Raw genomic sequence first — 55468 nt, 5'->3', positions numbered from 1 at the left:
CACAGTTCTTAAGCAAAAGGCGGTTTAAGTCATGAGTGATACTAAAATTATCCGCTCGCTGACCGGACGTGTTGTAAGCGACAAGATGGACAAAACTGTTACGGTTTTGGTCGAACGTCGCGTAAAGCATCCTCTTTATGGCAAGGTTATTCGTCTTTCAAAGAAATACCATGCCCATGACGAGAATAATGAGTTTGGTATTGGTGATGTGGTGGTGATCGAAGAGAGTCGCCCATTGTCAAAAACTAAAACTTGGCGAGTTAAAGAGCTGATCGAAAAAGCTCGTTAATTTAGTTGTTGCAAGCATCTTTCGGTTGCGATAGAATGCTGGTTCCTTGTGGCGCGATTTCGCGCCACTTCCCTTTAACGGGTCCAAAACTAGCCGAATGCAATAACGCAACCGGAATAAGTTGGAGTTTTAAATCATGATCCAAATGCAAAGCAAGCTAGATGTTGCTGACAACACTGGTGCACGCTCCGTTATGTGTATCAAAGTGTTGGGCGGCTCTAAGCGTCGTTACGCAACCATTGGTGACATCATTAAGGTTTCCATCAAAGATGCGGCTCCGCGTGGCCGTGTTAAGAAGGGTGATGTCTACAATGCTGTAGTTGTACGTACGGCTAAGGGTGTTCGTCGTCCAGACGGTTCCTTGGTTCGTTTTGATGGAAATGCTGCTGTGTTGTTAAACAACAAGCTAGAGCCAATCGGTACTCGTATTTTCGGGCCAGTTACGCGTGAGTTGCGTACAGAACGCTTCATGAAAATTGTTTCGCTGGCTCCGGAAGTAATTTAAGGGGTTACCATGCAAAAAATCCGTAAAAGTGATGAAGTGGTAGTCATCGCTGGCAAAGACAAGGGTAAGCGTGGCGTTGTTAAGTCTGTGCTTGACAATGGTTATGTGGTTGTTGAGGGTGTAAATGTTGCTAAGAAGCACGTAAAACCGAACCCTGTTAAAGGTGTTGCAGGTGGTATCGTTGCTATGGAGCTGCCTTTGCATGTCTCTAACGTGGCACTTTTTAATGCTGCTACCCAGAAAGCCGACCGTGTTGGCTTCAAGCTTCTGGATGATGGCAAAAAAGTCCGTGTCTTTAAGTCTAGTGGCGAACAGGTTGGGGCGTAAAGATGGCTCGTTTGTATGATTACTACAAGTCAGCGATTGTGCCAGAACTGGTAAAACAGTTTGGCTACAAGTCGGTGATGGAAGTTCCTCGTATTGAGAAAATTACGCTCAATATGGGTGTTGGCGAAGCTGTTGCTGACAAAAAAGTTATTGAGTTTGCAGTTGGCGATATGCAAAAACTGGCTGGTCAAAAGCCTGTTATCACATTGTCTAAGAAGTCTATTGCTGGCTTCAAGATTCGTGATAACTATCCGGTTGGTTGTAAAGTAACGCTGCGTCGTGAGCGCATGTACGAATTTCTGGATCGTCTGGTGACGATTGCCATGCCTCGTATTCGTGACTTCCGTGGTGTTTCTGCAAAATCATTTGATGGTCGCGGCAACTACAATATGGGCGTTAAGGAACAGATCATGTTCCCAGAGATCGATTACGATAAGATCGATGCTTTGCGTGGTATGAATATCACTATAACAACAACGGCTAAAACAGATGATGAAGCTCGCGCTTTGTTAGCTGCATTCCGTTTCCCATTCAAGAATTGAGGTTGTCATGGCTAAGATGGCTTTGATTAATCGCGAACTGAAGCGTGCCAAACTGGTTGCAAAATTTGCAGCCAAACGTGCAGCTCTGTTTGAGATTATTAATAACAACTCACTAAGTGACGAAGAGCGTTTTGCTGCTCGTGTAAAACTTCAAGGTTTTCCACGCAATTCTAGTCCTGTTCGTCAGCGTAATCGCTGTCAATTGACTGGCCGCTCACGTGGTGTGTTCCGTAAATTTGGTCTGGCAAGAAATAAACTGCGTGAAGTTGCTTTCCGTGGTGAGATTCCTGGCCTGACTAAGGCAAGTTGGTAAGCGAGGTAACTGCAAATGAGTATGAGTGATCCGATTGCGGATATGCTGACTCGCATCCGGAATGCGCAGCAAGCTGGCAAAGAAGTGGTTGCAATGCCTTCTTCAAAATTAAAAGCTGCTATTGCTGCTGTACTGAAGGATGAAGGTTATATCGACGGCTTTAATGTTTCTGAAGAAGCTGGTAATAAGCGCACGCTGAATATTGAGCTGCGCTATTATGCTGGTCGTCCTGTTATTGAACGTATTGAGCGGGTTTCTAAACCTGGTCTGCGTATCTATAAAGGCAACGGCGATATTCCATCAGTAATGAATGGTCTTGGTGTGGCGATTGTTTCCACATCTAAGGGTGTAATGACTGATCGCAAGGCTCGCGCTAATGGCGTTGGCGGCGAACTGTTGTGTATCGTGGCGTAAGGAGAGTCAAATATGTCACGTGTTGCTAAAAACCCTGTTGCATTGCCTGCTGGCGTTTCGGTTGCCGTTACTGCAACTGATATTACAGTTAAAGGTCCGCTAGGATCTCTGGTTCAACCTCTGACCGGTGTGGTCAAGATTGAACAAGTTGAATCCGAGCTTGTTTTTGCTGCCGCAGAAGAGACAAAACATGCACGTGCAATGTCTGGTACATTGCGTGCGCTAGTGGCTAACATGGTTAAAGGTGTTAGCGTAGGTTTTGAGAAGAAACTTCAGCTGGTTGGTGTGGGTTATCGTGCCCAGGCCGCCGGTGATGTTTTGAACCTGACACTGGGTTTTTCACATCCTGTTGCTTATACCTTGCCTCAAGGTGTTAAAGCTGAAACCCCTACTCAATCAGAGATTCTTCTGAAAGGGGCGAACAAGCAGCAAATCGGTCAAGCCGCAGCTGAAATTCGCGCTTATCGTTCTCCTGAGCCATATAAAGGCAAGGGTGTTCGCTATGCTGACGAAGTTGTGGTTATTAAAGAAACCAAAAAGAAATAATTAGGACCTGGTCATGGATAAGAAACAGTCTCGTCTGCGCCGTGCACTTAAGACTCGTGCGCGCATTGCAGATCAGAAGCAGATTCGCCTGACGGTGTATCGTTCTAATTCGCATATCTATGCTCAAGTTATTGCTGCTGATGGCGCTAGCGTTCTTGCCTCAGCTTCTACACTTGATAAAGATTTGCGTGATGCATTGGCGAATGGTGGAAACATCAAGGCTGCTGAAGTTATTGGTCAGCGTATTGCTGAAAAAGCAAAAGCTGCTGGTGTAACCAAAGTTGCATTCGATCGTTCTGGCTTTCAGTATCATGGCCGTGTTAAAGCACTGGCTGATGCTGCACGCGCCAATGGTCTTGAATTCTAATTAGGGGTAATCATGGCCAAAGTAGAATTGGAAGATCGCAACGAAGGTTTGCGTGAAAAAATGGTATCTGTCAACCGTGTCACCAAAGTGGTGAAGGGTGGACGGATCTTGGGTTTTGCGGCTTTGACCGTTGTTGGTGACGGTGATGGTGGCATTGGTATGGGTAAAGGCAAATCAAAAGAAGTGCCTGTGGCTGTCCAAAAGGCGATGGAAGAAGCACGTCGCAAAATGGTCAAGATCAGCATGAAAAATGGTACCTTTAACCATCCAGTAGTTGGCCGTCATGGTGCAACTCATGTGTTGATTCAACCAGCTCCTGAGGGTACTGGTATCAAGGCAGGTGGTGCAATGCGCGCTGTTTTTGAGGTGATGGGTGTACATAACGTTTCTGCGAAATGTCATGGTTCAACCAATCCATACAACGTAGTTCGTGCCACGATCAATGGTCTGTTGGCAATGTCAACTCCATCTGAAATTGCTGCTAAGCGTGGCAAGACAGTTGAAGAGATTTTGGGGTAATAAAATGACTGACAAGAAAACGATCAAGGTAACTTTGGTCAAGAGTTTGATTGGTCGCCTTGAGTCTCACCGCGCATGTGTGCGTGGTTTGGGTCTTCGCCGTGTTGGTAGCTCTTCAGTAGTTATCGATACACCAGAAAACCGTGGCATGATCAACAAAGTCCATTATCTGCTTAAGTGTGAGGGCTAACATGTTTTTGAACACAATTAAGCCAGCAGAAGGCGCTAAACATGCCAAACGCCGTGTGGGTCGTGGTATCGGTAGCGGCTTGGGCAAAACGGCTGGTCGTGGCCATAAAGGTCAGAAATCTCGTGCAGGTGGCTTCCATAAAGTCGGTTTCGAAGGCGGTCAGATGCCTTTGCAACGTCGTCTGCCAAAACGTGGCTTTAACTCATTGACTCGTAATGATGTTGTTGAAGTGCGTCTGTCTGAATTGGCACTGCTCCCAGTTACTGATGTTGATTTGTTGGTACTGAAGCAAGCTGGTCTGGTATCAGGTCGTGCTAAAGGTGCTAAGCTGATTTTGTCAGGTGCAGTTGATCGTGCCTACAAACTTTCTGGCATTTTGGCTACCGAAGGTGCCGCAGCTGCTATTACAGCAGCTGGTGGTTCCATTGCTGAGTAAGACTAGTCTATGACTTCAACCAATCCGCTTTCTGCTGTTTCTGGTAAGTTTGCTGATTTAAAAAGCCGCCTGCTGTTTTTGCTGGGTGCATTAATTGTTTACCGTATTGGTGCACACATACCTGTGCCTGGTGTAAACCCTGATGCGCTCGCAAAACTGTTTGACTCTCAGCGTGGCGGCTTGTTGGACATGTTTAACATGTTCTCAGGCGGTGCTCTTTCCAGATTTACAGTTTTTGCGCTTGGGATTACGCCTTACATCTCTGCTTCTATCATCTTTCAGCTTGCTGCAGAAATCCTGCCGCAGCTGAAAGAGCTGAAGAAAGACGGTGAAGCGGGTCGTAGGAAAGTTACCCAATACACACGTTTTGCAACATTGGTTTTAGGCGGATTCCAGAGTTTTGGTATTGCCGTCATGCTTTACAAGCAGCCTGGGCTTGTGATGGTCGGAAAGTTTGAGTTTTACATGACGACTGTTGTGGCTCTTGTGACCGGCACTATGTTCTTGATGTGGCTTGGTGAGCAGATCACCGAGCGTGGATTGGGCAACGGTATTTCTGTACTTATTACAGCTGGTATTGTTTCAGGATTGCCAGCAGCAATCGGCCATACCTTGACGCTAGTTAGTCAAGGTTCAATGTCTGCATTGTTCGTTATTCTTTTGGTTGCAATTGTTTTTGGCATTATCGCGTTTGTTGTTTTTGTGGAGCGTGGTCAGCGAAAACTGGTTGTCAATTATCAAAGAAGACAAGTTGGCAATCGTATCATGCAGGGCCAGTCTAGCCATATGCCGTTAAAGCTGAATATGGCTGGTGTGATTCCTCCAATTTTTGCTTCTAGCATCTTGCTATTCCCTGCGACTATTGCTGGTTTCTTTGGATCGAACGAGAAGTTTTATTGGCTTAAAGACTTGTCGGCGATGCTGGTTCCAGGTCAGCCACTTCATATGGTGTTGTACTCGGCAACGATTATTTTCTTTTGTTATTTTTACACTGCTCTAGTGTTTAACCCAAAAGAAACTGCTGACAACCTGAAGAAGAGTGGTGCTGTTTTGCCGGGTGTTCGCCCTGGCGAGCAGACTGGTAGATACATTGAAGCTGTAATCCTGCGTTTGACACTAATTGGTGCGTTGTACATTACAGCAGTTTGTTTGCTGCCTGAAATCCTGATGAGTCAGTTTAGTGTGCCGTTCTACTTCGGTGGTACGTCATTGCTGATCATCGTTGTTGTTTCTATGGATTTCATGGCGCAAGTTCAAGCTCATGTTATGTCACAGCAGTATGAAAGTCTTTTGAAGAAAGCCAACTTCAAAGGCGCAAATTAATACTACAGGTTAGTGGTTATGGCAAAGGAAGAAACAATCCAGATGCAAGGGGAGGTTATCGAAAACCTTCCTAATGCAACGTTCCGGGTAAAGTTGGAAAACGGCCACATTATCCTGGGACACATTTCTGGCAAAATGCGGATGCATTACATCAAGATTTTGCCAGGTGATAAGGTTACCGTTGAGTTGACTCCGTATGATCTGACTAAGGCGCGGATCACATTTCGGGCTAAGTAAATTTGGCATTTTAAGTAAGGTTTATCATGCGCGTTCAAGCTTCAGTAAAAAAAATTTGCCGCAAGTGCAAAATTATTCGCCGCAATCGTGTTGTTCGTGTGATTTGCAGCGATCCTCGGCACAAGCAACGCCAAGGTTAATTTGACCTAGGCTTGCATGTTTGTATATAATCTCTGATTTTTCGTGGGGTGATTCATGGCCCGTATTGCAGGTGTAAATATTCCGAATCATCAGCATGCCGAGATCGCGCTGACTGCCATTTATGGCGTTGGTCGTACTCGTGCTCGCTTGATTTGTGATAAGGCTGGTGTTGCGTACAACACCAAAATGAAAGATGTTAGCGATGCTGACATGGAAAAGCTTCGTGATGAAGTGGGCAAATTCACTGTTGAAGGTGATTTGCGCCGTGAAATCACGATGAGCATTAAGCGCCTGATGGACTTAGGTTGCTACCGTGGTATGCGTCATCGTCGTGGTTTGCCGGTTCGTGGTCAGCGTACACGTACCAATGCTCGTACCCGTAAAGGTCCGCGCAAGCCTATTGCTAACAAGAAGTAATTGATCAGTTAAGGATTACTCATGGCTAAGGCTTCTACTGCGCGAGTGCGCAAAAAAGTCAAAAAGAGTGTTGCTGAAGGTATCGTGCACGTTCACGCATCTTTCAATAATACAATCATCACTATTACAGATCGTCAAGGGAATGCTCTTTCCTGGGCTACTGCTGGTGGTGCTGGTTTTAAAGGCTCTCGTAAGAGTACGCCTTTTGCTGCACAGGTTGCTGCTGAGCATGCTGGTAAAGTTGCTCAGGAGTATGGAGTTAAAAATCTTGAAGTGCGTATCAAGGGCCCTGGTCCTGGTCGTGAATCTGCAGTTCGTGCATTGAATGCACTGGGCTTCAAAATCACTAGCATTTCAGACGTGACGCCGGTGCCTCATAATGGTTGCCGTCCGCCGAAAAAGCGTCGCATCTAATCATAATTCGATTGGAGAATATTCGTGGCAAGGTATATTGGTCCTAAGTGTAAACTTTCCCGCCGGGAAGGCACTGACCTGTTTTTGAAGAGTGCTCGTCGCTCTATTGATTCAAAATGCAAGATTGATGTCGCTCCTGGCCAACATGGTCAGAAGAGTGGTCAGCGTCAATCAGACTTCGCGGTTCAGTTGCGTGAAAAGCAAAAAATTCGCCGTATCTACGGTGTGCTTGAGCGCCAGTTCCGCCGTTACTTTGAAGAAGCCGCTCGCCGTAAAGGTTCAACTGGTGAAAACCTGTTGAAATTGTTGGAAAGCCGCTTGGACAACGTAGTTTACCGTATGGGCTTTGGTTCTACTCGTGCTGAGGCACGTCAGTTGGTGAGCCATAAAGCTATCACTGTAAACGGTGAATCAGTCAACATCGCTTCTTATCAGATCAAAGCAGATGATGTTGTTGCTATTCGTGAAAAGTCCAAGAAACAAACTCGTATTGTTGAGGCGCTTTCTTTGGCTGAGTCAATCGGTTTCCCTTCATGGGTATCTGTTGATTCGAAGAAAATGGAAGGTGTGTTCAAGACCGCTCCTGATCGTTCTGAGTTGTCTAGCGACATCAATGAACAGTTGGTGGTTGAATACTACTCCAAGTAATTGATCCGGATATTACTGGGAATCGACTATGCATAGCAGTGCACAAGAATTTTTAAAGCCACGTGTCATTGAAGTGGAAAACATTACCGCGGAACATGCCAAGGTAGTGATGGAACCATTTGAGCGTGGTTACGGGCACACGCTGGGTAATTCGCTCCGCCGGATTTTATTGTCCTCTATGCCTGGCTTTGCTGCTACGGAAGTCAAAATTGAGGGCGTTGTGCATGAGTACTCTACACTTGACGGTGTTCAGGAGGATGTCGTTGATATCCTGCTGAACCTGAAGGGTGTGGTTTTCAAATTGCACGGGCGTAACTCAGTGGTTTTGACTTTGAAAAAAGAAGGTCAAGGCCCGGTGTTGGCTGGTGATATTCAGCTTAGCCATGACGTTGAAGTGATCAACCCTGACCATGTGATTGCCAATCTGGCACCTAATGGCAAGTTGTCACTGGAGATTCGTGTAGAGGCTGGCCGTGGTTATCAGCCTTCATACAGTCGTGGTAAAGGCGATGAGTCTCGTGCTTTAGGTAGTTTGTTGCTGGATGCTTCTTTCAGTCCCGTTCGCCGTGTTAGCTACTCTGTTGAGAGTGCACGTGTTGAACAGCGTACGGACCTGGATAAGCTGGTGATGGATATCGAAACCAATGGTTCGATTGATCCTGAAGAAGCTGTTCGTTATGCTGCACGTGTCTTGGTTGATCAGCTGTCAATTTTTGCTGATCTGGAAGGTACGACAACGGAAGTGTCTCAGCCAGAAGCTCCGCAGTTCGATCCAATTCTGCTTCGTCCAGTTGACGATCTGGAATTGACTGTTCGTTCTGCAAACTGCCTGAAAGCAGAGAATATTTACTATATTGGTGACCTAATTCAGCGTACAGAAACCGAGTTGCTGAAGACGCCTAATTTGGGCCGTAAATCTTTGAATGAAATCAAAGAAGTTCTGGCTTCAAAGGGTCTTGTGCTAGGTGTTAAGCTTGAAAACTGGCCGCCAGCTAATTTAGAAAAAGCGTAAAAGGTTGAATTATGCGTCATCGTAATGGCAATCGGAAGTTAAATCGTACGTCCAGCCATCGTCAAGCGATGCTACGTAACTTGGCAAATGCTTTATTGCAGCACGAAGTTATCAAAACTACGTTGCCTAAAGCCAAGGAACTGCGTCGTGTGGCTGAACCGTTGATTACGTTGGGTAAAAAGCCTTCTTTGGCTAATCGCCGTCTGGCTTTCTCCCGCACTCGTGATCGCGATATTGTTACTAAACTGTTTGATGTCTTGGGGCCTCGCTACCAAGCTCGTAACGGTGGTTACTTGCGTGTTTTGAAGTTTGGCTTCCGCCAAGGCGACAATGCACCAATGGCTATTGTTGAGCTGGTTGATCGTCCTGATACAGCAGTTGCTGTTGAGGATTCTTCAGAAGCGTAATGCTTTTGTTGACCAATAAAAAACCCGCCTTTTGGCGGGTTTTTTATTGTGTAATTTCTTCAGGTTAAGGACTCGTGTTTTTGCCTGGCACTGGTGTTAATACAATCATGCAGATGGTATCTGGTAGTGATTTTGCGTCATGATATCTACGCCACAGGGTAGTTCGCCGATCCAGTCGAGAAATGTATTTACCATTTCTTGCCCTTTAAAGGGTCTCCCATGCTGGGGGACGATCCATTCAATATCTAACTGCCGTACCATGTTTACCCAGAAACGGAGAATTTTCTGGCTGCTCATGTAGCGTTGGTGAAACCCCTTCATGTATTTGACATGCTCTGCAAAGTTTTCTACTGGCTTTGCTGCGTCTTCGTGTGCAACCAGTGAGGCGCCAAGATCTCCTGTAAACAGGATTTTTGAAGTGACGTCGTAAAACTGGAAGTTGCCTTCTGAATGCAGGAAATGCGCTGGAATGGCAACGATTCTGCTTTTGCCCAGTTTGACATGCATGCCAGGATCCGGAATCGGGATGATGCGGCCTTCGGTTGTGCCGACGGTGCAGAAATGTGGTACGAAGCGCGACCAGATTTTGGAGACAACGATTTTGCAATCAGTGTGTATTAGCCACTTGTTGAGTGAAGCGACGATGTCCGGATCAGCATGTGAGGCGAATACGTAGTCAAGGCTATTGGGCTGAAAGTGGGCGTGCATGGCCATACGAAGTGCGTTGTAGGTCATGTTGCCGCCTGGGTCGATCAGGCAGCCGTGGCCGTTGTCGACGATCAGGAACTGATTTGCCTGTATGGCATGATCCGCTTCGTCATCTACCAAGTCTGTAAACATCATGCAAGCATGCGTGCCATTGTTAAATAATTCGATCGGCATACCAAATTCCTTGTTTAGGAGTGGATTTGACCATGTTCATGACGTTTAGATTTAGATGTAGATCAATTTATTTAGAAATAGGGGTACTTGGTCGATGTGGTTTCTTGCAGTTTATGCCGTATACCAGTCTATTTCTGTGCTGACTTTGATGCTGAGTTTTTCCAGATAGGGTTTGACCAGCTGTACATCCATATTGAGTAGTGTTGCTACTTCCTGATAATCATCCGGTAAAGCCGGGTCGTCCCAGCCGTTTGAAATGTGTCTTGCTAATCTTGTAGCAAGAATGGCTATGTGTGTCCGAGGGGACTTTTGATCTTGTTTTTCATCCATCAAGTGGGTCAGCATGCCCGGGAGATGCCAGGCTTGACTGAGCTGAAGCTGCAACTCTTGCAGCGTGAAGCCCAAGACGGCCTTTTGGGCAACATGGCTTCTCATGCCGGGATTGCGCTTTAGCTGAGTATTAATTTGCCATGCCAAGTCAGGGGCGCTGCACCAAAGCAGCATTTCACTGATGTCATGGAGCAGGGCGGCAATGATGAGCTCATCGGACTCGAGGTCGTGTCGTACCTTTGCCCAGGCCGATGCAAAGGTAGCTGCCAGCCGGGCGCGAATGAGTACATTATTGATGCCTGCACGTGCTTCCGGATAATTGGCTAGCGCGTTATCCAGCGTGGGCTGGTTCTGAAAATTTCTGAAAAAGGGAATTACGCCAAGCATCATGATGGCGTGAGCAACCGTGGTGATTTCAGATCTTTGACTGTTGCTGCGCCGCTCCTGCAGATGCCGGATGACTTTTACTGTCATGAATGGGTCATGCAGAATGGCATCGGACAACAGTTTGGCGGTGACATGATCGGCATCTGGCGCCATGCTTTGAAGGGCCTCTGCTGTTTTGGGGAGAATCGGTATCTGGAAGTTCTCCAGATAGAGTACCCATGCATGCAGGTTTGGTAATGATTCTTTTAACATGGTCTTACCGACTTAGTGTTGTTATGGAAGCAGTAATAACTTACCAATATGATCATGTATTTCTAATATAGCATGCGCTTCTTCAACATTTTCAAGTTTTATGCGCTTGGCTATTACCGGACGGACTTGTTGCGCAGCCAGTAATGGCCAAATGGTGTGTTGTACTTGTCTGGCTATGTCTGCTTTTTCGGGTAAGGAAAGCGACCTTAAGGTGGAGCCGATGAGCTGGATACGTTTTCCGAGCAGCTTTGCGAGGTCTATTTCTGCTTTTCTGCCTGCCTGAAAGGCGATCAGAATGATTCTTCCATCCTGATTCATACAGTCGATGTCCTGCTGGATGTATTCTCCACCCACCATATCGAGTACAACGTCTACCAGAATGTGCTTTTGGCGCAAGACTGCAGAAAACGACTGGGTTTTATAGTTGATGGCAATATCGGCACCCAGTTGCAGGCAGGCATGACATTTTTCTTCACTGCCTGCTGTGGTGATGACGGTGTGTCCCAAGGCTTTGAGTATCTGGATTGCGTAGACGCCAATGCCGCTGCTGCCGCCGTGGATCAGCACGGTCTCACCTTTTTGTAGGCGGCCTAGACGGAACAGGGTATTCCAGATGGTCAGGCATGCTTCCGGCAAGGAGGCGCAATCTTCGGTTGCCCAATGTTCCGGGATCGGGAAAGACAGCGATGTGTGAGCAACCGCATGGCTTGCATAGCCGCCGCCAGCGACCAGCGCGCATACGTGGTGGCCAAGCCAGTCATCGGGAACATCTGGTGCTATAGCTATCACTTCACCTGCTACCTCCAGACCGAGGATGTCGCTGTCTGTGGCCGGGACGGGATAGTGGCCGTGTCTTTGCAGCCAGTCAAGGCGATTGACGCCTGCTGCCGCAACCTTGATGAGAATCTGACCTGGCTGCAGTGTGGGCATTGGGGCACTGACCTTGGACAAGACTTTGGTTTCTGGCTCAACGCTGATGTGCTCGAGGGTGGTTGGTAGGGGTGGGTTCATTGATCGGTTTCTGTCTGTTTTTGTTTCATGCGGTACAGGGTACTGCGATGGATGCCCAATTGTTTGGCCGTGGCACTGATATTGCCGTTATTCTGCTGCAGAGCATCCTGGATGCGCTGGCTGGCGATGGCAGATAGCGATTGGTCAGCAGACGCGGAAGCTTGCTGGCTCGGTGGCATCTGCTGCTGGATATGTAGTGGCAGGTCTTCGACAAGAATTTCGGTATGATCATCTGCCAGGGCTGTCAGGGTCTTGAGCAGGTTGGCTAGCTCTCTTGCATTGCCTGGCCATGCATAGGTCAGTAGTTGGGCTCTTGCTGCCGGTGACAGGCGAATGTTACGCTGTTGTGCACCACTTGCCTGAAAAATGGTATCCAGCAGGACCGGGAGTTCAGCTCGCTCTCTGACCGGGGTCAGTCTGACCATGAAATGTTGCAGTCGGTAATACAAATCTGCCCTGAAGCTGCCTGCTTCGACCTCTTTTTGTAGATCGTGATGAGTGGCGCAGACGGGGACAAAGTCTACCGGGCTGGCTTTGCCGCCGCCCAGTGGCGTGACTTCTTTGTCTTGCAGCACCCGTAATAACCGAGCTTGCAGCGACAGGGGCATATCGCCGATTTCATCCAGGAACAGAATGCCGCCATTGGCTTCTTTTAATTTGCCCAAGGAGCCTTTACGTTTGGCACCGGTAAAAGCACCTTCTTCATAACCAAACAGTTCTGCTTCGATGAGGCCTTCGGGAATGGCTGCGCAATTGATGGCCACGAATGGCATGTGGTTCCGGTTGCTGGCCGCATGCAAGGCTCTGGTGAACATCTCTTTGCCGGTGCCGGTTTCTCCCAGTACCAGTACCGGAATTTCTGCGTTCACGGCCCGGATGGCTTTGGCCAGCTGTGCCTGGCTGGCAGCATCCCAATAGACGCCGGCAGGGGCAGGCTTTCTGGATTGGAGGTTGCCAGACGGGCGAAGCGTCGTTACCGGTTTTTCTTGCGGCTCGGTGCACAGTGCATAGTATTTGTGTCCGTCAAGGTAGCGGATGGTATAAGCAATTGCGGCTGGCCGGATATGGTCGAGAAACAGATCGGTGAGTTTGAGGTGGCCGAGCTGATGCTGCTGTATTTGCAAGAGTTGCCGAGCGATGCGGTTGGCGGAGATGATCTTGTCCTGATCGCACAGCAGTATGCCTTCTTGTGGCGTGCCTATCAGCGCCGGGTTGGCGTGAAAGCGCAGCTGGACATGGTGGACGGCTTGTTCTGCAAACCAGCGATGTTCTATCTGATTGACCGCAAGTTGTACCAGCCCTCTGGCATGGTTTTGCGGCAGTCTGGCGTCACCCGAAATATCCAGTACTCCTGCAAGTTCTCCCTGCGGGGTCATGATGGGGGAAGCGGTACAGGAGAGGACCTGATTGGGCTGCAGGTAATGTTGTGCACCCAGTACTTCAACGAGGCTTCTTTCTGCCAGGGCCGTGCCGATGGCATTGGTGCCTTTGTCGGCCTCGTCCCATTTAACACCGGGTTGCAAGGCGACCTGTTCTGCTTTTTTCAGAAAACCCGCATGACCGCGACGATCAAGAATCAGCCCGTCGGCATCTGTGAGCAGGATCAGGCTATGGGTATCGGAGACACTGGCGCCGAGGGAGTCTAGCTCCGGTTCTGCCAGTTTGAGCAGATATTCGCTTCGCTCTTTGGCAATGTCCAGTTCATAGCGGGTTAAAGGGGATGCCGAGGCGGTATCCGCAGGCAAACCCAAGGCTGCACACCGCTGCCAGGAGCGGGCGATGGACCCTGGAATGGAGGACGGGATTTCTCCTTTTTCGAAGAACTGATATCGCGCCTTTTTGATGGCACTACTCGATGGTGCTCCAGCAGCGGGCATCTGCGTGTACTCCTCTTGCCGTTCGGCTTATTTTAGTGTCGTTATCCTCTTAATGTAGCGCATTGTCTGCATGGGGGCGAGTGAAATTTACCCTCGTTTTGTCTGACTGTCGCACAGGCTGTCGCAGCGCATGTCGCAATTTGCGACATGCGACAGTGTGATTTTCCTCCAATGGGTAACACGCTTGCATGCTTAGTTGGCTAACTGGTTATTGCGTTGCAACGTATAAAAAAATTATCCCTTTTACTGGCTTGATGGTGTGCATGTTGCGATGCAGCGTGGCAGGTGGCTGGCACGCATCGTGCAATATACATGGCATGCGGAATGCAATTGTCGCGTTCGCTAAACACCAATAATTCAAGAGGAGATGTCACCATGTCTATTATCGTTCCTGGGCAGTATGGTTTTAAAGTTCCTTTCAAAACCCGTTATGGCAACTTCATTAATGGTGAGTGGATGGCGCCATTGAGCGGTGAGTATTTTGAAAACATCACACCGGTTACCGGCAAGGCGTTCTGTGAGATTCCTCGTTCCAATGCCGCTGATGTCGAACTGGCGCTGGATGCTGCGCATGCTGCCAAAGATGCCTGGGGCAAAGCATCGACCACCGAGCGCGCCAATGTACTCAACAAGATTGCTGACCGCATGGAAGCCAATCTGGAGTTGCTGGCCACGGCCGAAACCTGGGATAACGGCAAACCGATCCGCGAAACCATGGCGGCAGATATTCCTCTGGCGATTGATCACTTCCGCTATTTTGCTGCGTGTATCCGGGCACAAGAAGGTTCTATCGGTGAAGTGGATCATAATACCTATGCTTACCACTTCCATGAGCCGCTGGGTGTGGTGGGGCAGATCATTCCATGGAACTTCCCGATTTTGATGGCAGCATGGAAAGTGGCGCCGGCACTGGCTGCGGGTAACTGTGTGGTGCTGAAGCCAGCCGAACAGACACCTGTGTCTATCCTGATTCTGGCGGAGCTGATTCAAGACCTGCTGCCAAAAGGCGTGCTGAACATTGTGAACGGTTTTGGCCTGGAAGCAGGCAAACCGCTGGCATCCAATAGCCGTATCGCCAAAATTGCATTTACCGGTGAAACCACCACTGGCCGTCTGATCATGCAATATGCAGCACAGAACCTGATCCCTGTGACGCTGGAGCTGGGTGGCAAATCGCCTAATATCTTCTTCCCTGACGTGATGGCCAAGGATGATGGCTATCTGGATAAAGCCATTGAAGGGTTTGTCCTGTTTGCACTGAACCAGGGTGAGGTATGTACCTGCCCGTCCCGTGCGCTGGTGCATGAATCCATCTACGACCAGTTCATGGACCGCGTGTTGACCCGTGTTGCCGCCATCAAGCAAGGCAACCCGCTGGACAAAGACACCATGATTGGTGCACAGGCATCCAACGAACAGATGCAGAAAATCCTGTCTTACCTGGACATTGGCCGTCAGGAAGGCGCGAAAGTGTTGGCAGGGGGTTCTGCCGCCAATCTGGAAGGTGATCTGGCTGGCGGTTATTACATCAAGCCTACCGTATTTGCCGGCCACAACAAGATGCGCGTGTTCCAGGAGGAGATCTTCGGGCCGGTGGTTTCTGTCACCACCTTTAAAGACGAAGCCGAAGCCTTGTCTATCGCCAATGACACCCTCTACGGCCTTGGCGCCGGTGTCTGGTCTCGTGACATGAATACCGCTTTCCGCATGGGGCGCGGCATCCAGGCAGGCCGTGTATGGACCAACTGTTACCATGCTTACCCAGCCCATGCGGCATTTGGTGGTTACAAGCAGTCCGGGATTGGCCGCGAAACACACAAAATGATGCTGGACCATTACCAACAGACCAAGAACCTGTTGGTAAGCTACAGCGAAAGCCCATTGGGTTTCTTCTAAATAGGAGGCAGCGTCATGCGTCTGTGTGCATGACGCGCACCCCTTTCAGGATGCTGGCAGTGACTTTGGCGTATCCCATGCATGGGATACGCCATTTTTTCAGGAGCAACGTGATGAGTGAGGTAACCCAGGTCAGTGCTACCGAGGCTGCATTGGCGCTAATCGACCGGCTAAGGGCCAAGCATGGACCGCTGATGTTTCACCAGTCGGGTGGTTGTTGTGATGGCAGTGCACCGATGTGTTTCCCGGAAGGGGAGTTTATGGTGGGGGACAGTGATGTGTTGCTGGGCGAGATTGGCGGTGCGAAGTTCTATATCGGCAAATCGCAGTTCGAGTACTGGAAGCATACCCATCTGATCATTGATGTGGTGACCGGCAGGGGCGGGATGTTTTCGCTGGAAGGCTCTGAAGGAGTCAGGTTCCTGACCCGGTCGCGTTTGTATTCGGATGAAGAATGGGCGGTACTGGAAGCGGCTGGCAAGGTATAGGCCAGCCGCTGTCGCGTAGATGAATATTACGAGGTAGCGGTTGTTGCGCTGTCTTCCGCAATCACGACCTGGGTTGCCATGGCTTGCTTTGGTGGCAAGAACAGGGCTGGAATTTCCCGTGGCCGGCCGGCACGCCCAGGGATGAGGGCTAGTGCTGACGAAGGCAGAGGCCTTGAAGTCGGCAAAGGTGCGCTGACACGATGATTGTTGCTGTAGGCAGACAGCAATTCATTGGCGTTGCCAACTTTTAACTGCTGGCGAATCAGCTTTTCGATGCCTTGCAGCTGCTTTTCTTCATCCGGCGTGGCAAACGAAATGGCTGCACCGCTGGCACCCGCACGACCTGTTCGGCCAATCCGGTGGACGTAGTCTTCGGGTGAGCCTGGCAGTTCGTAGTTGATGACGTGCGGAAGCTGGTCAATATCAATGCCGCGCGCGGCCACATCCGTTGCTACCATCACGGTTGCACGGCCTTCCTTGAAGGCGGCGAGTGCTTCCAGACGGGCTGACTGTACTTTATCGCCATGAATGGAGACAGCTGAAATACGGTCTTTGACCAATTGGCGTGACAGGCGCTCCGCCGTTTGCTTTGTACGTGTAAAGACCAGCACCTGCTTCATTTCATGATGCTTGAGCAGTTTTTGCAGCAGGCGATAGCGCTGGGATTCTTCGATTTTGTACAGCAATTGGGTGACGTTCTCTGCCGTCGTGTTCTGTCTGGCGACTTCGATCACTTCGGGATGACGCAACAACTGGTCTGCCAGTGCCTTGATTTCTGGCGAGAAAGTCGCCGAGAAGAGCAGGGTTTGTCGCTTGGCGGGCATCAGGGCCATGATGCGCTTGATATCATTGATAAAGCCCATGTCCAGCATGCGGTCTGCTTCATCCAGTACCAGAAACTCTACCTGGCCCAGATTGATATTCTTTTGACCGACGTGATCCAGCAAGCGGCCTGGCGTGGCGACAACAACTTCGACGCCGGCGCGCAGTGCCTGGGTTTGCGGGTCCATCGTCATGCCACCAAAAATCACGGTGGAACGGAGCGGCAAATATTTGCTGTAGCTCTGGACATTGGCAAACACCTGGTCAGCCAATTCACGTGTGGGGGTCAGGATAACGGCACGAACCGGATGTCTGGCAGGGGAAGGGCTGGTATTACCATACGGCCGGAGCTTGTTCAGCATCGGCAGGGTAAATGCAGCCGTTTTTCCTGTTCCTGTTTGTGCGGCGGCCAGCAGATCGTGACCGGCCAACACCACGGGAATCGCGGCGGCCTGGATGGGAGTCGGCGCGTCATACCCTTGATCGGTAATGGCGCGCATGATTTCTTCGCTTAGAGCTAGTTCGGTAAATTGCATGCTGGTTCGCATTGTAGCGGAGATACAACAAACGTCACCAGCAAAACCTGAGCGTGCAGCCCACGTTTTGGCTGGTTTCGGGGTAATTACAACATATCACCAGAGGTTACTACAGCTCAGATGCTCCGGCGCACGGCCTTGGTGACGCCCGGGACATTGGCCAGATGCGCCAATATCTGCCGCAACTGTGCATGATCCATGATTTCGACCGTGAAACGCAGACTGGCTTCTGTATTACGGGACAGGGTTTGAGCTGCCGTGATATGGCATTTGTCCCGGCTGAAGGCCTCTGACACGTCACGCAACAGTCCCGGCCGGTCTTGTGCTTCGACCAGGATATCGACCGGGAAGCGGCCATCCTTGAATTCGCCCCAGTTGGCAGAGATCAAGCGCTCGGCGTCCTTGGCAGCCAGACGTTCCAGTGTCTTGCAGCCTTGCCGGTGGATGGAGATGCCCCTGCCACGGGTGACAAAGCCCACGACGGCATCTCCTTTGACGGGCTTGCAGCACTTCGCCAGCATGGTCATCAGGTTATCGACGCCTTCGATCAGGATACCTTGCTGGTGTGAACTGACACGGCTTTCTCGAACCAACGCTTCTGCCGTAACCTCGATGGATGTCGGTGTTTGCGGGATTTCCTGCATGGCTTCCGACAACAGCTTGGGCCCGAGCTCACCACGACCCAACGCGGCGTACAGATCATCCAGTTTTCTGAAGTTGAGTTTCTCGGCGATTTTTTCCAGTTCCATTGGCCCCGGGTGGGCTTTAAGCCTGGTTTTCTCGAAGAGCTGCTTGCCTTGTTCGATCAGGACATCCTGATGTTGTTGCTTGAGCCATTGACGGACTTTGGCGATGGCTTTGCTGCTTTTGAGCATGCCATGCCGTAGCCAGTCCAGGCTGGGGCCACCATCTTTGGCCGCCAGGATTTCGACCCGATCCCCGTTTTGCAGAGCATAAGACAGGGGCACAATGTGCCCGTTGACCTTGGCGCCACGGCAGCGATGCCCGAGATCGGTATGCAAATGGTAGGCGAAGTCGATCGGGCTGGCGCCGCCTGGCAAATCGACGACGCGGCCTTGCGGGGTCAGCACATACACGGTGTCCTGGAACAGTTCGTTCTTGAACTGCTCTGCAATCTCGGGCTGAGTATCCTGCTCGGCATTTTCCTGACTGATTTCGTCACGCCAAGCCAATAGCTGGCGCAACCAGGCAATTTTTTCTTCGTAGCCGTTATCCTGGTGCCCACCTTCTTTATAGCGCCAATGGGCTGCCACGCCCATTTCGGCGTGCTGGTGCATCTCGAAGGTGCGGATCTGTACTTCCATACCCCTTTCCTGCGGTCCGATGACGGCCGTATGCAAGGAACGGTAAAAGTTGCCTTTGGGGTGGGAGATGTAGTCGTCAAACTGGCCCGGGATCGGTCGCCACAGGTGGTGGACAATCCCCAGTACGCTATAACAATCCTTGATGCTGTGTACCAGAATACGCACGGCGCGGATGTCGTAGAGTTCGTTGAACTCCAGACGTTTTTTCTGCATTTTGCGCCAGATACTGTAGATGTGCTTGGGGCGACCCGCTACATCACCCTCGATGCCAGCATCGGCTAGCTCTTTGCGCAAGAGGCTCAGGACCTCGGTAATATAGGCTTCACGCTGCAGGCGTTTTTCGTCCAGCAGACTGGCGATTTTCTTGTAGCGGTCGGGTTCCAGATAGCGGAAGGACAGGTCTTCCAGCTCCCATTTGACCTGCCACACGCCAAGCCGGTTGGCCAGCGGTGCAAACAGGTCCATGGTTTCCCGGGCGACAAAGCGTTGCGTGTCTGCATCCGCATACTTGAGGCCGTGCATGGTCTGGGCGCGCCAGGATAATTTGATCAGCACCACGCGCACGTCTTCGACCATGGCCAGCATCATCTTGCGCATGATTTCGATCTGGCGACTGGCAATTTTCGGGTCGGCCAGATGGTCGCCAGCCAGCAGCGGCAATTGCCTTACTTTGGTAATGCCGTCGATCAGGCGCAGGATGTCCGGCCCGAAGTCGGCCAGGGTTTCTTCCCAGTTCACCAGATAGTCGGGCGTGGCAAACAGCAGGGTTGCCGCAATGGCCTCATGGTCCAGCTTGAGGTTAGCCACCATGACCGCTGTGGCCATGGCATGCTGCAGTAGCGGTAAGTTGGTGATGGGGTGTAACCGGGCCTGATACAGCGCTTTGGCAATATCGGCAGCGGCCCGGATGGTTCTCTGTTCGGTGCCATCAAAGCGTGCGCATAGCTGTTCCAGCTCTGCCATGAGTTGTGCAGGAAGCTGAGCATCAGCGTTGGCGAGCGGGTGTGCGACAGAGACCATGGTTCAATACTTTAGGATGACAATGCATATTTTGCCCGACAGGGGATGGGTTTGACCATGCCTCTGTTCGCTTTTTATCCATAAAAACCGGTTTTGGCTGTTTTATGCCGGGTTTATGAATGATTAGATTGCGGTTCTGTCCGCTTTCTTCAATAATGCACTGCAGCAATTATGGATTGTTCAGGGGTTGGATCGGGCCGTTTTGCAGCGCGCCGGGTCGGGGCGATCAGATATCCTCCACAAGGAAACAGAATATGCGCAGAGTGATTTTTAACCAGAAGGGTGGCGTAGGCAAATCCACCATTACGTGTAATCTGGCGGCTGTCAGTGCCGCCCGCGGCTTGCGGACACTGGTGGTGGATCTGGACCCGCAAGGTAATGCGAGCCACTATCTGCTGGGGGCTGCGGCAACAGATGCCACCAATCATCTGGCCGACCTGTTTGAGCAGGTACTGAATGTGAGCATGTTTGCCAAGCCGGCCAATGCGTTTGTTCACGCCTCGCCGTTCGAAAACCTGTCTGTGCTGCCTTCCAGCCCGCGGTTGGCGGATTTGGAGGACAAGCTCGAAGCCCGCTACAAAATCTACAAACTCAAATCAACACTGGAAGAGCTGGAGAGCGAGTTTGACCGTATCTATATTGATACGCCGCCAGCGTTGAACTTCTATACCCGTTCTGCCCTGATTGCGGCAGATCGATGCCTGATTCCGTTTGACTGCGATGCGTTCTCGCATCAGGCCTTGTATAACCTGCTGGCCAATGTCAAAGAACTGCAGGAAGACCATAACGCCGATTTGCAGGTGGAAGGCATTATCGTGAACCAGTTTCAGCCACGTGCGACCTTGCCGCGCCAGTTGGTAGAGACGCTGGCTCAGGATGGTTTGCCGGTTCTGCCAGCCTATCTGGGCAGCTCTGTGATTGTGCGAGAGTCGCATCAGCTGGCCAAACCGTTGATCCAGCTGGATCCAAAACACAAGTTGACTCAAGCGTATGTCGCCTTGTACGAGTGTCTTGAGCAAAACGGGTGAGGCTGTAATTCCTGATTGCGCTCTGCCTGTTAGATTCTATACTGAGTGAAAAGCAACGCAACATGCAACTGTCTGACGCCTTGGTCAACGGCCAGGCCTTTTCGGACGTTGGTGTGGTTTGAGCAGCTGCCCGGCGAGGGCTGCACCCTTCAATAGGCGTTCGATTTTCACAGGTATTTTATGATGACTGACGGGCCGGACAAGGCCCTGCCTCTTTTTCAGGTGCACGTTTTGCGTGCCAACCACCCGTCCAGACCATTGGCGCTTTGGCTGTCCTACACAGGGCCACAAGCAGGTACCAATGGAGGAGGGGAGGTCTCTGCTGCCTTTTTTGATGGCGAACACAATGCCGTCTGGCACGTAAAACAATATATTCCCAACAGTTTTTGCCGGGTGAATCATGAGCATGGCGAGCTGCATCTGGATGAGTCCGTGTTGTCAGAAAACATGGCGTCCGGTTCTGCCCCTGGCAACCATTGTCATTTGTTCTGGGACTTGCAGTTACACCCGCTGACCGAACAACTGCGTAGCAGCCTGTTTACCTCGCTGGACCCTGAAGCGGTGCCTTCGCATCTGGTATTCAATGGCACGATCTGGCTGGATGGTGAACCAATCGAGGTTCGCAGCTGGCTGGGCAGCCGGATGGATGACCAGGGGCAGAAAACATTCCGCCGGCTGGCCTGGGCGCAAGTGGTCGGCTTTGATAATAACCCGCACGCCTTTTTTGAATGCTCTACCCAGCGCATGATGCTGGGCGAGAAATGGTCGCCGTGGATGAGCATGTTCACCCTGACCTACGCAGGTAACGTGTATGCGGTCAATACGCTCTGTGATGGCGTGATCGAGGAGGCCGACAACGGGACCGTGGTGTGGAGTTTTGATGCACGGCAAACCGGGATCCGGATTCACGGGCAGGTGCAGGCGCCGGCTGCCTTTTTTGCCCGGTTCAATTATCCGGGTCAGGCAGAAGAAAGCGGTCTGTTGCACACCAAGCTGGCCAACTGCATTGTCACGCTAACCCGGCCGGGCAAACCGCCAGTCACATTGTCGTCATTGCACCGGGCCTCTTTTGAAATGACCGCGGATAACTTCCGGCGTGGTACGTCCATCGTCACCTGTATGCCAATAGGTGCCCGCTAGCGCTCGCTGGCTGTCAATATGGTAGGGGACCCCCTGCCGGAAATCTGCAAATATCGCCCCGTCTTTGGCACTGATCCAGTAACGGCTGCCCTGACGTATATACCGTTCGACAATGTCCGGATGCGGGTGCCGGTAGCGATTGCGATAACCAGCCGTAAAGATGACTTCTTTGGGCGCGACCACCCGAATCCAGCTTTCTGACGAGGACGTCTTGCTGCCATGATGCCCGGCGACCAGAATGTCGCTCTTGAGTGCCGCCGCTGGATAGTGCTGCAGCATGGCCGTTTCTTCTGGTGCCTCTGCATCTCCCGGAATAATGATGCGACCATAAGGCGAACTAACGCGCAGGACACAACTTTTGTGATTGTCTTTCAGTGTTGTATCGGACAAAGCGCTGATGTCTGGTGAAAGAATATCGAACCGGACATGGTCCCAGACCCATGATTGGCCGGCATGGCAGGCAATGGATTGGGGTGTCAGCGCGTGTGCCGGGTGGGTAGCCGGCAAAGAGGAAAGCAGCCACTGACTGCGCATGGCCTTTAGCAGGCTGACGGCACCTCCACTATGGTCGTTGTCATTGTGGCTGACAATGACGCCGGACAATTGCTGTATACCCTGGTGCTGCAGATAAGGAACCAGGATGTACGCACCGGCGTTGTGCGTTTCATCCATGCCCGGGCCGGTGTCGTAAATCAGGTCGTGCGTGCGAGTTTGGATGTGCACCGCCAGCCCTTGTCCGACATCCAGAATTGCTACATGCAGTTCACCCTCGGCGGGCCGGTTACTCCAGAGCCCGCAGGCCGGTAGCAGCATCAGGATGCCGATGGGTCTTCCGGGCCAGCCCTTGGGGGACAACAGCAAAATGGCCCCAACGGTCGCTAATACCATGCTGACAATGGTGGTGGACGGTATTTGCCAGATGGCATGACTGAAGGTGGCCAACAGCGTGAGCAGCTTCATCAGCCATTCAAATAACCATTCGGCTATATGCAGGAGAGGGGTGATCACAATCCCCGCCAGCGCCAGCGGCGTGACCAGAAAACTGACAACGGGGACAGCGATCGCATTGGCGATGGGCGCAATCAGGGATACTTGCCCGAACAGATACGCCAAGCCCGGCAGCAAGCCGATAAACAGTGCCCATTGGCTGTGCAGCCATACGTGCCATTTTCCTGCAGGTTCCAGCCGCCCAGTGCCAATCCAGAGCAGGCATGCCACTGCACCAAACGATAACCAGAAGCCGATCGACATGGCGGCAAACGGATCGAGCAGTAGTACCACCCAGAGTGCCGTCGCCAGTAGCTGGGCGGGCAGAATGGTTAAGCCCTGCCAACGGAGCAACCCCACCGTCAGCAGCATGTATAAGGTACGCTGCGCCGGGACCGATCCGCCAGAAATCAGCGTATAACCCAGCGCCGCCAGCATGCCGGCCACGATACCCGTCTGTTGGGCGGGGCGCCAGTTGCAGAGGCGGGCGGAGCGCCGCCAGAGCCAGCTGGTGATCATGCTCATTAGCCAGGCCATCATGGTGATGTGCAAGCCGGAGATGGACACCAGATGGGTAATACCGGTTTTACGGAACAGGTCCCAGTCTTCTGGCCGGATGTTGTTCTGGTCACCGATGGTTAGCGCAAGCACAATGGCGGCATAAGGTGCATGGTTCAAGGTATTTTCGATACGGTTCCGGATGTGCTCCCGGAAGGCATGAAGACGTGCAACGGGATGCCAGCTATGGCCCGTCAGGCGGGACTGGGCAGACAAGACATAGCCAGTGGCACCGATATGCTGGCTGAACAGCCAGGCTTCCCGGTCAAACACGCCGGGGTTATAGGTGCTGTAGGGTTTTTTCAGTTTGACGGTGAGTTGCCATCGCTCTGCCGGATGCCAGTCCAGGCGCTGGTTGCCAAACTGGTTGCTGGAAGACAGTCGCAGAATGGCCGGTATATGCAGTTGCGCTTGCGTTGCCGCATCCACCCGAAATAAGGCCGTGCTGCCGTCTTCGCTGTTGGCCGGCAGGGTCAGGACCGTACCGTGGATAGGCAGCTTCTGACCTTCCAGTGAAGCTGGAAGCTGGTCATGCAGATAATGATGGGCCCAGATCAGGCTGTTGGCGAACCCGAGCAGCATCCCGACCACAAAAATGGCGACGGATGGACGTGTTCTGTGCGACAGCCATGGCAAGAGCAGGGCAACAACCGGTAAAATGGCCAGTCCCCACAGGGGCGGCAATACGGATTGTGATTGCAGCAGTAGTGTTCCCAGTAACCAGCCTGTTGCCCAGCAGCGCATAGCATTCAATTTTATGACAAATGCAAATATGATAACTGATTTTTCCAAAGACTTATTGCTGCATGCGGCTGCGGGACATGAAGCGGCAGCAACCGTCTGCGCGCAAACCTATGGTTTTACCCTGGTGGCGTCCGTGCCTGAGGATCAGCCGCACTGGCTGGTGCTGGATGAACAAGGGCTGGCTTTGCATTCGGGCGGTCCGCAAGCGCCCGGTCCGCTGCGCGTAGATTTTGTCGAGGGGGCGGCCGCGCATCGGCGCAAGTTTGGCGGCGGGCGCGGGCAACCGGTGGCCAAGGCCATCGGGCTGAAAGGGGACTATCTGCCGCATGTGCTGGATGCAACGGCGGGTCTGGGCGGAGACAGCTTTGTGTTTGCCACGCTGGGCTGTCAGGTCACCCTGTGCGAGCGCACAGCGCTGGCGGCGGCTCTGCTGGCGGACGGGTTGGCGCGGGCCATGCAGAATGAAGAAGTTGCCGAGATTGCCGGCAGAATGACCCTGCAGCACGTGGATGCACATGCATTTCTGGCCAGCCAGGTAGATGCTGCGTTTGATGTGGTGTTTCTGGACCCGATGTTTCCGGAAAAGAACAAGACCGCCAAAGCCAAAAAAGGCATGCTCGTATTCCAGCACTTGTTGTCTGGTGACCCGGATGCCGATGCCTTGCTGCAATCAGCCAGGCGCGTTGCGGGAAAGCGTGTGGTGGTAAAGCGTCCCAAGGGTGCCCCGTTTCTGGCGGATAGTAAACCGTCCGGTTCACAGGTCGGCGAAAGTACCCGTTTTGACTTGTATGCCCCTCTCAAACCGGCGGCGGAGCAATAAAAATGCCGGGTGAAGCACCCGGCATTTTCAAGATCACGACTTGGCGTGATACAACCCTTACATCATGTGCTGGCCGCCATTGATGGCAATGTCCGCACCTGTCATAAAGCCGGCCTCGTCACTGGCCATGTAGGATACCAGTGCGGCGATTTCTTCCGGCTTGCCAAGACGGCCCACAGGAATGCCAGCAATAATCTGGTTACGTACTTCTTCTTTGACTGCCATGACCATGTCAGTGCCGATATAACCGGGGCTGATGGTGTTCACGGTAATGCCTTTTTTGGCCACTTCTTGCGCCAGCGCCATGGTAAAGCCGTGCATGCCAGCCTTGGCTGCCGAGTAGTTGACCTGGCCAAACTGACCCTTCTGGCCATTGATGGAACTGATGTTGATGATACGGCCCCAGTTTTTCTCCAGCATGCCATCCAGTACCGGCTTGGTCACATTGAACAAGGAATCCAGATTGGTCGACATGACCGCATCCCAGGCATCCTTGGTCATTTTGCGGAATGTGCCATCACGGGTAATACCGGCATTGTTGACCAGTACATCCACGCTGCCGAGGGTGGAAATGATGGATTGAATCGCCGCCGATGTTGCATCGGTATCGGTTACGTCACATTGAAAAGCATGGAATTGATACCCTGCCGCCGCCTGGCTTGCCAGCCATTCGGCTTCTTTACCCGGCCGGCTGTAAGTCGTTGCGACGGTGAACCCTGCATCTGCCAGCTTACGGCAAATGGCTGTTCCTATCCCCCCCATACCACCTGTTACTAATGCTATTTTTTTTTGTGCAGTCATGTAGTTTCTCCAAACTTTGTTTTAGTCGTCTATTGTGCGTGCGTATGCTCTCGCCGCAGGGTGGAGGCCCCAATTTATCCTAGCACGCAACTATGACAACTGAAAGGCAAGATTTCACTCAACGCGGGGCAAAACGGGAAAAAACTTTGTGTTATCCTCCGCCAAAGAATTCACTCTGAGAATGTTGCCATGCACCACATCGTTTTTCTGGACCAAGGCTCTTTGCCGATGGTGTTAAAACCGCTGCAAAGCCCTCATACCTGGCATGATTACCCGCAAACCGGGCCGGAAGACGTGGTCAGTCGTTTGCAGGGCGCGACAATTGCTGTCGTGAACAAGGTTCGGCTGACGGCAGAGATCCTGGCCAGCCTGCCAGGCTTGAAAATGATCGCCATTGCCGCCACCGGGTCAGACAATATTGACCTTGTCTACTGTAAAGCCCATGGCATTGTTGTCAGCAATATTCGCAACTATGCGTTAGATACCGTGCCAGAGCATGCGCTGGCGATGCTGTTTGCCCTGCGACGGTCGCTCCCCGGCTGGCAAAAGGACATTGCCGCAGGCAAGTGGCAGACGTCCCCACACTTTTGCCTGTTTGATTATCCGATTCTGGATATTGCCGATAGCACGCTCGGCATCATCGGCAGTGGCAGTCTCGGGCAGTCGCTCGCCAGAAAAGCGCAAGCACTGGGGATGAAGGTTCTGTTTGCCGACCGAAAAGACGCGACGATGATTCGGGACGGGTTCACCGCATTTGACGATGTCTTGCAGCAAAGTGACGCGATCAGCCTGCATTGCCCGCTCACGCCGCAGACCAAAGATCTGATGGGGGCGCGCGAGTTTGGTTTGATGCGGGCGCATGCCATCTTGCTCAATACCGCACGCGGAGCGCTGGTACATGCCGATGCCTTGCTGGCGGCGCTACGCACCGGGCAGATTGGCGGTGCAGGGATTGATGTTTTGCCAGAAGAGCCGCCAAGGCAGGGACATCCTTTTCTGGACGCGAACTTGCCGAATTTGCTGGTCACGCCACATGTGGCCTGGTCAAGCCAGCAAGCCATGCGCAAACTGGCCGACCAGCTGGTAGACAACATGGATGCTTTCATTGCCGGGACACCCCAAAACCGGCTGGCCTGACACCGCTTGGTTGCGAGACATTTCCCAAAAGTTACATTTGTATGATGCCGGCAAAACTTCTACACTGAAATCAGACAGTTTTCCGGCCCTCTTGATCACCCGACAACAAGACGAGGAAGCGAACATGACGCAGAAAACGCTTACGCTAACCGAGCCACTGTACAACTACTTTCTAAAACACTCCGTCAAGGAGCATCCCCTGCAGACCAAACTGCGGGAAGAAACCAGCGACATGGTGATGTCGCGTATGGCCACGGCACCCGAGCAGGGGCAATTGCTGGGGTTGCTGGTCAAGGCGCTTCAGGTCAAGAAGTATCTGGAAATCGGCGTATTTACCGGAAGTAGCAGTCTGGCGGTCGGGCTGAACCTGCCGACTGAAGCCCAGATTGTGGCACTGGAGCGCAAGCAGGAATGGGCCGAGATTGCCCAGGTGTACTGGGAAAAAGCCGGGTTTGCCGATCGGGTGGATTTGCGGATTGCCCCGGCACTGGATAGCTTGAACGAATTGCTACAAGAAGGTGCCGCCGGTACGTTCGACCTGGCGTTTATCGACGCGGACAAGCCGCATTACCCGGAATACTTCGAGATTTGCCTGCAACTGGTACGCAAGGGCGGGATGATCATTATTGATAATGTCTTCTGGCACGGTAATGTGGTACGTGACGACCATAACGATGTGGATACGGAAGCCATGCGCGCATTCAACCGTAAAATCTATGAAGACGAGCGGGTGCAGATTGCCATTGTGCCCGTTGGGGATGGCATGACGCTTGCCTATGTGCGTTAGGTTCGTGTGCTGTCCGGCGGTTTCGGTTAGAATTGCTTTTTGGTAACGGACAACGAGATATATGACCACTATTGTTGTGGTGCGTAAGCACAATCAGGTTGTCATCGCGGCGGATAGCCAGTCAACGTTTGGAGACACGCGGATATCGTCCGGTTTTGATGCCGCCTGGAACAAAATATTCAACATCAAGCAGAACCTGATCGGTATTTCCGGTTCTGCTGCGCATGATCTGGTGATGCAGCAGCTGCTCCGCAAGCAAAAAGCACTGAATCTGTCTAGCCGGGCAGAAATTTTTGATACTTTCCGAAAACTGCACCCGAAACTCAAGGACGATTTTTTCCTGAATCCCAAAGAGGAAGAAGACGATCCTTACGAGTCTAACCACATGTCCATGCTGATTGCCAATGGACACGGGATTTTTGGTGTGTTTTCCATGCGCGAAGTTTACGAGTACACCCGTTTCTGGGCCATAGGCAGTGGTCGCGACTTTGCCATTGGCGCCATGCATGCCATGTACGACAAGCTGGATACCGCAGAAGAAATTGCCAGGGTGGGTATCGAAGCCGGTTGTACCTTTGACATCAGTTCCAGCCTGCCGATGACGCTGTATTCCGCCAAACTCGAACAACCGGCCAACCCGTAAGGGACGTGCAGATTCGCCGTCCGGATTAGATAAAGACAGGGTATTGCCAGCATGAAAGGCAATATCGCAAGAAAGCAGAAGCAAGATGAGTGATCAATTACAACGCTTTATTTTTGACGATGCACCCGCGCGTGGTGCAATTGTCAAACTCAACGATGCCTGGCTGGCGATCAAAATGCGCCATGACTACCCGGCAGGTTTGCAGCAGGTGCTGGGGGAATTGCTGGCAGCTAGTGCCTTGTTTTGTGCCAACCTGAAATTTGAGGGTAGCCTGATTTTGCAGATTCAGGGAACCGGCGCTCTCAAATTGGCTGTGGTTGAATGTACGCATGACCATGTGGTGCGGGCAACCGCGAAGTGGGAAGGAGATCTGGCGGGGCAGACCTTGCGGGAGATGGTGGGTAACGGGCAGTTTGTCATTACCATCGACCAGCCCGGGGTTGCTCAACCTTACCAGGGGATCGTGCCGCTGGAAGGTGATACCGTCGCCGAGATTCTGGAGGCTTACATGCAACGGTCTGAGCAGGTAGATACCTGCCTGACACTGGCCGCCAATGACGAGTTCGCCGCGGGCATGCTGTTGCAGAAACTGCCAGACGGACATGGCGACCCGGCTGAATGGGAGACTGTGAAGCACTTGGGGTCTACGCTGAAAACCGACGAGCTGCTGCAGCTACCGGTTCAGGATAGCTTGTACCGCTTGTTTCACCAGTTTCAGGTCAAACTGCTCACCACGTCTGCTGTCGAGTTTGGCTGCCGATGCTCGAGAGAGAAGGTGGCTGGCATGCTGAAGATGCTGGGTGAGGAAGAAGTCGTCGGTGTATTGCAAGAGCAGGGCAGCATTGAGGTGGGGTGCGAGTTTTGCAATACCCGTTATGTCTTTGATGCTGCGGATGTTCAGTCCATTTTCTACCCTGTGTATGAACAACCGACTGCGCATTGAGAATGCTATGTACCTGCCCGGTGCAGGTACAGCGTGACATAGCAAAAAGCCCATTCTGATGAATGGGCTTTTTGTTTGGCGATTCAGAGACTGGCTTACAGTTCTGAGTCTGCGTCTAGCTGGACATCGCTTCCAGATTTCCAGCTTTTCGCTGCTTTTTTCAGTTTTTTGTACAGATCCGGGTGCTGTTCGCGCAAGAACTCGACAATCTCGAAGTCTTCGCGTCTGACTTTGGTCAGATCCAGATGTTCTACGTGCACCAGACGAAGCAGTTCGCGAACCGGCTTCGGAATGTTGCGACCGCTTTCGTAGCGAGAACCACCACTCTGGGTCACACCGATTTGTGTCCAGAATTCTTCCTGGTTCAGGCCAAGCTTCTTGCGAATATCGCGTGGATTCAGGATTTTTTCAAATAATTTCATGGCGATGTCCCTTGATCGACTAGTTACCATTCAACACTTAACATGCCTGCCGAGTGGTGTTATTGATAACTCGTATATCAGGCACCCATGATCGTATACGTATATATAGATCATGATTGCGCTAAATGCAAGTAAATAATATGACGTCGGGGTGGTGAGCCGTTCCCCCGGCACTTGCAGTTAGTAGTTATGGCTGCTTCCTTCCGGACCTGACCAGATTCCCACCTTGCAATGCGAGGCGGCCCACCATTGAATCAAGCCAGCAATTATCAGTGCAATTGTAAAAAAAAGCAAACTTATTTCATATGTATATGCTAGGCCCGTCATTCTCAAGCCTTTGTCATGATTGGGCTTTTTGGTGCTATGCTGGATTATGGACCTGTGTTTGCATCTCCGGATAATCCGGGAAGCTCTTGAAGACATTGTACTTATGTCTAAAATGGGGGTTAAATGCATTTAACCGTCTGCAATTGACTGACTGATGGGTTTTTTACGGGCATGCCGGGGATGGTCACCATTGACTTATGTGCTGTTTAGCAGGTACCACCCGCCGGGATAACCAGACATCTTGAGAGAGTGAATCCATGGATTTTCAGCAGGATCTTGTCTTTGTCAAAACATTGCAGGGCGAAGAAGAAGTTCGCTCCCGCTCACTCCAGCTGGACAGAAGTGCCCGTTTGGTGCTGATTCTGGTGGATGGCGTGATCAATGCGGCAGAATTGATACAGAAACTGCCCGGGACAGACAACGTACCCGGTCTGCTGACCTCGCTATGGCGAGATGGGCTGATTGAACCGGCTGTCAAGACGGATGGGTTGGCTGATACAAAAGAGCCGCGCTCCTCTACCGACTTCCCGGAGTTGCCGGTGGATATTTCTGCACTGGCCGGCACCATTCACGAATTGCCCGCAAGGGAAACCCGTATCGAACCCATGCTGTCTGCCGCCGCGGCCAATGCAGAACAGCCCGAAGTCGAGCCTGTTGATGCCGTACCGGATGCGCCTGTCTATGCGCCGCCCAAAGCGCTGGAAGATGAGAAACGTACGCCGGTACGCTCTGCTTTGCAAGATGCCTCGCTGTGGGTGCACGGGCAAACCGAGCGCGTTCATGGCGTCTACCGCGGCCTGGTGTGGGCACTATTTGGCGGGCTGATCTTGGCGGTTGTATCTTCTTTTGTGCTGCCTTGGGTGCCGTTGCCGATTCACCCCGATTTTCTCACACACAGGGCCACGCAGTTATGTGGTGCCGGTGCTAACTATGATTCAACCAAGCTGTCTGTCTGGCCAAGCCCGTCCGTTGCTGCCTTGGGCATGACGGAAACTGGCTCATGCCCGGCCCTGGGCGAGGCGCGCTTCATGTTCTCCTGGTCTAGCTTGTTGCATGGCGAGCCACAAATCACAGGTTTGCAATTCCGTAATGCGGAGGTGTCTGCCAGCCATGCACTGGACTTGTTTGCCAGGCTGTCGCTCACGTCTCTGGGCTTGAAAGAAGGGACCGTCATTTTGTTCAATGACGTGAACCTGAGCTTTGTGGCTTATCCGGTGCTGGGGTTGTCGGGAGAGGCCAAGGTGGTGAACGGCCAACTGAATGACCTGGTCTTGACCGATCATGATGCGTTGCACCGGGTGAACCTGGCCCAAGCCAGAGGCAAGGTGATGGTCAAACTGGATATCAAGCAGTTGCAAATGAATGACACAATGCTGACAGCGCTGGAATTTGACGGACTGGATGATCAGAGCGGATATATTCTGGGCAAATTGAATGCAGAGATCGGCAGTGGCCATGTCTCCGGACTACTGAACCTGATGCCAGGCGGGAACCGCATCAGCGGGCGCCTGCAATTAAAAGGGGTGCCGCATGACGCCTTGCCACTGGATGCCTTGAGTATTTTCAATGAGGGCGTGGTAGACGGTGATATCAATATTCTGGCCAACAGCGCACCGGTATTGCAGGATGCGCTGGACAGCCTGTCGGTGGCGGGACGTTTGCAAATCCGGGACGGTAGTCTGACCGGGGCCGACTTGCTGGAGGTTGCGCAAAGTGGCCGCTCCATGTTTCAGGCAGGGGGGCGGACATTGTTCTCAAATGCCGCTGCCAACCTGGTGTCTGACAAGAAGGCCTGGAAACTGGAAGGGTTTGCCTTGCAAGGCGCGGCCATTGAAGCAGCAGGCATGCTGGAGCGCGCCGGCAAAGGGCCGATTACCGGCAGCCTGTCGTTACAGTCTGCCAAGCTGCGGTTGCCGAAATCGGCCTGGCGCGTCAATGGCGAGCCCGGTACCTGGCGCTTTAACCGGATAGGCGGCTAAGGCTGGCACAGGCTTGGCAGGCTTAGCCTGTCACGGGCAGTTTTTCGATGACACGGAATGAAAAACGCTGATAGCCGGCATGGGCACTGCGGTCTCTTTCCAGCGTGATGCGGTAGCGCTGATTACCGGATGACAGTACATAGTGCTGGCCAGAGTTGCCGAGCATGGCTGGCATCAGCAATGATCTGGGCACGCCCAGTTCTTTGTCTTCGGTCAGGTAAATGGCTTCTTGCGGGTAGGGCCAGGTGTCATGGGCAATGGATACCAGCCTTGCCTGATGGGTAAACAGTTCGATGCCAATTTTCAGCAGGTTGAATTTGTGAATGCGGCGCACCACCCCCAGCATATAAATATTGCTTCTTTTCAGACAAACCAGTTCGCCAATCTTGACCCCTCTGGGGATTTCTCCATCTGCCACAATCCCGATGCCACTACGGCTTTCATCTTGCAAATGCCAGCGGGTCTGGTCGGTATCGTCTTCAAACAGGGGGGCATCGGTTTTGCCGGTGAGCGGGGCGCCCAGGCCACGTCGTTGCAAAATGGCATAGCCAACGCTGGGTGCTGCGGGCGTTTGCTCGGCGTATTTGTCCTGCATCAAATGCATGATGCCTTTTAAGCCAAATTTGACGATGGTGGGCTGGTTGATGGGTTTACGGTCAAACTTGCGCGACGGATAAGACGATTTTGACCAGCACTGTATGACTTTTTCCAGTGCGTCGATATCCGTCGACACATTAAAGCTGGTCCCGAGGGACAAGCGGGCAGGCGGTGTGCCTTCATGCAGCTTTGTCAACGTGGCTTGCAAGGCATCGGCCAGGGGCTGGGTTGCCAGAAAACGGTACCCGGCATCAATCATGTTGCGTCTTAGCCGGTGTGCGGGCTGATGGGCTTCCAGATTGATGGCGTACACCTGTTTTAATGGTTGTATCTCGGTTTCCAGCGATAAAACTGACAAGTTATCTGTTAGCCAGCTATCCAGCGCATCAATCTGCTGTGGCATCAGGGTTTCCGGCTGGGACAAACTGAGCAGATGCGGCCTGAGAAACAAGGCCTCGCAAGAAACCTGCTTGCCATGCAACTGCAGTGCGTGTGTCTCGACATTTTCCTGCTCGGCCTGCAGATAGAGGCGGTCCAGATTTCGCCAGATACTGTCATCCACCGGGCTGTAGAGCACCATCTTCCATTTGGCTTGTTCTGCAAACCCCTGCATGGCCCGCAAGATGATTTCTGGCAGGATGTCTTGCAGGTGTTTGCCGCCCTTGCGCTGGATATCATGCAAGACAAGGCGGTAGCCATCGGCGAGCAGCTGCCAGAAGACCAGCATGGTCTGGATCATCTGCTTGCTGCTGCGCGGCTGTTGCGCCAGGTCGTACAGGGCTTCTTCGGCGATGCGCTGCTGGATGTTCTGTGCCTGGTCGTCAATCAGCTGCAGGGTTTTGAAACGGTCTTTGGGGGGCAGGTTGTGGTCGTCATTCAGCGCCTTGAGGGTCTGACGGATGGTGTGGTGGGCGCTGGCGGTATCATGGGCGGACAGCTGTCGCATCATCTGGGTGACGGAATCCAGACTGGTCACCGCGCTGGTTTTGTTTCGATTCAATAGTGCTGACAGCAATCCCTTAAATTCGACCATGATTGTCCGGATACTTTCTGTTTGCAGTCCCCATGGGAAACGCAGGTTGGTTAAACGCGGGCTTCTAGTTTAACCATCTTAGGCGCAACTTTTGGGGACGGCAAGACCATTTCTTGATACGGGAAATCAGGCTGTCAAAACCTCTGCCTTTAAGACCGGAATGCTTACGTGCGGGTGATACGTCCCAGTCTTTCTACCGCCTCGACCAGTCGATGGGTATCTGCCGTGTAGGCAATCCGGATGTGTTCATTGGCACGATAGCTGCCAAAATCCAGGCCCGGTGTCAGGGCGATGCCGGTTTCTTCCAGCGCACGGTAGGCAAACTGGTAGCTGTCGTCGGTGATGCCGGTACAGTCTGCGTACACATAGAATGCACCTTCCGGTTCGCTGGCAACCTTGAGTCCCAGCTCGGTCAGCAGCGGGATCAGCGTATTGCGGCGCTCGGCAAAGACATGGCGGCGTTCTTCCAGCAACTGAATGGTATCGGGGGCAAAAGCAGCCAGCGCGGCATATTGGGCTGGCGTGGGCGCGGAAATGAAAATGTTCTGCGCCAGGCGTGTGACCGCATCCAGATAAGCTTCTGGTACCACCAGCCAGCCCAGGCGCCAGCCTGTCATCTGGAAGTATTTGGAGAAGCTGTTGATCACGAACAGGTCTTCCGACAGCGCCAAAGCGGTTTGTGCCTCTACGCCATAAGTCAGCCCCTGGTAAATTTCGTCCACAATCAGCCGGCCATGGCGGGCCAGACAGGCTTCGTTAAGGGCCTGGATTTCTGCCGGGGTGAGTAGGGTGCCGGTCGGGTTGGCCGGGCTGGCCACCAGCGTGGCAACCGTCTTGTCGTTCCAGTGCTGTGCCAGATGATCTGGTGTCAGCTGGTACTTGGTCTCCGGGCCGACCGGGATATTGACCGGCAAGCCTTCCAGCAAGCGCACAAAATGGCGGTTACACGGATAGCCCGGGTCGGTCAGCAAGACTTCGCTGCCTTGCGACACCAGTGCACCCAGTGCCAGCAACAGCGCACCAGAGGCGCCGGAGGTGACGACAATGCGGGACGCAGGTACGTTTACCCCGTAATGGCTGGCATAAAAGCCGGAAATGGCTTCACGGAGCGCCGGAATGCCCAGCGCTGGACTGTAACCGGTGTGGCCGTCCTGCAAGGCTTTGATGCCTGCCTGAACGATGGTGTCCGGGGTACGGAAATCCGGTTCGCCGATTTCCATATGAATAATGTCACGCCCGGCGCTTTGCAGTTGCTTGGCACGCTCCAGCAGTGCCATGACCTGAAACGGGGCTATATATTCCATACGTTCTGCGAGGGGGAATTTCATAAGTATCCTGTGATCAACATGGGGGGAAGGCTACCGGGCGATGCGCCCGGCACATCAAGGCGCATCGTGAGCGGATTTGGCCAGTGACTGGGCATCCTGTAAGAATTCTTCCAGCGATTTTTCCGGCGTCAGCCGCATTTTTGGGGGTAGCAGGGTGGTATCGATATCCAGCGCTTCATTGGCGGTCAGTCCTTGCGCGTAATCGCTCAGCAGCCAGCCGCACCAGAGCAGGGCGGCAAAGCCAACACCGGTTTTCCCCAGCGTGCGCATGCTGAGCTTGCTGGCCAGGCGCAGGTGCAGGTAGATCAGCAAGCCAAGCCCGATACCGGACAACAGCAGGTCTAGCCAGGCGGCAAACGCAGGGGCATTGAAGGCAAACGCAATAAAGTGCTTAAGCGTGAGGACCAGCATGGTACTCAGGAAAGCCAGCCCGCCAATGGTGCCATGGGCAAAGAACAGTGCACGACCGGTAAATACCCGGCCAATGGTGCCCCAGATGGCCGCCCACAACGGCAGGCCGATCAGGATGGGGGCCAGGGTCAGCAAGATGTCCGGCAGGGCTTTGGGTGCGAAGCTGTTCCAGTAGCCTTCAAACGAGGCCTCGCTCAGGCACAGGGCAAACACCAGCAGGAAGATCCAGCTGCGATTGAGAATGGGGCGGGGCAGGCGTACGCGGTCCAGCGGACGGGTAGGGGCCAGCCGGGCGGACGGGGTACGCAGGCGGATTTCGGTTTCGCCCAGCCGAATGTTGAGTTCGTCACTGAACGTGGTCTGGCGGACACGCCGGTCTTCAGACCAGGAGCCGTTTTCACTGTCGCAGTCCAGTACCTCTACCTTGCCGTCCGCGTTGGACTGGATGGACAGGTGCAGCAGAGAAACGGTTGGGTCATCCAGAATGATCTGGTTGTGATAATCACGGCCAATGGTGGCCGGAAAATCAGTCAGCTTGTGTCTTTCCAGTACTTTGCCGTGGGTATCCAGGACCTCCACAAATACTATTTCTGCCATGCGAAGGCTCCTGCAAACTGATACGCCAACTTGCTGGCATTGGCAAAGCTCACGCCGGATACCTGATAGCTGCTTTGCAGGCCTTCGTGGTTCTGGTTGAGGGTGGCAATTTTCAGAATCATGTCAAACAGTCCGGGCAGGCGCTTGTAGCTGCGGACGCACAGCGCCAGTTTCATCTTGAGGCCATTGCGGGCGACAAAGTCTGTCTTGCACTCGAACTGCCCCATGTCTTCCGGCGGCCCGCCCATATCGTTGTACGGACGCTCGAAAAACTGCTGGAACAGGTTGTAAAAGCGCAAGGTATTGAGCTTGGGGGCACTGATGTAGTCGTGCTGGAACTCCAGCTTGCCGGTGCTGTGTTCGCGGTAGAGGAACAGATCATCTTCACTGGAACATTGTTGTGAGAAGCGCTGGTAAATGGCGGAAATCTGCTGGTCGGTATCGGCCCAGCATTTGCTGAAATCACCCAGGGTCACGGGTACGCGGTAACCATGGAAGTTGGCGGTAGGCAAGGGCTGCCGGGTAATGGACGCGACAATATTGGCCTGGTTATCCAGCAACTGGCGGCGCAAGGCTTCCAGTGCCGGCATTTTGCCGAGTGGCGGTTGCTTGAGCAGGCGCAGGGCAAAGACGGATGGGACCAGAAAGCCGATCTGATTACCGGCGGTTGCCACATTGATGCCGACCACCCGGCCGTCGGGCAAAATGGCCGGGCCACCACTCATGCCACTGTTGATGGCGCCAGTGTAATGGATTTTTTCATACAGGCTGCCGGACAACAGGCCGTTGTAAGTGCCTTCGACAATGGTAAAACCCAGGTCATGCGGGGTGCCAATGGCGTAGACGCGGCTGCCTTTGGGCTGCGGACGCGGGTCGATGTCGAAAAACTCCGGGCTGGTTTTGCCGGTAGACACAATGGCCAGGTCATGAACGGCATCAAAATTGACCAGTCTGAGCGGACGGGTTTCACCATCTCCAAAATAGACCTCGCCGCGGTACAGGTCTGGCCGGAACACCAGGTCAGAAATGACATGGTAGTTGGTAATGATCAGCCCTTGGGCGTTAACGATAAAGCCGGATCCCAGCGATGCTTTGGTATTGGCGCTTTTTTCCAGAATGCGGATCTGGGCAATGCGCTGTTTGCTCTGGGCAAACACGGTTTCGGTGCTTGGGGCCTCTTGAGCGCTGGCAAAAACCGGCACGAAACTTATAATGCAGATGGCTAACCCTGCCAGCACGGAGAATAAGGAAGAAAAACGGGTGGCCATCATCAAAAAAAGATTCATTTAAAGATCATATTGTAGCTGTTTCCTGTTTATTATGCAGGAAGCAATTGCCTGACCGCATTCGGGAATGGGGGAGCGGGCTGGATGTCAGTCGTTACAATAACAATAGCGGGTTAAAAGTGCAGCGTCTTTATCGTTTGTCCGAAAACATAATGGAAAGTCTGCCCAGACTGGGGTGGTCCGGGCGGTTGATGGTGTTATCGGTCGTGCTGATAGGGCTGATGGCCAGTAGTGGCGCTGCCTATTATGTCCATGCCCAACAAAAACACGAGGCAGAGGCTTATTTTACGCAGCAGACGGATCGTATTGAAGCCCGCATTCGAGACCGCTTGCAGCGTTATGCGCTGGGCCTGCAAGGTGCGCGCGGGTTGTTTTCCCTGAAAGACCGGGTTTCTACGCCGGATTTTCGCGAGTATATCCAGACATCTACCTTTGATAATAATTTCCCCGGTGCGCTCGGGCTGGGGTTCATTCGCCGGTTAACGCGCGAACAGATTCCCGATTTTATCGCCACGGCCCGCAAAGATACCGGCATTGCGTTCAATATTCACCCTGCAGACAACGGAACCAGCCCTTTTTATATTATCGATCATATAGAACCGCTGACGATCAACGCCAATGCGCTGGGTTACAACATTGCCACAGAAGCCAACCGGCTGGCGGCAGCGAATCTGGCAGTTCTGAAAAACCGTGCCACCATGACGGCTCCGGTGCATCTGGTACAAAAGCAGCGCCAGGGGCCGGGTTTTCTGTATCTGTTACCGGTGTATCACCTCGGCATGTCGATCCAGACAGCCAGTCAGCGGCAGGAAGCCCTGATTGGCTGGGTGTACATGCCGATTCTGGCGGATGCCATTTTCCACGATATCTATGCCGAATCAGCCAAAGATGTGGACATCGAAGTGTTTGATGTGGTGTCTGCCAAGCCCGAGATGATCTTTGAAGCAGATCAGGCACGTGCAGCCACAGAGATTGAGGCCGATGCTGGTTATCTGGCAGAGCGTGCCTATAGCAAAACCCTGCATCTGGATGTGGGTGGGCGGGTCTGGCGAGTGCAGATGAGTGCACAACCCTCGATCCGCGGATACTTCAGTTTAAGCAGTACCATTCTGACCTTTGCGGTGGGCGTCATCATCACGGTACTGCTGAGCCTGCTGCTGTTTGTGTCGTTAAGAACCCGTCAGGCGGCGCTGGTGCTGGCCAGAAAAATGACCAACTCGCTGCAGGAAAGCGAAGCCCGTTTCCGGCTGATTGTGGAAAGCATGCCGATTGGTGCGCTGGTGATCGAAAACGGTGTACTACGGTTAAATGCTGCCGCGGCCGCGATTACCGGCTACAACCGCAACGAAATCACCCGCACGGAAGACTGGGACCGGCTGCTGGAAGACAGCAGCGGAATTGCCGCGAATGATCCGTTCGAGCGGCTCAAGCTCAACCATGATGTGTCGACCAGCTTTACCACCAAGCTGCGACGTTTGGATGGTGCGATCCGGGATGTGGAGTTTACCTACTGCGAGTGGGCCTTTGGTGAAGTCTGGCTGATGATGGACGTGACCGAGCGTTTGCAGGGAGAGGCACGCTTCAGGGCCATGTTTGACCAGTCTCCCAATGCCCACTTGCTGCACTCGGAAAACGGCGGGATTCTGGATTGTAACCGCGCAGCACTGGACATGCTGCGCGCAACCCGCCGGGATCAGGTGCTGGGGCACCCCATGAGCGAGTTTTCTGCACCAGTGCAGGCGGGTGGCAAGCCCGTGGCAGAGGCGCACCAGGAAAACGTGCTCAATTTGCGACGCAAGCGGCAAACCCGCTTTGAATGGATACGCCGGCGTATTGACGGTACTGAGTTTCCTTGCGAGGTAATGGTCATTGCATTGCGTTTGCCCGGCTATGAACATGAGGTGTTTCTGGCCACCTGGTTTGATTTGTCGGTACGCAAGGCAGAGGAACAGGCGCTGATTCAGGCCAAGGAAAGTGCCGAAGCCGCTACCCGGGCCAAGAGCGAGTTTCTGGCCACCATGAGCCACGAAATCCGCACCCCGATGAATGGTGTGCTGGGGATGGCGCAACTGCTGAAAGATACCTCCCTCGATACCGTGCAGCGGCAGTATGTCGATACCATTTATGATTCTGGTAGCGCCTTGCTGGCGATTCTGAACGATATTCTGGATTACTCCAAAATCGAGGCCGGACGTTTGCAACTGGATTTGCATGCGGTGGACCTGCTGCAGCTTTGCCACAGTGTCATGAGCCTGTTGCAGCCCCGCGCGCACGAAAAGCAGCTGGACTTTACTTTTGACATTACCGAACCCATTCCCAAGTGGGTGATGGCAGACTCCGGCCGCTTGCGGCAAGTGCTGCTCAACCTGTTGGGGAATGCCATCAAGTTCACGCATCAGGGCTTTGTGAAGCTGAGCTTGCGTGCCATACAGGTTGCCGACGGCAAGCAGCGGTTCTTCTTTGCGGTGACGGACAGTGGCATCGGTATTGGGCCAGAAGCCAAGACCCGGTTGTTTCAGCGGTTTACCCAGGCAGATGCTTCTACCACCCGGCGGTATGGCGGTACGGGGCTGGGGCTGGCGATTTCGTCGCGGCTGGTGCACATGATGGGCGGCCAGTTGCAGGTAGACAGTGAAGCAGGCAAAGGATCGGAGTTTTACTTTGATATTGCACTGGACGCCGCAAAAGCAGTACAGGAAGCACCCGTCCACTTGCCGCAGGGAACCGATGCCGCGCCGTTAAAGCTGAATGTGCTGCTGGTAGAAGACAACGCAGTCAATGCCTTGGTGGCCAAACGTCTGCTGCAACGGTTTAACTGCTCGGTGACGCATGCAGCCAACGGGCTGGAGGCCGTGCAGCAGGTCATGAGCCATTCGTTTGACCTGGTGCTGATGGATGTACAGATGCCGGTGATGGACGGCTATGAGGCCACGCGCCAGCTGCGGCTGGACGGGTTTCATGCGCTGCCGATCGTCGCGCTGACCGCCAACGTGATGAAGGAAGATGTAGATGCCTGCATGGCGGCCGGCATGAACGATTTCATCCCCAAACCCATCTCTGCCGATGCACTGTATGGCGTATTGTCCAGATACGTTCACCTCGACGGGCATGAGGCTGCCGCCAGCAGCCAGACGGTGCCACCGGCTTAAGTCGCAGGCATCCAACAAAATTCCGTGGCAGCTGTCAATTCGCGGCTTACTCTCGTGTATAATCAAGGGTTTGCATGTCTAATCTACAGTTAATGGTGTGCGCAATTTAGTGCGCCACCCTAGAGGAAAATGATGGAAGCCGAATTTCTGAACGCCATTCAGAACAACCTGGCCGATCTGGCCGAGCGCACCACGTCGCTCAGGGGGTATCTTTGACTACGACCAGAAAGTAGAACGTCTGGAAGAAGTAGACCGTCTGCTGGAAGACGCAGCGATCTGGAATACCCCTGAAAAAGCGCAAGAACTCGGGCGCGAGAAAAAATCCCTGGAAAACGTGGTCGTCGTCATCCGTGACGTGGATCAACGCCTGAAAGACGCTACTGACCTGTTTGAACTGGCGCGCGAAGAAGAAGACCCCGAGACCGTTGAAGCCGTGCAGGCCGATATTGCCATTGCCCAGGCCGAGATCGAGAAACTCGAATTCCGCCGGATGTTCAACCATCCGCAAGACCCGAACAACTGCTTTATCGACATCCAGTCTGGTGCAGGTGGTACAGAGGCCCAGGACTGGGCCGGCATGCTGTACCGCATGTACACCCGTTATGGCGAGCGCAAAGGCTTTACTGTCGAAGTACTGGAAGAGTCCGAAGGCGAAGTGGCCGGTATTTCCAGCGTCAGCCTGAAGCTGACCGGCGAATACGCCTACGGCCTGCTGCGTACCGAAACCGGCGTTCACCGCCTGGTGCGCGTATCGCCGTATGACTCTAACGCCCGTCGTCATACTTCGTTTGCGTCTGTGTTTGTGTACCCGGAAGTCGACGACACCATCGAGATCGAGATCAACCCGGCGGACTTGCGGGTGGATACCTACCGTGCCTCTGGCGCGGGTGGCCAGCACATTAACAAGACCGACTCCGCGATCCGGATTACGCACTTGCCGACCAATATCGTGGTGCAGTGCCAGAACGACCGCTCACAGCACAAGAACCGTGCCGAAGCCATGAGCATGCTGAAAGCCAAGCTGTACGAACTGGAGCTGCGCAAGCGCAACGAAGAGAAACAGGCGCTGGAAGCCGGCAAGTCCGACATCGGCTGGGGGCATCAGATCCGTTCTTACGTGTTCGACCAGAGCCGTATCAAGGATTTGCGTACCAACGTTGAGGTGGGGAACATCAAGGGCGTCATGGATGGCGACCTGGATATCTTCATTGAAGCCAGCCTGAAACAAGGTGTATAAGCCATGAAAAAACTGCTTGTCACCGCTGCCCTGTTGCTGACGCAAACCGTGTTTGCCCATGGCACCCACGGCAGTAACCCGGCCGATTGGCCCGCGGCTTTCCGCAGCTATGGTGGCACGCCTGGCAAGGCCGCCAGCCGCCAGACGGATGTCAAAGCCGCCTGGCAAACCACCTTTGCCGACGAATTGGCCGCGCACGACTGGCTGGCCGGCTTTGGCCAGCAGCGCCCGTCAGAGCTGACCAGCTTTAACAGCCGCATGTACGTATTGTACGAAGGCTGCAAGCCGGGTGACTGTGACGGCGAGCGTTACCTGATGCTGTTTGACGTGAACAGCGGCAAGGCCTGGGGCGCGTTCCGCACCGACAAGCAGCACAACACCGAGATTCACTGGCTAGGTCAGCCAGACGATGCGATACAGACCTATATGGCAAGCCATTTATTTGAATTTGCAGAAGCACACTGATTTTAAGAAAGCGTAACATGACCGCAGAAAACCAAACGCCAGATACCAACGCACACGTCGATGACAACCAGATCATTGCCGAGCGCCGCCAGAAGCTGAACGAGCTGCGCCAAAAGGGCCCGGCCTTCCCGAACGACTTCAAACGTGCCCACTACGCCGGCAAGCTGCACGCTGCCCATGGCGAGAAAGACAACGAAGCGCTGGAAGCCGAAGTCATCGAAGTCGCCGTTGCCGGCCGCATGATGCTCAAGCGTGTGATGGGTAAAGCCGCGTTTGCCACCCTGCAAGACATGAGTGGCCGTATCCAGCTGTTTATCGGTATCGATAACGTGGGTGCCGACGTGCTGGGTGACTTCAAGCACTGGGATCTGGGTGACATTCTGGCGGCCAAAGGCACGCTGTTCAAAACTAAAACCGGCGAGCTGTCTGTCAAGGTAACCGAACTGCGCCTGCTGACCAAAGCGCTGCGCCCGCTGCCAGAGAAATTCCACGGTCTGGCCGATACCGAGCAAGCTTACCGTCAGCGCTATCTGGACCTGATTTCCAACGACTACTCCCGCACCACCTTTGTAAACCGCTCCCGCATCATTCAGGGCGTGCGTGACTACATGGTGAACGAAGAATACCTGGAAGTCGAAACCCCGATGATGCACCCGATCCCGGGTGGGGCAACCGCCAAGCCGTTTGTGACCCATCACAACGCGCTGGACATGCCGTTGTACCTGCGTATTGCGCCAGAACTGTACCTGAAACGCCTAGTCGTGGGCGGTATGGAGCGCGTGTTCGAGATCAACCGTAACTTCCGGAACGAAGGCATGAGTACCCGCCACAATCCGGAATTCACCATGATGGAATTCTACGAGGCGTATGCAGATTACCACCGCATGATGGAAATGACCGAAGGCATCATCCAGAGCGTGGCGCGTAAAGTCTGTGGCACAACCCACATCCAGTATCAGGGCAAGCCGGTAGATTTGTCTCACTTCGACCGTCTGACCATTGTGGAAGCCATCAAGAAATACAACCCGCACTACACCGACGAACAACTGCACGACCGCGCCTGGCTGAAAGCCGAGATCGTCCGTGCCGGCGGCAAACCGGTGCTGACCGATGGTATTGGCGGTCTGCAATTGTCGCTGTTCGAAGAAGTGGCCGAAGGCCAGCTGTGGAACCCGACCTTCATTGTCGACTACCCGGCCGAAGTATCACCACTGGCGCGTGCCTCTGACACCCAGCCAGGCATTACCGAGCGTTTTGAACTGTTTGTAGTGGGCCGCGAACTGGCCAACGGTTACTCCGAGTTGAACGACCCGGAAGACCAAGCCGACCGCTTCATGCAACAGGTTGCACAAAAAGACGCTGGCGACGACGAAGCCATGCACTTTGACGCCGACTACGTCCGCGCCCTGGAACACGGCCTGCCACCGACCGGCGGTTGTGGTATTGGTATCGACCGTCTGGTGATGCTGCTGACTGATGCAGCCGCGATCCGTGACGTGATTCTGTTCCCGCAGATGCGTCCAGAATAAGCATCGGGTTGGATGGACATAAAACCCCGCAAGACGAAAGCCTTGCGGGGTTTTTTCATCTTTGAAAGCTGCCTTGTGGAGAAACTCTATCGCGCAGTTGTGATCTGTGTTCTTTCCCGCTGGATATTTATTTGTGAGCACTGACAAACGCGAGTTTAAGGGCTAATCCAGCGAAACTGACACCAAAGCCCATGCGCATGTACTTTTGAAGTGTCATGTTGGAGATCAGGTGCTTGCGTAAAGCGGCAGACAAAATGCCATAGAGGCTAAATACAATGAATGTCAGCAGCAGAAAGATGCTACTGAGCAACAGCATGTCTTTGAGCGCACTGGACGATTGCGGGTCAATAAACTGCGGCAAAAAGGCGAAGAAGAAGAGAGATAACTTGGGGTTAAGCAGGTTAATCAGAACGGCATCGACAATCATTTTTCTTGCGTCTTGTTTTGCTGGTTGACCATGGATGGTGATGCCAGATTTATCCTTTAGCATCATGACGGCCATATACAGCAAATAGAGGACACCTAGCCATTTCAGTAACTGGAATGCGACATTACTGGTATGGAAAATGGTTGCAATACCGCTGATGGCTGCAATTAAATGAGGTAATGCGCCTAAGGTACAACCAAGGGCAGCAATGAGGCTGCTTCGGTAACCGCCTGCCAAGCCTGCCGCCAATGTGTAAATTGCCCCTGTCCCTGGCGTGGCAACAATGATGAGTGCGGTAATGATGAATGTGGAGTTCATGTGGAGTCCCTATAGGTTGAAAACTGACTCCGATTGTGACCTTTGTACTTGGCTGCGTCTTGAATGAAATTGCAGGCTGTATTCTCTGGCTAGCTGTGGACCAGTTTCAGATATTGGCCAGGCGAATATCCAAACGTGCGTACAAATATTCTTGTCATGTGACTTTGATCCGAGAAGCCTGAATTGATGGCGGTTTCAATCAAAGGCTTGCCTGAGCGAATATCCGTCTTCGCTTTTTGAAGCCTTTTCTGCAACAGAAATGCGTGTGGTGTCAGCCCTGTGGTCTTTTTAAAGGCGCGTAAAAACTGGAAGCGGCTCATGCTGCACATCTCTGCCAGATCGGCTAATGCATGATTGAAAATGGATTCGTCACTCAATTTTGAAATGATTTCTGACATGTTGAAGGTCATGTCTGTCTTGCGGGTCTGTTCCTGCGAATCATCCGTCAATTTGTCCAGTAGCGTCAGTAGCAAGGCTTCCGTATTCAGATCGCTGTTATCTGGATACTTTGTATTGAGCGCAATATATAACTTTCGAAAGGTGATCGCGGCATCCGGGCGTCTCACGACGGGCTGTGTAAATTCGATGGGGAGATTTTTGCCGCTACTGCTCACGTCTCCTAATTGCTGGATCAGCAAGGGGTCAAAATAGATCATTTGCCAGCTTCGCCCGCCATCACTGACAGGCTTCCCGTCATGGACTTCGCCGGGGTTAACAGTGATCAAATCTCCCGCACACGCCTCAACAAGGCCTCTGCCACTCCATGACTGTTGCGCACCTTTACTGATCAGGCCAATACCAAACTGGTCATGCGTGTGCCGTCCGAATGAATGGTTTGAGTTTGCATCTACAAGTTCTGTGCCATTTAACCTGCTGCTTGTCAGGGTAAAGGCATCTTCACGGTTGAGTTTCATCAGTAGTGTCACTCGAAGAGTTGATAGCAGCCTCAAAAGCGATTGAGTCAAGCCCAAGCAAATGGTTTGGCGGTTCAAGGTTGTATGGCAAGGACTCGTGGTAGTTTGCCCTGATAATGGGCGACTACGGGTATGATGATATCATCATGGCTTTGATTTGCATGCATTTTTTGTGTGGTCAGGTGTTTGCCAGCATGTGACTCTTAAAAGTATTTGACAACTAGACGACTGGTCTAATAATATACATCCCATGACACGAGCAACGCATCACACCGATACACGCGAGCATCTGCTGGCGACAGCCGAGCGCATTATCCTGGGTAAGGGGTTTGCGGCGGTGGGGCTTGCGGAGATTTTGCAGACGGCGGGGGTGCCCAAGGGTTCTTTCTACCATTACTTCAAGTCGAAAGAGGGCTTTGGGGTTGACCTGCTGGAGCGGTATTTCGAACAGTACGACGAGCGGCTAAAGCAGCTGTTTGTGGGTTGCGAGGGCACGGCGCGAGAGCGTTTGCTGAAGTATTTTGCGGGCTGGCTGAATAACCACGCCTGTTCTGCGCCGATTTGCCTGGCGGTGAAACTGGCGGCGGAAGTGTCTGATTTGTCCGAGCCGATGCGGGAGGCCTTGTCTGAAGGCATGGACGTGGTGATGAAGCGTCTGAGCGTGACGATTCTGGACGGCCAGGCGGACGGATCTTTGTCTCTGGCGCTGGACGCAGAGAAAACCGCGCGGTCGTTGTATAGTTTGTGGGTAGGGGCGACGTTGTTGTACAAGGTGCAGCAGACGCTGGCCCCGCTGGAATTTGCGATGCAGCAGACCGAGATGCTGCTGGCTGCACCGGCCACCAAATAGGCGCTGGTCTTTGGTGGTTGGGTGGATGGATGCCTGATGAAGGCTTCTAATAGTTTTTAGCATTTGAGTTGATTGTTTGACGTATGTTGTAAGTCCCATCGAAAGGTGGGATTTTTTTGAAACTGTTTATAGACGACTGGTCTATTCTTTTTGATGTCATCTGGCGTGATGCCGAATATCAGGAAAGGGAAACTGATGAAACTGGATAAATTGCTGACCCCGCTGAAAGTGGGTGCCGTGACCCTGAAAAACCGTGTGGCCATGGCGCCACTGACCCGCCTGCGTAACCGCGAGCCGGGTGATGTGCCGACTGATCTGGCCGTGCCTTACTATACCCAGCGTGCCAGCGCCGGCCTGATTGTGGCCGAAGCGACGCATATTTCCCCAACCGCCAAGGGCTATGCCGGCGCCCCGGGGATTTATAGCGAAGAACAGGTACGTGCTTGGAAAGCGGTGACCGACAGCGTACATGCTGCGGGTGGTTTGATGTCTCTGCAACTGTGGCACACCGGCCGGATTTCTCATACCAGCCTGCAACCGGGCAATGAAGCACCGGTGGCACCATCTGCGATTGCGGCTGAGGCTAACACCAATATCCGTGCGGAAGACGGTAGCCTGGTGCGTGCGCCAACCAGCACCCCGCGTGCCATGGAAACCGCCGAGATTGCCGATTTGCTGGAGGATTTCCGCAAAGCAACCGATAACGCCCGCCGTGCCGGGTTTGACCTGGTCGAAATCCATGCGGCGCATGGTTATTTGCTGCACCAGTTCCTGACACCGGACACCAACCATCGTACCGATGCCTACGGCGGCAGTATCGAGAACCGGACCCGCCTGGTACTGGAAGTGGTGGATGCCGTGGTGGGTGAATGGGATGCCGACCATGTGGGAATTCGTATTTCTCCGCTGGGCGTGTTTAACGGTTTGACCGATGTCGGCAATGATGAAGCAGCCTTGTACCTGGTAGAAGAACTGGCCAAGCGCAAACTGGCGTACTTGCATATCTCTGAACCAGACTGGGCGGGTGCGCCAGCTTATACCGAGGCTTTCCGTGCCGAGGTGCGCAAGCGTTATCCTGGCGTGATTATCGGTGCGGGTGCTTATACCGCCGAGAAAGCCGAAGAGAACATCCGCAAGGGTTACATTGATGCAGCGGCCTTTGGCCGTCCGTACATTGCCAACCCGGATCTGGTAGAGCGCTTTGCGACAGGCGCCGAGCTGGCCGCGGTGAATTTTGATACCGTGTATGGTGGCGGTGCAGAAGGGTATAGCGATTACCCTGCATTGTCTGCCTGAGGCGATTTTTTAGCCATAGCCCATAGCTGTTAACCACACAGCCCCCGTGCCGGATGTCCGGTACGGGGGCTGTGTGGTTTTGTATGGATCAATCCAGTATTGGGTAAGTCATTGATCCATCAAGATTTGCTGGTTTATTTCGAGGCCCAGGCATTAAAGCGCTGTTCCAGAGATTCGCCGTAATCTGCCCAGAACAGGGTGTTCATGGCCAGTGCGTTCTGCATATTTTTCGGGGCGGTTGGCAGATCGGCCGCGACGGCGGCTGACAACAAGGGAATGGCTTTCTTGTTGGACGGGCCGTAAGGAATGGTTTCTGAATAGACCTTCTGGTTGGCGGCTTTGCTGGCGAAGGCGATGAACTTCAGTGCATCGTCCTTGTTAGGTGTGCCTTTGGGGATGGCCCAGTAGTCCAGGTCATAAATGCTCTGGTTCCAGACCACTTTCAGGTTCTTGCCTTCTTTTGATGCGGCGGCAATCCGGCCATTATAGGCCGAGCTCATCACCACATCGCCAGAGGCCAGGAACTGGGGCGGCTGGGCACCGGCTTCCCACCACTGGATATTGGGTTTGAGCTGGTCAAGCTTCTTGAAGGCACGTTCTACGCCTTTGGGCGTGGCCAGGACTTTATAGACATCCTTGTTAGGTACACCATCGGCCAGCAGCGCGATTTCCAGCGTATACTTGGCACCTTTTCTGAGCGCGCGTTTGCCCGGGTAGGTTTTGACATCCCAGAAGTCGGCCCAGGATTTGGGCGCCTGCTTCAGTTTGTCGGCGTTATAGGCCAGTGCGGTAGACCATACGTACAGCCCCACACCACACTGTTGTACACCGCCCGGCACAAAGTCGGCCGCATTGCCGATTTTTTTCATGTCGAGTTTTTCGAACAGCCCTTCATCACAGCCCCGGGCCAGCTCCGGGGATTCCACCTCGACCACATCCCAGGACACGCTCTTGGTGTCGACCATGGCTTTGACTTTGGCCATTTCGCCGTTGTATTCGGCCGCCACGACATTGATGCCTTGCGCCTTGATGGGTTCGTAATAGGCCTTGGTCTGCGCGTCTTTGTTGGCGCCGCCAAACGAGATAACGGTGATGTCTTTGGCAAAGGCGGGCATCGCCATTGCCGCGATACATGCACTGACCAGCGTCCGTTTTGTAGTTGTCACCATGATTTGCACTCTCCTGTATAAAAGTTACTGCCTGTGTGTGACTGAGGTGTTGTGACTTTTTTTGGTTTGACTTGCGTTACTGCTTGCTGCGGTACGGCTTTACAACGTGCTGCGTAATGCGTTGACCAGTTGCTGCATCATGTGGTCGCAACGGGCCAGTTCAGAGAGGGCAATCCATTCGTCCGGCTGGTGCGCCTGGGCAATATTGCCTGGGCCACACACAACGGTCGGGATGCCGCAGGCTTCAGAATACAAACCGCCTTCGGTGCCAAATGCGATCTTGCCCGGCGGGGTCTGGTCGTCCAGCAGGGTTTGCACAAACCGGACCACCTGGGCATCTGGCGGGGTACACAGGCCGGGGTAGGTGCTGCGCTCGGTAAAGGTGATGCTGGCGTCCGGGCTGGTGCGCTGCATGTCAGCTTCGAGTGCGCTGGCGTATGCCTTGATGTCGTTGATCAGATCTGCCGGATTGTCTGCCGGCAGATAACGGATTTCGAAGTCAAACGTACAGTCGGCCGGGATGATGTTGAGCGCCGTGCCGCCCGAGATGGTGCCGACATGCAGGGTGGTGTATGGCACTTCGTAGAGCGGGTCGAACGGGCCGGACTGGGCTTTGCTGCGGGCCAGCTGGTCGATGAACGCCACCAGACGGGCGGCGTTGGTCACGGCATTCACCCCTTTGGCGGGGTTGCTGGAATGACCTTCCAGCCCGGTGACTTTGACCCGGAATGCCGCTTTGCCCTTATGCTCTGCGACTACCCGCATGGAGGTAGGCTCGCCCACGATGCACATGGCGGGCAGGGTGGAAATGTCACCCAGTACATCCAGCAAGCGGCGTACGCCGATGCAGCCGATTTCTTCGTCGTAGGTCAGTGCAATGTGCACCGGGGTATGCAGCGGTTGGTTGACCAGCGCCGGTACGGCCGCCAGTACCGAGGCGATAAAGCCTTTCATGTCGGCCGAGCCACGGCCATAGGCGCGTTCCTCGCGGATATCCAGCGCAAATGGCGGGCTTTGCCAGGTCTGGCCGTCTACCGGTACCACGTCGGTATGTCCGGCCAGCATCACGCCGGGCCGGTCTTTGGGGCCGATGGTGGCATACAGGTTGGCTTTTTTGCCGGTAGCGTCTTCTACCAGCGCGCTGTCGATACCAAACCCGGCCAGGTAATCACGTACATAATGGATCAGCGCCAGGTTGGACAGGCGACTGGTGGTGTCAAAGGCTACCAGTGTCTCTAGCAGGTGGAGGGTAGACATGCGGCTTCCTTTACAGATCACCCGGCACACCGTAGCTGGGTGCGCTGGCGGGGTTGATCGCCCGGGTGATGTAGTCTTGCATTTGCGGCTGGTACATTTGCCATAGGCGGCTGAGGGCGCCAATCGGGTCTTCATCTGCCCAGTCCACGCGCAGGTCGACCACCGGCCAGGATTGCTGGTCGGCTACCTTGAGCCCGGCAGCATGGATGGGGCCGGCCTCGCCACCGGCGGCGACGGCGGCCTGCATGGCGGCGAGCAGGCGTTCTGGCAAGCTGCCACTGGCCGACTCAAAGGCATCGACCATGATCTGCGGCAACTCAGAGGTCGCCAGCAAGTTACCGGCGGCGGCCGAGTGGATGCCGATGGCTGCGCCATACACGCCCAGCGCCTTGTTGCCGCTGAAAATGGCCGGCTGGCCCTTGAGCGGTACCATCACCAGTTGTCGCCACTCAATGAACGGTTCTTCGGCTTTGAGGATGTCGATGATGCGGTCTGTGGATTCCCCGCGCGCCATCAGCGTGAGTACCTGTTGGCCGAGCACCGGGTTGGTGACGTTCTGACTGAGCGCGGCACCGACGCCGGCCATGACATTGGCGCAGCGGCTGGCCACGCAAATGCTGGAGGACGCCAGCGCCACACCGACCATGCCGGTTTCCGGGCAACGTGCGGCGATGGAGAAGGTCATGACTTGTATCCTTCGGGAATCACGGCGGTAATGTCGATTTCCACCAGCCACTCTGGGCGTGCCAGGGCCGATACCACCAGACCGGTAGAGACCGGGTACACGCCTTTTAGCCATTTGCCCACTTCGCGGTACACGGCTTCGCGGTAGCGCGGGTCGACCAGATAGATGACGATCTTGCAGACGTGGTCCAGATGGCTGCCGGATTCTTCCAGCAGCATCTTGACGTTGTACATGGCGCGCTCGGTCTGTGCGGTGACGTCGCCAATGCCGACAGACTCGCGGGTATCCAGGTCTTGCCCGATCTGCCCGCGCAGAAAGACGATGTTGCCGGCCACGACGGCCTGGCATAGGTCGTTATCCAGGTTTTGTTCCGGATAGGTTTCTTTGGTATTGAATTTGCGAATGCGGGTGTGTGCCATGGTGTGAGTTTCCTGTTGTGTGGGTGTGGCCGGATGCTGGACCATCCGGCCACGGTAAAACGGGTTAAACAGTTGTCAGCGGCAGGTCTGGTGCGGCTTCCTGCGTGCGGGGTACGGGCGGGTAGGGCGGTATTGCAGTGCCTTTGGCCGTCCCCCTTTTTGCGGTTGACAGGGCCAGTATATGGGCCTACATTTCATTCATAAAATATATTATTTATCTTGTCTGAATAACTAAATTGTATGAAGCGACCGACATGAACTACACCCTTCGCCAGTTGCAATATGTGGTGGCCGTGGCCGACCATGGCAGCGTAACCGCCGCGGCCAATGCGCTGTTTACCTCGCAGCCGGGCATCTCCAACAGCATTGCCCAGCTCGAAGAAGTCTTTGGTATCCAGATTTTCATCCGCCACCACGCCAAAGGGATTTCGGTCACCCCGGCGGGGCAAAGCTTTATTGCCTCTGCCAGAAACCTGCTGGCCCATGCAGAAGACCTGACGCATCAGGCGCACGAGCTAAGCCAGGCGTTGCAAGGCAGCATCAAGCTCGGTTGCTTTACCACCATTGCGCCGATTTTCTTGCCGGGCTTGCTGTCTGCACTGCGCGCACAGCATCCGGAAGTACAGGTAGACCTGAACGAGGGCACCACAGAGTCACTGCAGCACGGGCTGATCAACGGGCAGATCGAGGTGGCCTTGCTGTATGACCTGGACTTGTCGCCGGCACTGGTCAAGGAGCCGATGCTCTCGGCTCGCCCCTATGTGTTGTTGTCCAAATCGCACCCGCTGGCCCGGCAGACGTCCGTGACGCTGGCGTCGCTGGTGGAAGAACCGATGGTGCTGTTTGACATGCCGCACAGCCGCGAATACTTTTTGTCGATGTTCCGGGTACGCAAGCTGGAGCCGTTTGTGCGCTACCGGACCGTCAACTTTGAACTGGTACGCGGGCTGGTGGCCAGCCAGAATGGCTATGCCTTCCTGAACCTGCGCCCGGCCATTGACCAGAGCTACGATGGCAGCGAACTGGTTTGTCTGCCGATTGCCGACGAGGTGCCATCACTGTCGTTGGTGCTGGCATGGCCGGAAGGCTTAAAACCGACCCGCAGGGTGGAGGCTTTCATTACGCTGTGCCGAAGCTTCTTTGGGCGCAGCTAACCTTGGGCAATTGGTGGGGGTGGATGAAAAAACATCCCCCCGAATTTACCGGTGAGGACGGTAAACCCGGGGGGATGCTGCCAAAACGCTTGATGCTGCTAAATCATTGGTGGTGCATTACGCGCTGGTGCTGGCCCGATGCGCTGCATCCCGATAGGCAAAGTACTTGCGCTGGGTGGCGATGTGGTCGGCAATATACTTGGCATCGTGCCATACGCCCCAGATAAAGGTAGAGCCACGGCGGGACAACCACGGCAGGCCGACAAAGTAGACACCTGGTTCACTGGAGACACCGCGCTGGTGCTTCGGCTTGCCTTTTTCGTCAAACGCATTGACCTGCAGCCAGCTGTAATCCACCGCAAAGCCGGTAGCCCAGACGATGGAAGTCACGCCTGCCGCCGCCAGATCCAGGCTCAGCAGCGGGTTGGTCAGGCAGTCCGGGTCTGGCAGTTTTTTACGGGCTTCCGGTTCTTCTGGCAGGTCCAGGCCATTACGCTCGATGTAGGCATCTGCCGCATCCAGCAACGACAGGTAGTTGGCATCGCCGCGGGCAATGTTCTCAGCCAGGTCCGGCTGGAAGCTCGCCACGCCATCATCAAACGATTTGGTCATGCCCACCAGCGTGATGCCTTGATGTGCCAGCCCGCGGAAGTCCACGGTATGGCCGCCCCGCGCACCGCTGACGGCGATGGTGACGTGCTCGGTGCCCGGTTTCATGGCGGCAGCATCCCATTCGCCCAGCACCCCCAGCCACCAGCAGAAGTCACGGTTGCGGTAGGCGCGTGGCGGACGATCGTGCGCGCCGACGGATAGGTACACTTTTTTGCCGGCACGTTGCAGCTCGTCGGCAATCTGCACGCCGGATGAGCCTGCACCTACCACCAGCACCGCACCCTCTGGCAATTGTCCGGGGTTGCGATATTGTGCCGAGTGGATTTGCGTGAGGCGATCATCCTTGGGCGCAACGGGCGGGATGATCGGACGCTGGAACGGGCCGGTAGCGGCGACGACACGGTTGGCCTCGATGGTGCCTTCGGAGGTTTCGATGGTAAAACCGGGACGGCCCACGTTACGCACCACTTTTTTCACTTCTACGCCAGTGCGGATCGGCGCGTTGAATTTCTTGGCATAGGCTTCGAAATACGCAGCCACCTGGTCTTTGGGGATAAAGGCATCCGGATCGGCATCCTTGAATTCCAGACCGGGAAAGCGGTCGTGCCAGGCCGGGCCGTTGCACACCAGCGAATCCCAGCGTTCTGTACGCCAGCGTTCTGCAATGCGGTTGCGCTCCAGTACCAGATGCGGCACATCCAGCTTGCTCAAGTGTTCGCTCATGGCCACGCCGGCTTGTCCGGCGCCAATGACCAGCGTATCGGTTTTTTCAATTGTCATGTCTGTGTCCTTCTTCTGCTTCGTGAATCTTCGCCAGCTTCTGCCCGTGACTGTGCTGATCGGCGAGATATCCGGTTAATGTGCTGTCCGCTTGTCGGTCTTGCCGATATCGTCGTTTGCGGCCGGTTGGGGAGGGGGCTCTACCGGTCTTGCATCGACAGCCTCACTGTAGGGTTTTTGCATGAATAAATAAAATATATAAATTATCTTATCTACATCGTTTTTATGAATGCAAAATCGAGACGCATGAACGCTAAGCAGATCGTTAGCGGATAGCCTGCCGGCGGAACAGGGTGCAGGTGGAATTCGGAGTATGGTGGGCCGTACACCGAAACAAAAAGCCGGCACAAGGCCGGCTCTCTGTGTGACACAACAACGTGTGACTGCGGTTACTGCAGCTATTGCGGTGACTGCGGCATCTTGCTTAGTGCCCGCCAGCGGCCGCCGCCTGCATCGCCTTGTCCCGCTTCTTCTGCGCCGTCAGCATCATCCGGTTCGACAACACCACGAAGATCGTTACAATCACCACCACGATCGTCGCCAGCGCATTCACCTTCGGCGTCAGACCCAGCTTGATCGACGAGAAGATCCACTGCGGTAACGTGGTCGAACCAGGTCCTGACAGGAACGCCGTCAGCACGTAGTCATCCAGCGACAGCGTGAACGACAGCAACATGCCGGAGATCAGTGCCGGTGCAATCACCGGAATGGTGATCACGAAGAACACCTTGAACGGATGACAGCCCAGATCCATCGCCGCTTCTTCCAGCGACTTGTCGATTTCCCGCAGCCGGGACTGGATCAGGATCGCCACATAGGCAATACACAAGGTGGTGTGGCCGATCCAGATGGTGAACATGCCACGCTCGCCAAACGCACCACAGCCCAGGGACTGCATGCCGGTCATTTCTGCCACATCAATGCCGCAGTTCATGGTGGATGACAAGGCCACAAACAGCAGCAGCATCGACAGACCCACAATCACTTCCGGCATCACCATCGGCGCGGTAATCAACCCGGCAAACAGCGAGGAGCCCTTGAAGCGGCCAAAGCGTGCCAGTACCAGACCGGCAATGGTGCCGAACACCACCGCGGCAATCGAGGACATCAGGGCAATCTTGAACGACAGCCCGACCGCCGATTTCAGCGCATCATCCTTGAACAGCTCACCATACCACTGCAGCGAGAAGCCGCCCCAGACCGTCACCAGTCGCGACTGGTTGAACGAGAACACAATCAGGCTGACGATCGGTGCATACAGGAAGAAGAACCCGATGCCCAGATACGTCCTGGCGCCCAGAGACATTTTTCCGTTACTCATGACTAACCTTTCAGCTCACGGGTTTCATAACGATGGAACCAGATAATCGGCGCAATCAGCAGCAGAATCATCACCACCGCCACGGCAGAGGCCATTGGCCAGTCAAGGTTCGGACCGAAGTCGTCCATCAGTTTCTTACCAATCATCAGCGAGTCGCCGCCACCCAGCAGTTCCGGGATCACGTACTCGCCCACCGCCGGAATGAACACCATCATCGCGCCGGCAATGATGCCGCCTTTGGACAACGGCAGCGTGATCGCCACGAAGGTTTTCCAGGGCTTGGCACCCAGGTCACCCGCGGCTTCCAGCAGACGTCCGTCCAGCTTCACCAGATGCGAGTACAGCGGCAGGATCATGAATGGCAGGTACGAGTAGACCATGCCGATCATGATCGAGAACGGGGTGTACAGCATCTCGATCGGTTCGTTGATGATGTGCAGCGACA

At 53.8% G+C, this 55468-nt stretch carries 59 protein-coding genes and 1 other RNA gene (1 of these 60 cut by a window edge); 37 read left to right on the top strand and 23 right to left on the bottom strand.

Annotated features, from left to right (window positions below; all coding sequences use genetic code 11):
* The 20 genes from rpmC to rplQ all read left to right on the top strand — a co-directional run.
* Nucleotides 1-28, top strand: partial view of a 50S ribosomal protein L29 gene (rpmC, locus tag F552_RS0100820; RefSeq protein WP_018149812.1) — the end only. The gene continues 161 nt to the left of window position 1, outside the view; 28 of the gene's 189 nt are visible here — the last part of the coding sequence; its start codon lies off the left edge, out of view; its stop codon occupies nt 26-28.
* Between the two features lie 3 nt (nt 29-31).
* Nucleotides 32-289, top strand: coding sequence for a 30S ribosomal protein S17 (gene rpsQ / locus F552_RS0100815; RefSeq protein ID WP_018149811.1), 258 nt, complete (start codon nt 32-34; stop codon nt 287-289).
* A 136-nt stretch (nt 290-425) separates the two neighbouring features.
* Nucleotides 426-794: a 50S ribosomal protein L14 gene (gene rplN, locus F552_RS0100810; protein ID WP_018149810.1), complete on the top strand. Its 369-nt coding sequence runs from the start codon at nt 426-428 to the stop codon at nt 792-794.
* Nucleotides 795-803: 9 nt separating this feature from the next.
* Nucleotides 804-1121: a 50S ribosomal protein L24 gene (rplX, locus tag F552_RS0100805; protein WP_018149809.1), complete on the top strand. Its 318-nt coding sequence runs from the start codon at nt 804-806 to the stop codon at nt 1119-1121.
* 2 nt (nt 1122-1123) lie between these two features.
* The gene (gene rplE, locus F552_RS0100800) at nt 1124-1663 is read left to right on the top strand and encodes a 50S ribosomal protein L5 (protein ID WP_018149808.1); all 540 of its coding nucleotides are present in this window, start codon (nt 1124-1126) and stop codon (nt 1661-1663) included.
* A 7-nt stretch (nt 1664-1670) separates the two neighbouring features.
* On the top strand, nt 1671-1976 hold the full coding sequence (gene rpsN / locus F552_RS0100795; protein ID WP_018149807.1) for a 30S ribosomal protein S14: 306 nt from the start codon (nt 1671-1673) through the stop codon (nt 1974-1976).
* 15 nt (nt 1977-1991) lie between these two features.
* On the top strand, nt 1992-2390 hold the full coding sequence (gene rpsH, locus F552_RS0100790; RefSeq protein ID WP_026182260.1) for a 30S ribosomal protein S8: 399 nt from the start codon (nt 1992-1994) through the stop codon (nt 2388-2390).
* 12 nt (nt 2391-2402) lie between these two features.
* Complete coding sequence (gene rplF, locus F552_RS0100785; RefSeq protein WP_018149805.1) at nt 2403-2936, top strand: 50S ribosomal protein L6; 534 nt, start codon at nt 2403-2405, stop codon at nt 2934-2936.
* 13 nt (nt 2937-2949) lie between these two features.
* Entirely contained in the window at nt 2950-3303 is a 354-nt protein-coding gene (rplR, locus tag F552_RS0100780; protein ID WP_018149804.1) for a 50S ribosomal protein L18, read from the top strand.
* A gap of 12 nt (nt 3304-3315) precedes the next feature.
* Complete coding sequence (rpsE, locus tag F552_RS0100775) at nt 3316-3822, top strand: 30S ribosomal protein S5 (RefSeq protein ID WP_018149803.1); 507 nt, start codon at nt 3316-3318, stop codon at nt 3820-3822.
* A 4-nt stretch (nt 3823-3826) separates the two neighbouring features.
* Entirely contained in the window at nt 3827-4012 is a 186-nt protein-coding gene (gene rpmD, locus F552_RS20250) for a 50S ribosomal protein L30 (RefSeq protein ID WP_083917388.1), read from the top strand.
* Nucleotide 4013: 1 nt separating this feature from the next.
* Nucleotides 4014-4448: a 50S ribosomal protein L15 gene (gene rplO / locus F552_RS0100770; RefSeq protein WP_018149802.1), complete on the top strand. Its 435-nt coding sequence runs from the start codon at nt 4014-4016 to the stop codon at nt 4446-4448.
* Between the two features lie 9 nt (nt 4449-4457).
* Nucleotides 4458-5771: a preprotein translocase subunit SecY gene (gene secY / locus F552_RS0100765; protein ID WP_018149801.1), complete on the top strand. Its 1314-nt coding sequence runs from the start codon at nt 4458-4460 to the stop codon at nt 5769-5771.
* Between the two features lie 18 nt (nt 5772-5789).
* The gene (gene infA / locus F552_RS0100760) at nt 5790-6008 is read left to right on the top strand and encodes a translation initiation factor IF-1 (protein ID WP_018149800.1); all 219 of its coding nucleotides are present in this window, start codon (nt 5790-5792) and stop codon (nt 6006-6008) included.
* A 26-nt stretch (nt 6009-6034) separates the two neighbouring features.
* On the top strand, nt 6035-6148 hold the full coding sequence (gene rpmJ, locus F552_RS20245; RefSeq protein WP_083917387.1) for a 50S ribosomal protein L36: 114 nt from the start codon (nt 6035-6037) through the stop codon (nt 6146-6148).
* Between the two features lie 55 nt (nt 6149-6203).
* A complete protein-coding gene (gene rpsM, locus F552_RS0100755) occupies nt 6204-6566 on the top strand; it encodes a 30S ribosomal protein S13 (protein WP_018149799.1) in 363 nt (120 codons plus the stop codon).
* 21 nt (nt 6567-6587) lie between these two features.
* Nucleotides 6588-6980: a 30S ribosomal protein S11 gene (gene rpsK, locus F552_RS0100750; RefSeq protein ID WP_018149798.1), complete on the top strand. Its 393-nt coding sequence runs from the start codon at nt 6588-6590 to the stop codon at nt 6978-6980.
* Nucleotides 6981-7004: 24 nt separating this feature from the next.
* On the top strand, nt 7005-7628 hold the full coding sequence (gene rpsD, locus F552_RS0100745; RefSeq protein WP_026182259.1) for a 30S ribosomal protein S4: 624 nt from the start codon (nt 7005-7007) through the stop codon (nt 7626-7628).
* Nucleotides 7629-7656: 28 nt separating this feature from the next.
* Nucleotides 7657-8640: a DNA-directed RNA polymerase subunit alpha gene (locus F552_RS0100740; protein WP_018149796.1), complete on the top strand. Its 984-nt coding sequence runs from the start codon at nt 7657-7659 to the stop codon at nt 8638-8640.
* Between the two features lie 11 nt (nt 8641-8651).
* Entirely contained in the window at nt 8652-9047 is a 396-nt protein-coding gene (gene rplQ, locus F552_RS0100735) for a 50S ribosomal protein L17 (protein ID WP_026182258.1), read from the top strand.
* A 105-nt stretch (nt 9048-9152) separates the two neighbouring features.
* Here the strand turns inward: rplQ and F552_RS0100730 are convergent, their stop codons facing one another.
* The 4 genes from F552_RS0100730 to F552_RS0100715 all read right to left on the bottom strand — a co-directional run bounded on the left by F552_RS0100730 (nt 9153) and on the right by F552_RS0100715 (nt 13786).
* On the bottom strand, nt 9153-9929 hold the full coding sequence (locus F552_RS0100730) for an oxygen-binding di-iron domain-containing protein (RefSeq protein ID WP_018149794.1): 777 nt from the start codon (nt 9927-9929) through the stop codon (nt 9153-9155).
* Between the two features lie 111 nt (nt 9930-10040).
* Nucleotides 10041-10898, bottom strand: a complete 858-nt coding sequence (locus tag F552_RS18135) for an HDOD domain-containing protein (RefSeq protein WP_018149793.1) — start codon at nt 10896-10898, stop codon at nt 10041-10043.
* Nucleotides 10899-10919: 21 nt separating this feature from the next.
* Nucleotides 10920-11909: an NAD(P)H-quinone oxidoreductase gene (locus F552_RS0100720; RefSeq protein ID WP_018149792.1), complete on the bottom strand. Its 990-nt coding sequence runs from the start codon at nt 11907-11909 to the stop codon at nt 10920-10922.
* On the bottom strand, nt 11906-13786 hold the full coding sequence (locus tag F552_RS0100715) for a sigma-54-dependent Fis family transcriptional regulator (RefSeq protein WP_018149791.1): 1881 nt from the start codon (nt 13784-13786) through the stop codon (nt 11906-11908). Before F552_RS0100715 ends, F552_RS0100720 begins: the two co-directional genes overlap by 4 nt.
* Before the next feature lie 375 nt (nt 13787-14161).
* Here F552_RS0100715 and adh point away from each other — a divergent pair, with 375 nt between their 5' ends.
* A complete protein-coding gene (gene adh / locus F552_RS0100710; protein ID WP_018149790.1) occupies nt 14162-15682 on the top strand; it encodes an aldehyde dehydrogenase in 1521 nt (506 codons plus the stop codon).
* Nucleotides 15683-15795: 113 nt separating this feature from the next.
* The gene (locus F552_RS0100705) at nt 15796-16170 is read left to right on the top strand and encodes a DUF779 domain-containing protein (RefSeq protein ID WP_018149789.1); all 375 of its coding nucleotides are present in this window, start codon (nt 15796-15798) and stop codon (nt 16168-16170) included.
* 26 nt (nt 16171-16196) lie between these two features.
* On the opposite strand, the gene F552_RS18130 is transcribed toward F552_RS0100705, so the two are convergent.
* On the bottom strand, nt 16197-17528 hold the full coding sequence (locus F552_RS18130; protein ID WP_156802185.1) for a DEAD/DEAH box helicase: 1332 nt from the start codon (nt 17526-17528) through the stop codon (nt 16197-16199).
* A gap of 116 nt (nt 17529-17644) precedes the next feature.
* Complete coding sequence (locus F552_RS0100695; protein WP_018149787.1) at nt 17645-19873, bottom strand: RelA/SpoT family protein; 2229 nt, start codon at nt 19871-19873, stop codon at nt 17645-17647.
* Nucleotides 19874-20127: 254 nt separating this feature from the next.
* Here F552_RS0100695 and F552_RS0100690 point away from each other — a divergent pair, with 254 nt between their 5' ends.
* Together F552_RS0100690 and F552_RS20435 are read left to right on the top strand one after the other, a co-directional pair.
* The gene (locus F552_RS0100690) at nt 20128-20901 is read left to right on the top strand and encodes a ParA family protein (protein WP_018149786.1); all 774 of its coding nucleotides are present in this window, start codon (nt 20128-20130) and stop codon (nt 20899-20901) included.
* A 180-nt stretch (nt 20902-21081) separates the two neighbouring features.
* Nucleotides 21082-22041: a hypothetical protein gene (locus F552_RS20435; protein WP_156802184.1), complete on the top strand. Its 960-nt coding sequence runs from the start codon at nt 21082-21084 to the stop codon at nt 22039-22041.
* On the opposite strand, the gene F552_RS18125 is transcribed toward F552_RS20435, so the two are convergent.
* On the bottom strand, nt 21952-24330 hold the full coding sequence (locus tag F552_RS18125) for a DNA internalization-related competence protein ComEC/Rec2 (protein ID WP_018149783.1): 2379 nt from the start codon (nt 24328-24330) through the stop codon (nt 21952-21954). The genes F552_RS20435 and F552_RS18125 overlap by 90 nt on opposite strands.
* A gap of 28 nt (nt 24331-24358) precedes the next feature.
* On the opposite strand from F552_RS18125, the gene F552_RS0100670 reads away from it, so the two are divergent.
* Nucleotides 24359-25150: a class I SAM-dependent methyltransferase gene (locus tag F552_RS0100670; RefSeq protein ID WP_018149782.1), complete on the top strand. Its 792-nt coding sequence runs from the start codon at nt 24359-24361 to the stop codon at nt 25148-25150.
* A gap of 57 nt (nt 25151-25207) precedes the next feature.
* Here the strand turns inward: F552_RS0100670 and phbB are convergent, their stop codons facing one another.
* On the bottom strand, nt 25208-25951 hold the full coding sequence (gene phbB, locus F552_RS0100665; RefSeq protein ID WP_033374372.1) for an acetoacetyl-CoA reductase: 744 nt from the start codon (nt 25949-25951) through the stop codon (nt 25208-25210).
* 189 nt (nt 25952-26140) lie between these two features.
* Here phbB and F552_RS0100660 point away from each other — a divergent pair, with 189 nt between their 5' ends.
* From F552_RS0100660 to hslO, 4 genes are all read left to right on the top strand, one after another.
* Nucleotides 26141-27088, top strand: a complete 948-nt coding sequence (locus F552_RS0100660) for a D-2-hydroxyacid dehydrogenase (RefSeq protein ID WP_018149780.1) — start codon at nt 26141-26143, stop codon at nt 27086-27088.
* Between the two features lie 124 nt (nt 27089-27212).
* Nucleotides 27213-27875, top strand: coding sequence for a class I SAM-dependent methyltransferase (locus F552_RS0100655; RefSeq protein WP_026182257.1), 663 nt, complete (start codon nt 27213-27215; stop codon nt 27873-27875).
* Between the two features lie 61 nt (nt 27876-27936).
* Nucleotides 27937-28518, top strand: coding sequence for an Ntn hydrolase family protein (locus F552_RS0100650; RefSeq protein WP_018149778.1), 582 nt, complete (start codon nt 27937-27939; stop codon nt 28516-28518).
* Nucleotides 28519-28603: 85 nt separating this feature from the next.
* On the top strand, nt 28604-29461 hold the full coding sequence (hslO, locus tag F552_RS0100645) for an Hsp33 family molecular chaperone HslO (protein WP_018149777.1): 858 nt from the start codon (nt 28604-28606) through the stop codon (nt 29459-29461).
* Nucleotides 29462-29556: 95 nt separating this feature from the next.
* On the opposite strand, the gene F552_RS0100640 is transcribed toward hslO, so the two are convergent.
* Together F552_RS0100640 and ffs are read right to left on the bottom strand one after the other, a co-directional pair.
* Nucleotides 29557-29883, bottom strand: coding sequence for a helix-turn-helix domain-containing protein (locus tag F552_RS0100640; RefSeq protein WP_018149776.1), 327 nt, complete (start codon nt 29881-29883; stop codon nt 29557-29559).
* A gap of 150 nt (nt 29884-30033) precedes the next feature.
* Nucleotides 30034-30131: signal recognition particle sRNA small type (ffs, locus tag F552_RS20240), an RNA gene on the bottom strand.
* 336 nt (nt 30132-30467) lie between these two features.
* On the opposite strand from ffs, the gene F552_RS0100635 reads away from it, so the two are divergent.
* Nucleotides 30468-32189, top strand: a complete 1722-nt coding sequence (locus F552_RS0100635; RefSeq protein ID WP_018149775.1) for an AsmA family protein — start codon at nt 30468-30470, stop codon at nt 32187-32189.
* Between the two features lie 22 nt (nt 32190-32211).
* Here F552_RS0100635 and F552_RS0100630 read toward each other — a convergent pair whose 3' ends face one another.
* The 4 genes from F552_RS0100630 to F552_RS18120 form a co-directional block, all read right to left on the bottom strand.
* A complete protein-coding gene (locus F552_RS0100630) occupies nt 32212-33819 on the bottom strand; it encodes a cyclic-di-GMP receptor FimW-related protein (protein ID WP_018149774.1) in 1608 nt (535 codons plus the stop codon).
* Between the two features lie 164 nt (nt 33820-33983).
* On the bottom strand, nt 33984-35147 hold the full coding sequence (locus F552_RS0100625; protein WP_026182256.1) for a pyridoxal phosphate-dependent aminotransferase: 1164 nt from the start codon (nt 35145-35147) through the stop codon (nt 33984-33986).
* Between the two features lie 54 nt (nt 35148-35201).
* On the bottom strand, nt 35202-36155 hold the full coding sequence (locus F552_RS0100620; RefSeq protein ID WP_018149772.1) for an FHA domain-containing protein: 954 nt from the start codon (nt 36153-36155) through the stop codon (nt 35202-35204).
* Entirely contained in the window at nt 36143-37441 is a 1299-nt protein-coding gene (locus F552_RS18120; RefSeq protein ID WP_018149771.1) for a S1C family serine protease, read from the bottom strand. The genes F552_RS0100620 and F552_RS18120 overlap by 13 nt, the downstream gene beginning before the upstream one ends.
* A 47-nt stretch (nt 37442-37488) precedes the next feature.
* On the opposite strand from F552_RS18120, the gene F552_RS19850 reads away from it, so the two are divergent.
* The 4 genes from F552_RS19850 (at nt 37489) to lysS (ending at nt 43821) form a co-directional block, all read left to right on the top strand.
* On the top strand, nt 37489-40590 hold the full coding sequence (locus tag F552_RS19850) for a CHASE domain-containing hybrid sensor histidine kinase/response regulator family protein (RefSeq protein WP_156802183.1): 3102 nt from the start codon (nt 37489-37491) through the stop codon (nt 40588-40590).
* 132 nt (nt 40591-40722) lie between these two features.
* A protein-coding gene (gene prfB / locus F552_RS0100600) for a peptide chain release factor 2 (RefSeq protein WP_156802182.1) occupies nt 40723-41827 on the top strand; the annotation gives its coding sequence in 2 pieces (ribosomal slippage) (nt 40723-40803 and nt 40805-41827; 1104 coding nt in all).
* 3 nt (nt 41828-41830) lie between these two features.
* Nucleotides 41831-42292, top strand: a complete 462-nt coding sequence (locus tag F552_RS0100595; RefSeq protein WP_018149768.1) for an Ivy family c-type lysozyme inhibitor — start codon at nt 41831-41833, stop codon at nt 42290-42292.
* 17 nt (nt 42293-42309) lie between these two features.
* Nucleotides 42310-43821 (top strand): lysine--tRNA ligase, encoded by a 1512-nt coding sequence (gene lysS / locus F552_RS0100590; RefSeq protein WP_018149767.1) that lies wholly within the window; start codon nt 42310-42312, stop codon nt 43819-43821.
* Nucleotides 43822-43948: 127 nt separating this feature from the next.
* Here lysS and F552_RS0100585 read toward each other — a convergent pair whose 3' ends face one another.
* Nucleotides 43949-44566, bottom strand: a complete 618-nt coding sequence (locus tag F552_RS0100585) for a LysE family translocator (RefSeq protein ID WP_018149766.1) — start codon at nt 44564-44566, stop codon at nt 43949-43951.
* Between the two features lie 89 nt (nt 44567-44655).
* On the bottom strand, nt 44656-45558 hold the full coding sequence (locus F552_RS0100580; RefSeq protein ID WP_156802181.1) for an AraC family transcriptional regulator: 903 nt from the start codon (nt 45556-45558) through the stop codon (nt 44656-44658).
* Between the two features lie 172 nt (nt 45559-45730).
* Here F552_RS0100580 and F552_RS0100570 point away from each other — a divergent pair, with 172 nt between their 5' ends.
* On the top strand, nt 45731-46330 hold the full coding sequence (locus tag F552_RS0100570) for a TetR/AcrR family transcriptional regulator (RefSeq protein WP_018149764.1): 600 nt from the start codon (nt 45731-45733) through the stop codon (nt 46328-46330).
* A gap of 195 nt (nt 46331-46525) precedes the next feature.
* A complete protein-coding gene (gene nemA, locus F552_RS0100565; protein ID WP_018149763.1) occupies nt 46526-47626 on the top strand; it encodes an N-ethylmaleimide reductase in 1101 nt (366 codons plus the stop codon).
* A 134-nt stretch (nt 47627-47760) separates the two neighbouring features.
* Here nemA and F552_RS0100560 read toward each other — a convergent pair whose 3' ends face one another.
* From F552_RS0100560 to F552_RS0100545, 4 genes are all read right to left on the bottom strand, one after another.
* Complete coding sequence (locus F552_RS0100560) at nt 47761-48795, bottom strand: ABC transporter substrate-binding protein (RefSeq protein WP_018149762.1); 1035 nt, start codon at nt 48793-48795, stop codon at nt 47761-47763.
* A 99-nt stretch (nt 48796-48894) separates the two neighbouring features.
* Complete coding sequence (gene argE, locus F552_RS0100555) at nt 48895-50052, bottom strand: acetylornithine deacetylase (protein WP_018149761.1); 1158 nt, start codon at nt 50050-50052, stop codon at nt 48895-48897.
* A gap of 10 nt (nt 50053-50062) precedes the next feature.
* Nucleotides 50063-50737 (bottom strand): DUF1028 domain-containing protein, encoded by a 675-nt coding sequence (locus F552_RS0100550; RefSeq protein WP_018149760.1) that lies wholly within the window; start codon nt 50735-50737, stop codon nt 50063-50065.
* On the bottom strand, nt 50734-51156 hold the full coding sequence (locus F552_RS0100545) for a RidA family protein (RefSeq protein ID WP_018149759.1): 423 nt from the start codon (nt 51154-51156) through the stop codon (nt 50734-50736). Before F552_RS0100545 ends, F552_RS0100550 begins: the two co-directional genes overlap by 4 nt.
* A 254-nt stretch (nt 51157-51410) precedes the next feature.
* On the opposite strand from F552_RS0100545, the gene F552_RS0100540 reads away from it, so the two are divergent.
* The gene (locus tag F552_RS0100540; protein WP_018149758.1) at nt 51411-52310 is read left to right on the top strand and encodes a LysR substrate-binding domain-containing protein; all 900 of its coding nucleotides are present in this window, start codon (nt 51411-51413) and stop codon (nt 52308-52310) included.
* A gap of 117 nt (nt 52311-52427) precedes the next feature.
* Here the strand turns inward: F552_RS0100540 and F552_RS0100535 are convergent, their stop codons facing one another.
* The 3 genes from F552_RS0100535 to F552_RS0100525 form a co-directional block, all read right to left on the bottom strand.
* Nucleotides 52428-53702: a flavin-containing monooxygenase gene (locus F552_RS0100535; RefSeq protein ID WP_018149757.1), complete on the bottom strand. Its 1275-nt coding sequence runs from the start codon at nt 53700-53702 to the stop codon at nt 52428-52430.
* A gap of 424 nt (nt 53703-54126) precedes the next feature.
* Nucleotides 54127-55023 carry an ABC transporter permease subunit gene (locus tag F552_RS0100530; protein WP_033374367.1) on the bottom strand — a complete coding sequence of 299 codons (897 nt, stop codon included), beginning with the start codon at nt 55021-55023 and terminating at the stop codon, nt 54127-54129.
* A 2-nt stretch (nt 55024-55025) separates the two neighbouring features.
* A partial coding sequence (locus tag F552_RS0100525) for an ABC transporter permease subunit (RefSeq protein WP_018149755.1) occupies nt 55026-55468 on the bottom strand: 443 nt, incomplete at its 5' end.

This window comes from Leeia oryzae DSM 17879, from assembly GCF_000376945.1.
Lineage (GTDB): Bacteria > Pseudomonadota > Gammaproteobacteria > Burkholderiales > Leeiaceae > Leeia > Leeia oryzae.
The sequence above is the reverse complement of the archived record's forward strand: the minus strand, read 5'-3'. Positions and strand labels throughout refer to the sequence as shown.

Excerpts from the sequence above, each read along its gene's own strand:
- rpsQ (WP_018149811.1), top strand. The coding sequence starts at position 32 with ATGAGTGATACTAAAATTATCCGCTCGCTGACCGGACGTGTTGTAAGC.
- rplN (WP_018149810.1), top strand. The coding sequence starts at position 426 with ATGATCCAAATGCAAAGCAAGCTAGATGTTGCTGACAACACTGGTGCA.
- rplX (WP_018149809.1), top strand. The coding sequence starts at position 804 with ATGCAAAAAATCCGTAAAAGTGATGAAGTGGTAGTCATCGCTGGCAAA.
- rplE (WP_018149808.1), top strand. The coding sequence starts at position 1,124 with ATGGCTCGTTTGTATGATTACTACAAGTCAGCGATTGTGCCAGAACTG.
- rpsN (WP_018149807.1), top strand. The coding sequence starts at position 1,671 with ATGGCTAAGATGGCTTTGATTAATCGCGAACTGAAGCGTGCCAAACTG.
- rpsH (WP_026182260.1), top strand. The coding sequence starts at position 1,992 with ATGAGTATGAGTGATCCGATTGCGGATATGCTGACTCGCATCCGGAAT.
- rplF (WP_018149805.1), top strand. The coding sequence starts at position 2,403 with ATGTCACGTGTTGCTAAAAACCCTGTTGCATTGCCTGCTGGCGTTTCG.
- rplR (WP_018149804.1), top strand. The coding sequence starts at position 2,950 with ATGGATAAGAAACAGTCTCGTCTGCGCCGTGCACTTAAGACTCGTGCG.
- rpsE (WP_018149803.1), top strand. The coding sequence starts at position 3,316 with ATGGCCAAAGTAGAATTGGAAGATCGCAACGAAGGTTTGCGTGAAAAA.
- rpmD (WP_083917388.1), top strand. The coding sequence starts at position 3,827 with ATGACTGACAAGAAAACGATCAAGGTAACTTTGGTCAAGAGTTTGATT.
- rplO (WP_018149802.1), top strand. The coding sequence starts at position 4,014 with ATGTTTTTGAACACAATTAAGCCAGCAGAAGGCGCTAAACATGCCAAA.
- secY (WP_018149801.1), top strand. The coding sequence starts at position 4,458 with ATGACTTCAACCAATCCGCTTTCTGCTGTTTCTGGTAAGTTTGCTGAT.
- infA (WP_018149800.1), top strand. The coding sequence starts at position 5,790 with ATGGCAAAGGAAGAAACAATCCAGATGCAAGGGGAGGTTATCGAAAAC.
- rpmJ (WP_083917387.1), top strand. The coding sequence starts at position 6,035 with ATGCGCGTTCAAGCTTCAGTAAAAAAAATTTGCCGCAAGTGCAAAATT.
- rpsM (WP_018149799.1), top strand. The coding sequence starts at position 6,204 with ATGGCCCGTATTGCAGGTGTAAATATTCCGAATCATCAGCATGCCGAG.
- rpsK (WP_018149798.1), top strand. The coding sequence starts at position 6,588 with ATGGCTAAGGCTTCTACTGCGCGAGTGCGCAAAAAAGTCAAAAAGAGT.
- F552_RS0100740 (WP_018149796.1), top strand. The coding sequence starts at position 7,657 with ATGCATAGCAGTGCACAAGAATTTTTAAAGCCACGTGTCATTGAAGTG.
- rplQ (WP_026182258.1), top strand. The coding sequence starts at position 8,652 with ATGCGTCATCGTAATGGCAATCGGAAGTTAAATCGTACGTCCAGCCAT.
- F552_RS0100730 (WP_018149794.1), bottom strand. The coding sequence starts at position 9,929 with ATGCCGATCGAATTATTTAACAATGGCACGCATGCTTGCATGATGTTT.
- F552_RS18135 (WP_018149793.1), bottom strand. The coding sequence starts at position 10,898 with ATGTTAAAAGAATCATTACCAAACCTGCATGCATGGGTACTCTATCTG.
- F552_RS0100720 (WP_018149792.1), bottom strand. The coding sequence starts at position 11,909 with ATGAACCCACCCCTACCAACCACCCTCGAGCACATCAGCGTTGAGCCA.
- F552_RS0100715 (WP_018149791.1), bottom strand. The coding sequence starts at position 13,786 with ATGCCCGCTGCTGGAGCACCATCGAGTAGTGCCATCAAAAAGGCGCGA.
- adh (WP_018149790.1), top strand. The coding sequence starts at position 14,162 with ATGTCTATTATCGTTCCTGGGCAGTATGGTTTTAAAGTTCCTTTCAAA.
- F552_RS0100705 (WP_018149789.1), top strand. The coding sequence starts at position 15,796 with ATGAGTGAGGTAACCCAGGTCAGTGCTACCGAGGCTGCATTGGCGCTA.
- F552_RS18130 (WP_156802185.1), bottom strand. The coding sequence starts at position 17,528 with ATGCAATTTACCGAACTAGCTCTAAGCGAAGAAATCATGCGCGCCATT.
- F552_RS0100695 (WP_018149787.1), bottom strand. The coding sequence starts at position 19,873 with ATGGTCTCTGTCGCACACCCGCTCGCCAACGCTGATGCTCAGCTTCCT.
- F552_RS0100690 (WP_018149786.1), top strand. The coding sequence starts at position 20,128 with ATGCGCAGAGTGATTTTTAACCAGAAGGGTGGCGTAGGCAAATCCACC.
- F552_RS20435 (WP_156802184.1), top strand. The coding sequence starts at position 21,082 with ATGATGACTGACGGGCCGGACAAGGCCCTGCCTCTTTTTCAGGTGCAC.
- F552_RS18125 (WP_018149783.1), bottom strand. The coding sequence starts at position 24,330 with ATGCGCTGCTGGGCAACAGGCTGGTTACTGGGAACACTACTGCTGCAA.
- F552_RS0100670 (WP_018149782.1), top strand. The coding sequence starts at position 24,359 with ATGATAACTGATTTTTCCAAAGACTTATTGCTGCATGCGGCTGCGGGA.
- phbB (WP_033374372.1), bottom strand. The coding sequence starts at position 25,951 with ATGACTGCACAAAAAAAAATAGCATTAGTAACAGGTGGTATGGGGGGG.
- F552_RS0100660 (WP_018149780.1), top strand. The coding sequence starts at position 26,141 with ATGCACCACATCGTTTTTCTGGACCAAGGCTCTTTGCCGATGGTGTTA.
- F552_RS0100655 (WP_026182257.1), top strand. The coding sequence starts at position 27,213 with ATGACGCAGAAAACGCTTACGCTAACCGAGCCACTGTACAACTACTTT.
- F552_RS0100650 (WP_018149778.1), top strand. The coding sequence starts at position 27,937 with ATGACCACTATTGTTGTGGTGCGTAAGCACAATCAGGTTGTCATCGCG.
- hslO (WP_018149777.1), top strand. The coding sequence starts at position 28,604 with ATGAGTGATCAATTACAACGCTTTATTTTTGACGATGCACCCGCGCGT.
- F552_RS0100640 (WP_018149776.1), bottom strand. The coding sequence starts at position 29,883 with ATGAAATTATTTGAAAAAATCCTGAATCCACGCGATATTCGCAAGAAG.
- F552_RS0100635 (WP_018149775.1), top strand. The coding sequence starts at position 30,468 with ATGGATTTTCAGCAGGATCTTGTCTTTGTCAAAACATTGCAGGGCGAA.
- F552_RS0100630 (WP_018149774.1), bottom strand. The coding sequence starts at position 33,819 with ATGGTCGAATTTAAGGGATTGCTGTCAGCACTATTGAATCGAAACAAA.
- F552_RS0100625 (WP_026182256.1), bottom strand. The coding sequence starts at position 35,147 with ATGAAATTCCCCCTCGCAGAACGTATGGAATATATAGCCCCGTTTCAG.
- F552_RS0100620 (WP_018149772.1), bottom strand. The coding sequence starts at position 36,155 with ATGGCAGAAATAGTATTTGTGGAGGTCCTGGATACCCACGGCAAAGTA.
- F552_RS18120 (WP_018149771.1), bottom strand. The coding sequence starts at position 37,441 with ATGAATCTTTTTTTGATGATGGCCACCCGTTTTTCTTCCTTATTCTCC.
- F552_RS0100595 (WP_018149768.1), top strand. The coding sequence starts at position 41,831 with ATGAAAAAACTGCTTGTCACCGCTGCCCTGTTGCTGACGCAAACCGTG.
- lysS (WP_018149767.1), top strand. The coding sequence starts at position 42,310 with ATGACCGCAGAAAACCAAACGCCAGATACCAACGCACACGTCGATGAC.
- F552_RS0100585 (WP_018149766.1), bottom strand. The coding sequence starts at position 44,566 with ATGAACTCCACATTCATCATTACCGCACTCATCATTGTTGCCACGCCA.
- F552_RS0100570 (WP_018149764.1), top strand. The coding sequence starts at position 45,731 with ATGACACGAGCAACGCATCACACCGATACACGCGAGCATCTGCTGGCG.
- nemA (WP_018149763.1), top strand. The coding sequence starts at position 46,526 with ATGAAACTGGATAAATTGCTGACCCCGCTGAAAGTGGGTGCCGTGACC.
- F552_RS0100560 (WP_018149762.1), bottom strand. The coding sequence starts at position 48,795 with ATGGTGACAACTACAAAACGGACGCTGGTCAGTGCATGTATCGCGGCA.
- argE (WP_018149761.1), bottom strand. The coding sequence starts at position 50,052 with ATGTCTACCCTCCACCTGCTAGAGACACTGGTAGCCTTTGACACCACC.
- F552_RS0100550 (WP_018149760.1), bottom strand. The coding sequence starts at position 50,737 with ATGACCTTCTCCATCGCCGCACGTTGCCCGGAAACCGGCATGGTCGGT.
- F552_RS0100545 (WP_018149759.1), bottom strand. The coding sequence starts at position 51,156 with ATGGCACACACCCGCATTCGCAAATTCAATACCAAAGAAACCTATCCG.
- F552_RS0100540 (WP_018149758.1), top strand. The coding sequence starts at position 51,411 with ATGAACTACACCCTTCGCCAGTTGCAATATGTGGTGGCCGTGGCCGAC.
- F552_RS0100535 (WP_018149757.1), bottom strand. The coding sequence starts at position 53,702 with ATGACAATTGAAAAAACCGATACGCTGGTCATTGGCGCCGGACAAGCC.
- F552_RS0100530 (WP_033374367.1), bottom strand. The coding sequence starts at position 55,023 with ATGAGTAACGGAAAAATGTCTCTGGGCGCCAGGACGTATCTGGGCATC.